63 protein-coding genes are annotated in these 57,266 nt (G+C 44.5%); 29 read left to right on the forward strand and 34 right to left on the reverse strand.

The window, feature by feature from the left end:
* The first annotated feature begins 13 nt into the window (after positions 1-13).
* The 10 genes from DWW13_RS20040 (at position 14) to DWW13_RS12950 (ending at position 8,688) form a co-directional block, all read left to right on the forward strand.
* Positions 14-145, forward strand: coding sequence for a sigma factor-like helix-turn-helix DNA-binding protein (locus tag DWW13_RS20040; protein WP_243026139.1), 132 nt, complete (start codon positions 14-16; stop codon positions 143-145).
* A gap of 744 nt (positions 146-889) precedes the next feature.
* The gene (locus DWW13_RS12910; RefSeq protein ID WP_008373946.1) at positions 890-1,780 is read left to right on the forward strand and encodes an ABC transporter ATP-binding protein; all 891 of its coding nucleotides are present in this window, start codon (positions 890-892) and stop codon (positions 1,778-1,780) included.
* A complete protein-coding gene (locus DWW13_RS12915; RefSeq protein WP_117887984.1) occupies positions 1,764-2,969 on the forward strand; it encodes an ABC transporter permease in 1,206 nt (401 codons plus the stop codon). The genes DWW13_RS12910 and DWW13_RS12915 overlap by 17 nt, the downstream gene beginning before the upstream one ends.
* Positions 2,970-3,198: 229 nt before the next feature.
* Positions 3,199-3,600 (forward strand): winged helix-turn-helix domain-containing protein, encoded by a 402-nt coding sequence (locus DWW13_RS12920; RefSeq protein WP_008373942.1) that lies wholly within the window; start codon positions 3,199-3,201, stop codon positions 3,598-3,600.
* Positions 3,601-3,694: 94 nt separating this feature from the next.
* Positions 3,695-4,369, forward strand: coding sequence for a response regulator transcription factor (locus DWW13_RS12925; RefSeq protein WP_023921570.1), 675 nt, complete (start codon positions 3,695-3,697; stop codon positions 4,367-4,369).
* Positions 4,357-5,559 carry a HAMP domain-containing sensor histidine kinase gene (locus tag DWW13_RS12930; protein ID WP_117470418.1) on the forward strand — a complete coding sequence of 401 codons (1,203 nt, stop codon included), beginning with the start codon at positions 4,357-4,359 and terminating at the stop codon, positions 5,557-5,559. The genes DWW13_RS12925 and DWW13_RS12930 overlap by 13 nt, the downstream gene beginning before the upstream one ends.
* 70 nt (positions 5,560-5,629) lie before the next feature.
* Positions 5,630-6,694 carry an ABC transporter permease gene (locus DWW13_RS12935; protein WP_008373936.1) on the forward strand — a complete coding sequence of 355 codons (1,065 nt, stop codon included), beginning with the start codon at positions 5,630-5,632 and terminating at the stop codon, positions 6,692-6,694.
* Positions 6,691-7,347: a hypothetical protein gene (locus DWW13_RS12940; RefSeq protein WP_243026131.1), complete on the forward strand. Its 657-nt coding sequence runs from the start codon at positions 6,691-6,693 to the stop codon at positions 7,345-7,347. Before DWW13_RS12935 ends, DWW13_RS12940 begins: the two co-directional genes overlap by 4 nt.
* Positions 7,348-7,351: 4 nt before the next feature.
* Positions 7,352-8,224 carry an ABC transporter ATP-binding protein gene (locus DWW13_RS12945; RefSeq protein ID WP_005333452.1) on the forward strand — a complete coding sequence of 291 codons (873 nt, stop codon included), beginning with the start codon at positions 7,352-7,354 and terminating at the stop codon, positions 8,222-8,224.
* Between the two features lie 62 nt (positions 8,225-8,286).
* Positions 8,287-8,688, forward strand: a complete 402-nt coding sequence (locus DWW13_RS12950; protein WP_005333454.1) for a winged helix-turn-helix domain-containing protein — start codon at positions 8,287-8,289, stop codon at positions 8,686-8,688.
* Between the two features lie 32 nt (positions 8,689-8,720).
* On the opposite strand, the gene DWW13_RS12955 is transcribed toward DWW13_RS12950, so the two are convergent.
* From DWW13_RS12955 to DWW13_RS13010, 12 genes are all read right to left on the reverse strand, one after another.
* Positions 8,721-9,005, reverse strand: coding sequence for a hypothetical protein (locus tag DWW13_RS12955; protein ID WP_005333456.1), 285 nt, complete (start codon positions 9,003-9,005; stop codon positions 8,721-8,723).
* A 55-nt stretch (positions 9,006-9,060) separates the two neighbouring features.
* Positions 9,061-9,669 carry a hypothetical protein gene (locus DWW13_RS12960; RefSeq protein WP_005333458.1) on the reverse strand — a complete coding sequence of 203 codons (609 nt, stop codon included), beginning with the start codon at positions 9,667-9,669 and terminating at the stop codon, positions 9,061-9,063.
* Positions 9,669-10,046: a hypothetical protein gene (locus tag DWW13_RS12965; protein WP_117537003.1), complete on the reverse strand. Its 378-nt coding sequence runs from the start codon at positions 10,044-10,046 to the stop codon at positions 9,669-9,671. The genes DWW13_RS12960 and DWW13_RS12965 overlap by 1 nt, the downstream gene beginning before the upstream one ends.
* Complete coding sequence (locus tag DWW13_RS12970; RefSeq protein WP_005333462.1) at positions 10,027-10,605, reverse strand: hypothetical protein; 579 nt, start codon at positions 10,603-10,605, stop codon at positions 10,027-10,029. Before DWW13_RS12970 ends, DWW13_RS12965 begins: the two co-directional genes overlap by 20 nt.
* Before the next feature lie 5 nt (positions 10,606-10,610).
* A complete protein-coding gene (locus tag DWW13_RS12975) occupies positions 10,611-10,859 on the reverse strand; it encodes a hypothetical protein (RefSeq protein WP_005333464.1) in 249 nt (82 codons plus the stop codon).
* A gap of 19 nt (positions 10,860-10,878) precedes the next feature.
* On the reverse strand, positions 10,879-11,397 hold the full coding sequence (locus DWW13_RS12980) for an AbrB/MazE/SpoVT family DNA-binding domain-containing protein (RefSeq protein WP_005333466.1): 519 nt from the start codon (positions 11,395-11,397) through the stop codon (positions 10,879-10,881).
* Between the two features lie 62 nt (positions 11,398-11,459).
* A complete protein-coding gene (locus DWW13_RS12985; protein WP_005333468.1) occupies positions 11,460-12,146 on the reverse strand; it encodes a hypothetical protein in 687 nt (228 codons plus the stop codon).
* 16 nt (positions 12,147-12,162) lie between these two features.
* Positions 12,163-14,280, reverse strand: a complete 2,118-nt coding sequence (locus DWW13_RS12990; protein WP_005333469.1) for a vWA domain-containing protein — start codon at positions 14,278-14,280, stop codon at positions 12,163-12,165.
* Complete coding sequence (locus DWW13_RS12995) at positions 14,277-14,543, reverse strand: helix-turn-helix domain-containing protein (RefSeq protein ID WP_005333471.1); 267 nt, start codon at positions 14,541-14,543, stop codon at positions 14,277-14,279. The genes DWW13_RS12990 and DWW13_RS12995 overlap by 4 nt, the downstream gene beginning before the upstream one ends.
* A gap of 9 nt (positions 14,544-14,552) precedes the next feature.
* Positions 14,553-16,364 carry an AAA family ATPase gene (locus tag DWW13_RS13000; RefSeq protein ID WP_005333473.1) on the reverse strand — a complete coding sequence of 604 codons (1,812 nt, stop codon included), beginning with the start codon at positions 16,362-16,364 and terminating at the stop codon, positions 14,553-14,555.
* Positions 16,365-16,380: 16 nt separating this feature from the next.
* Positions 16,381-17,157 carry a hypothetical protein gene (locus tag DWW13_RS13005; RefSeq protein ID WP_022415111.1) on the reverse strand — a complete coding sequence of 259 codons (777 nt, stop codon included), beginning with the start codon at positions 17,155-17,157 and terminating at the stop codon, positions 16,381-16,383.
* A gap of 141 nt (positions 17,158-17,298) precedes the next feature.
* Positions 17,299-18,000, reverse strand: coding sequence for a single-stranded DNA-binding protein (locus DWW13_RS13010; RefSeq protein WP_005333477.1), 702 nt, complete (start codon positions 17,998-18,000; stop codon positions 17,299-17,301).
* A 325-nt stretch (positions 18,001-18,325) separates the two neighbouring features.
* On the opposite strand from DWW13_RS13010, the gene DWW13_RS13020 reads away from it, so the two are divergent.
* The 10 genes from DWW13_RS13020 (at position 18,326) to DWW13_RS13065 (ending at position 24,671) form a co-directional block, all read left to right on the forward strand.
* Complete coding sequence (locus DWW13_RS13020) at positions 18,326-19,024, forward strand: response regulator transcription factor (protein ID WP_005333481.1); 699 nt, start codon at positions 18,326-18,328, stop codon at positions 19,022-19,024.
* 77 nt (positions 19,025-19,101) lie between these two features.
* Positions 19,102-20,028, forward strand: coding sequence for an ABC transporter ATP-binding protein (locus DWW13_RS13025; protein WP_008373911.1), 927 nt, complete (start codon positions 19,102-19,104; stop codon positions 20,026-20,028).
* Positions 20,021-20,872 (forward strand): ABC transporter permease, encoded by an 852-nt coding sequence (locus tag DWW13_RS13030; RefSeq protein ID WP_008373910.1) that lies wholly within the window; start codon positions 20,021-20,023, stop codon positions 20,870-20,872. The genes DWW13_RS13025 and DWW13_RS13030 overlap by 8 nt, the downstream gene beginning before the upstream one ends.
* Positions 20,873-21,769 carry a sensor histidine kinase gene (locus tag DWW13_RS13035; RefSeq protein WP_117470408.1) on the forward strand — a complete coding sequence of 299 codons (897 nt, stop codon included), beginning with the start codon at positions 20,873-20,875 and terminating at the stop codon, positions 21,767-21,769.
* A 121-nt stretch (positions 21,770-21,890) separates the two neighbouring features.
* On the forward strand, positions 21,891-22,181 hold the full coding sequence (locus tag DWW13_RS13040) for a hypothetical protein (protein WP_022415108.1): 291 nt from the start codon (positions 21,891-21,893) through the stop codon (positions 22,179-22,181).
* Positions 22,182-22,184: 3 nt separating this feature from the next.
* Positions 22,185-22,517: a hypothetical protein gene (locus tag DWW13_RS13045; protein WP_005333489.1), complete on the forward strand. Its 333-nt coding sequence runs from the start codon at positions 22,185-22,187 to the stop codon at positions 22,515-22,517.
* A gap of 229 nt (positions 22,518-22,746) precedes the next feature.
* A complete protein-coding gene (locus DWW13_RS13050) occupies positions 22,747-23,181 on the forward strand; it encodes a hypothetical protein (RefSeq protein WP_005333491.1) in 435 nt (144 codons plus the stop codon).
* A 3-nt stretch (positions 23,182-23,184) separates the two neighbouring features.
* Positions 23,185-23,544: a YccF domain-containing protein gene (locus tag DWW13_RS13055; RefSeq protein ID WP_005333494.1), complete on the forward strand. Its 360-nt coding sequence runs from the start codon at positions 23,185-23,187 to the stop codon at positions 23,542-23,544.
* A 1-nt stretch (position 23,545) separates the two neighbouring features.
* Positions 23,546-24,382 (forward strand): EcsC family protein, encoded by an 837-nt coding sequence (locus DWW13_RS13060; protein WP_005333496.1) that lies wholly within the window; start codon positions 23,546-23,548, stop codon positions 24,380-24,382.
* Positions 24,339-24,671 (forward strand): DUF5301 domain-containing protein, encoded by a 333-nt coding sequence (locus tag DWW13_RS13065; RefSeq protein ID WP_005333498.1) that lies wholly within the window; start codon positions 24,339-24,341, stop codon positions 24,669-24,671. Before DWW13_RS13060 ends, DWW13_RS13065 begins: the two co-directional genes overlap by 44 nt.
* Positions 24,672-24,859: 188 nt before the next feature.
* Here the strand turns inward: DWW13_RS13065 and DWW13_RS13070 are convergent, their stop codons facing one another.
* The 13 genes from DWW13_RS13070 to DWW13_RS13130 all read right to left on the reverse strand — a co-directional run bounded on the left by DWW13_RS13070 (position 24,860) and on the right by DWW13_RS13130 (position 38,850).
* On the reverse strand, positions 24,860-25,306 hold the full coding sequence (locus tag DWW13_RS13070) for a hypothetical protein (RefSeq protein ID WP_117827098.1): 447 nt from the start codon (positions 25,304-25,306) through the stop codon (positions 24,860-24,862).
* Positions 25,307-25,319: 13 nt separating this feature from the next.
* A complete protein-coding gene (locus DWW13_RS13075) occupies positions 25,320-26,006 on the reverse strand; it encodes a cell division protein (protein WP_117536985.1) in 687 nt (228 codons plus the stop codon).
* Positions 26,007-26,026: 20 nt separating this feature from the next.
* Positions 26,027-26,614 (reverse strand): sigma-70 family RNA polymerase sigma factor, encoded by a 588-nt coding sequence (locus DWW13_RS13080; protein WP_117536984.1) that lies wholly within the window; start codon positions 26,612-26,614, stop codon positions 26,027-26,029.
* A 13-nt stretch (positions 26,615-26,627) separates the two neighbouring features.
* The gene (locus DWW13_RS13085; protein ID WP_117536983.1) at positions 26,628-27,047 is read right to left on the reverse strand and encodes a DUF3268 family zinc-finger domain-containing protein; all 420 of its coding nucleotides are present in this window, start codon (positions 27,045-27,047) and stop codon (positions 26,628-26,630) included.
* A 160-nt stretch (positions 27,048-27,207) separates the two neighbouring features.
* Complete coding sequence (locus DWW13_RS13090; RefSeq protein WP_008373818.1) at positions 27,208-27,483, reverse strand: hypothetical protein; 276 nt, start codon at positions 27,481-27,483, stop codon at positions 27,208-27,210.
* A 62-nt stretch (positions 27,484-27,545) separates the two neighbouring features.
* Complete coding sequence (locus DWW13_RS13095; RefSeq protein ID WP_040015509.1) at positions 27,546-27,908, reverse strand: hypothetical protein; 363 nt, start codon at positions 27,906-27,908, stop codon at positions 27,546-27,548.
* A 67-nt stretch (positions 27,909-27,975) separates the two neighbouring features.
* Complete coding sequence (locus tag DWW13_RS13100; protein WP_243026133.1) at positions 27,976-31,245, reverse strand: VaFE repeat-containing surface-anchored protein; 3,270 nt, start codon at positions 31,243-31,245, stop codon at positions 27,976-27,978.
* 56 nt (positions 31,246-31,301) lie between these two features.
* Positions 31,302-34,499, reverse strand: coding sequence for a TraG/VirB4 family ATPase (locus DWW13_RS13105; protein WP_117536982.1), 3,198 nt, complete (start codon positions 34,497-34,499; stop codon positions 31,302-31,304).
* Positions 34,496-35,116 carry a DUF5038 domain-containing protein gene (locus tag DWW13_RS13110; protein WP_158575516.1) on the reverse strand — a complete coding sequence of 207 codons (621 nt, stop codon included), beginning with the start codon at positions 35,114-35,116 and terminating at the stop codon, positions 34,496-34,498. Before DWW13_RS13110 ends, DWW13_RS13105 begins: the two co-directional genes overlap by 4 nt.
* A gap of 10 nt (positions 35,117-35,126) precedes the next feature.
* Positions 35,127-36,818, reverse strand: a complete 1,692-nt coding sequence (locus DWW13_RS13115; protein ID WP_005333517.1) for a lysozyme family protein — start codon at positions 36,816-36,818, stop codon at positions 35,127-35,129.
* Between the two features lies 1 nt (position 36,819).
* Positions 36,820-37,728 carry a hypothetical protein gene (locus DWW13_RS13120; RefSeq protein ID WP_117887986.1) on the reverse strand — a complete coding sequence of 303 codons (909 nt, stop codon included), beginning with the start codon at positions 37,726-37,728 and terminating at the stop codon, positions 36,820-36,822.
* A 15-nt stretch (positions 37,729-37,743) separates the two neighbouring features.
* The gene (locus DWW13_RS13125; protein ID WP_005333522.1) at positions 37,744-38,454 is read right to left on the reverse strand and encodes a hypothetical protein; all 711 of its coding nucleotides are present in this window, start codon (positions 38,452-38,454) and stop codon (positions 37,744-37,746) included.
* Between the two features lie 18 nt (positions 38,455-38,472).
* Entirely contained in the window at positions 38,473-38,850 is a 378-nt protein-coding gene (locus DWW13_RS13130; RefSeq protein WP_182396778.1) for a fimbrial protein, read from the reverse strand.
* Between the two features lie 448 nt (positions 38,851-39,298).
* Here DWW13_RS13130 and DWW13_RS13140 point away from each other — a divergent pair, with 448 nt between their 5' ends.
* From DWW13_RS13140 to DWW13_RS13180, 9 genes are all read left to right on the forward strand, one after another.
* A complete protein-coding gene (locus tag DWW13_RS13140) occupies positions 39,299-39,610 on the forward strand; it encodes a helix-turn-helix domain-containing protein (RefSeq protein ID WP_243026141.1) in 312 nt (103 codons plus the stop codon).
* A 156-nt stretch (positions 39,611-39,766) separates the two neighbouring features.
* Positions 39,767-40,480 carry a hypothetical protein gene (locus DWW13_RS13145; protein ID WP_117887989.1) on the forward strand — a complete coding sequence of 238 codons (714 nt, stop codon included), beginning with the start codon at positions 39,767-39,769 and terminating at the stop codon, positions 40,478-40,480.
* 85 nt (positions 40,481-40,565) lie between these two features.
* A complete protein-coding gene (locus tag DWW13_RS13150) occupies positions 40,566-40,895 on the forward strand; it encodes a DUF1648 domain-containing protein (RefSeq protein WP_117887990.1) in 330 nt (109 codons plus the stop codon).
* A gap of 52 nt (positions 40,896-40,947) precedes the next feature.
* Complete coding sequence (locus DWW13_RS13155) at positions 40,948-41,190, forward strand: LPXTG cell wall anchor domain-containing protein (RefSeq protein WP_330413909.1); 243 nt, start codon at positions 40,948-40,950, stop codon at positions 41,188-41,190.
* Positions 41,191-41,245: 55 nt separating this feature from the next.
* The gene (locus DWW13_RS13160; protein ID WP_226850873.1) at positions 41,246-41,629 is read left to right on the forward strand and encodes a hypothetical protein; all 384 of its coding nucleotides are present in this window, start codon (positions 41,246-41,248) and stop codon (positions 41,627-41,629) included.
* 225 nt (positions 41,630-41,854) lie between these two features.
* Entirely contained in the window at positions 41,855-42,529 is a 675-nt protein-coding gene (locus DWW13_RS13165; RefSeq protein ID WP_117823340.1) for a response regulator transcription factor, read from the forward strand.
* Positions 42,502-43,755: a sensor histidine kinase gene (locus DWW13_RS13170; protein WP_117823338.1), complete on the forward strand. Its 1,254-nt coding sequence runs from the start codon at positions 42,502-42,504 to the stop codon at positions 43,753-43,755. Before DWW13_RS13165 ends, DWW13_RS13170 begins: the two co-directional genes overlap by 28 nt.
* A 95-nt stretch (positions 43,756-43,850) precedes the next feature.
* Positions 43,851-44,522, forward strand: coding sequence for an ABC transporter ATP-binding protein (locus DWW13_RS13175; protein ID WP_172676439.1), 672 nt, complete (start codon positions 43,851-43,853; stop codon positions 44,520-44,522).
* 5 nt (positions 44,523-44,527) lie between these two features.
* Positions 44,528-46,984: an ABC transporter permease gene (locus DWW13_RS13180; RefSeq protein ID WP_243026135.1), complete on the forward strand. Its 2,457-nt coding sequence runs from the start codon at positions 44,528-44,530 to the stop codon at positions 46,982-46,984.
* 495 nt (positions 46,985-47,479) lie between these two features.
* On the opposite strand, the gene DWW13_RS13185 is transcribed toward DWW13_RS13180, so the two are convergent.
* The 9 genes from DWW13_RS13185 to DWW13_RS13225 form a co-directional block, all read right to left on the reverse strand.
* A complete protein-coding gene (locus tag DWW13_RS13185) occupies positions 47,480-48,406 on the reverse strand; it encodes a S1 RNA-binding domain-containing protein (protein ID WP_005333538.1) in 927 nt (308 codons plus the stop codon).
* A gap of 16 nt (positions 48,407-48,422) precedes the next feature.
* Positions 48,423-50,393 (reverse strand): VirD4-like conjugal transfer protein, CD1115 family, encoded by a 1,971-nt coding sequence (locus DWW13_RS13190; RefSeq protein WP_022415647.1) that lies wholly within the window; start codon positions 50,391-50,393, stop codon positions 48,423-48,425.
* Entirely contained in the window at positions 50,383-51,489 is a 1,107-nt protein-coding gene (locus DWW13_RS13195; RefSeq protein WP_022415648.1) for a hypothetical protein, read from the reverse strand. Before DWW13_RS13195 ends, DWW13_RS13190 begins: the two co-directional genes overlap by 11 nt.
* A 109-nt stretch (positions 51,490-51,598) precedes the next feature.
* Positions 51,599-52,300, reverse strand: a complete 702-nt coding sequence (locus DWW13_RS13200) for a DUF6100 family protein (RefSeq protein WP_117887992.1) — start codon at positions 52,298-52,300, stop codon at positions 51,599-51,601.
* A 6-nt stretch (positions 52,301-52,306) separates the two neighbouring features.
* The gene (locus DWW13_RS13205; protein WP_005333543.1) at positions 52,307-52,834 is read right to left on the reverse strand and encodes a DUF5697 family protein; all 528 of its coding nucleotides are present in this window, start codon (positions 52,832-52,834) and stop codon (positions 52,307-52,309) included.
* 328 nt (positions 52,835-53,162) lie between these two features.
* Complete coding sequence (locus DWW13_RS13210) at positions 53,163-54,011, reverse strand: MerR family transcriptional regulator (protein WP_005333545.1); 849 nt, start codon at positions 54,009-54,011, stop codon at positions 53,163-53,165.
* Positions 54,012-54,143: 132 nt separating this feature from the next.
* Positions 54,144-54,674: a hypothetical protein gene (locus tag DWW13_RS18725; RefSeq protein ID WP_005333547.1), complete on the reverse strand. Its 531-nt coding sequence runs from the start codon at positions 54,672-54,674 to the stop codon at positions 54,144-54,146.
* Positions 54,675-54,676: 2 nt separating this feature from the next.
* Complete coding sequence (locus DWW13_RS13220; protein WP_243026137.1) at positions 54,677-55,852, reverse strand: MarR family transcriptional regulator; 1,176 nt, start codon at positions 55,850-55,852, stop codon at positions 54,677-54,679.
* A gap of 518 nt (positions 55,853-56,370) precedes the next feature.
* Positions 56,371-56,901, reverse strand: a complete 531-nt coding sequence (locus tag DWW13_RS13225) for a helix-turn-helix domain-containing protein (protein ID WP_009247529.1) — start codon at positions 56,899-56,901, stop codon at positions 56,371-56,373.
* Between the last annotated feature and the right edge of the window lie 365 nt (positions 56,902-57,266).

The following is a 57,266-nucleotide window of genomic DNA, read 5'->3' on the forward strand; positions in this document are numbered from 1 at the left end:
AGAGACGGCAATCTTGTTTTTCTTTCAGGGGTTAAAACAAAAAGAAATTTCTGATTTATTACATATAAAATTATCACTTGTAAAATATCGTGTTTCGAAAGCAAAAGAATTACTGTCAAAACAGTTGGAGGAGGGAAGAGATTGAAGCAGTATCAGAGAAAAATCAAGGAGTATAAATCCTTGATACAGAAGGAATATATACAGGAAACGGCAGTTTGCACAGTAATGGAACGGTGTTCAGACATTGTGAGCCGTCAGGATAACAGACGGGCGTCATATTTCGAATTTTTATTTGAGCAGTTCAAATTTATCAAGAAAAGATGGTGGGCCCTGCAGGGAGGAATCCTGTTTCTGCTTTGGATTCTGCTAGCGGACTCAGATGGAGGAGCAAATACAGAGCGGACACTGGGGGCTATGTCGGTGATGTTTTCTGTGATGATCGTACCTGAAATCTGGAAGAACCGGAGATTTTCTGCAGTCGAGATCGAAAAAACGGCATTCTATTCACTGCGCCAGATCTGTGCTGCAAGGACATTGCTATTTGCAGCAGTGGATCTGGTTATGATTACAGCTTTTTTCAGTATTTCAGTTTATACACTACAGATTTCGGCATACCGGATCATCATAGATTTTCTAGTGCCGCTTAATGTTTCCTGTTGTATCTGTTTCCGACTATTGTATAGCAAATGGAATGATATGGAGCATATTGCTGTTTTTCTAAGTATATCCTGCATACTGATTTGGACGCTGATTGTGTCCACAGATTCTATTTATCAGAAAATTTCGGTACCGATCTGGGTTGGCTTGCTGATCATATCGTTTGGTTATCTGATCTTTTGTGTTCACAAATCGCAATGTAACTGCGAAATAAACTGGGAGGTGAAGTCGAGTGGAACTGCAATTTAAAAATGTAACAAAAGCTTATGGAGATGTACATGCAGTAGATCACGTAACACATTCTATGGAGAAAGGTGTATATGGGTTATTGGGAGTAAACGGAGCGGGGAAAACCACTTTGATGCGGATGCTGTGTACAGCGATAAATCCGACAAGCGGAGAAATCTTGTGGAATGGAAAGGATATCTTCAGTTTGGGAGCATCTTATAGAGGGATACTCGGTTATCTGCCGCAGAATTACGGGTTTTATCCGGATCTTTCAGTGTATGACTACATGATGTATATTGCATCCATCAAAGGACTCCGTCCCATCGTGGCAAAGAAAAGGGCTTTAAAACTGCTAGAGCAGGTCGGGATGGCTGAAAAGCGAAAAAAAAAGATGCGCACTTTATCAGGGGGAATGATCCGGAGAGTCGGAATTGCTCAGGCGATGTTGAATGATCCGCGGATATTAGTATTGGATGAGCCAACCGCCGGTCTTGATCCGAATGAGAGAATCCGGTTCCGAAATCTGGTCAGTGAATTGTCGGAAGACCGCCTTGTCCTGCTGTCTACCCACATTGTGTCAGATGTCGAATACGTGGCAAATGAAATCATATTGATGAAAGAAGGAAAATTTTTCTATACAGGAACATCGGATGAGATTATTTTGTCTATGGATATGTCAGTATGGAATTGTACTGTTCCTAAAAGGGAACTGAATAATTATATGAAGAAATATCTGACTGGAAATGTAAGGACAGTTGCCGACGGAGTGGAACTAAGAGTCCTTTCAAAGACGCCGCCGGCAAGGAATGCAGTACAGGTGGAGACAACACTGGAGGATGCATTTCTTCTGTATTTTGGAGAAAAGGCAGGTGATAAAGATGATGTTCAAATATGAGTTGAAAAAGATTTTTTCTAAGCGGGTTAATCAGGTTTTGCTTGCGGCAGTGCTTGTGGTGACGATTATTTATTCCGGTATGGCAATCGGAAGTATGCGCTATGTGGATGAAGAGGGGCAAAATCACACTGGGATTGAATCGGGACGGCTTCTGGCTGAAAATATCAATCAATGGAAAGGGGAACTTACAGCGGAGAAAATTTCCGAAGTAATAAATGATTACAAGACGATATCTGCCAAATATCCGGATGAAATACCAAATACAGAATATGGAAAAACAGTACAGTCATATTATGATATTTATAGTTTTGTAATTGGCATAATGACTCCAGATTCAGAATGGAATGAAAGTGTAGTATATCAGCTTTCAGATGAACAGCTACAGAATATCTATACAATCTATCAGGACAATATGAAGAAAATAGTGGAAGAGTATGGTACTACACCTGAAAAGAGAAGTTATCTGGAAAGCGTTTATAAAAAGATAGAAATACCTTTTATGTTCGAAGCAAAAGATTCCTGGACTACGATGACAATGTACGCACAAACTTATGTACTGTTAATGGCAGTGATCATAGGTTTTTTGGTAGCTGGTATATTTTCCGGAGAGTTCCGCCCGGGAACAGAGGATGTTTTTTTTGCCACTAAATATGGAAGAACGAAGGCAATAAAAAGCAAGATTTTTGCGGGAATACTTGTGTCAACGGTTACCTATTGGATCGGAGTGGGGGTATTGTCTCTTATCTCATTTGCAGTAATGGGAACAAGCGGATTTTTCACGCCGTATCAGATTGATGATCCATACAGTATTTATGTTATGACATATGGAGAATATTATTTGCTGATACTTGTGGGCGGGTATATCGTGACAATGTTTTGTGCTGCGTTGACTATGCTGGTGACAGTTAAGATGCATACACCGAATCTGGCGATTTGTATCCCGTTTTTCCTGCTTTGTATGATGCCGTTTATCGCAAGAGTATTACCGGCATTTGATGCTTTTTTCAATTTGCTGCCAACTGTATTGACTAATATTTTTAATGCAGTGAGGACGCCGATTCTTTTTCAGATTGGTTCGTTTGTATTTCGTCAGATTTCGTTATTGATGTTTCTGTACATCTTATTATTTATTGTACTGTTGCCTTTAATATATATAGGTTATAGTCGATATGGGTTAAAGAAGAAATAGTATTACGAACGTCTGATAAAGCTATTGAAACTTTCGGCTGTTACTGCAGAAATTTTATGATCCGGATAAAAAAGAGGGCTACTGATAAATTGCGTAATTGTGCCTCTTTATATAAAAGAGAAATTAAATGACATCACGTGAACTCGTTCGGGATATGTTTATAAACTATTTCCGGATATTTGAAAAAGATCAGGAAGGGTTGAAAAGCAGGTGATACCATGGGAAAGTAATGATTCTTACGTTTTCTGATTCCGAGGAAGAAATTCTGAATAAGATTAAATCGGTTCTAGTCTGTGAAAACACAGTAGAGTTTATGGATAATGTAAACATTCAAAAGTTGAGATTCCCAAGTCTGGAAATAGACCAGCTTCAGCGTTGTGTAATCAGAGAAGATAAGACAGTGGGGCTTACCCGACATGAATATGATCTGCTTCTATATCTTGCGTTATCTCCTAATCGGGTATTCACGAAAGAACAGATCTATCAGCATATCTATGAGGAAGCGGAGTCAGAAGTGAATAACCGAATTTACGGTCTGATTAAGAACTTGAGAAAGAAAATAGAAGAAAATCCGGAAACACCGCACTACATAGAAACGATACGTGGTGTTGGATATCGCTTTCGGGCATAAAAGGAGCCGTCCGGCAATGGGCGGCTCGAAGTGTTTCTCTTGTTGTTTATTTATTGTTTTTTTCGTTGTATACTGATAAAACGAGGTGATAAAAGTGGCATATAGAATTTTGATCGTGGATGATGACATCGAATTATTAAAGATGTTAAAGAACTATTTTGAAATCAAACGATATGATGTAATGATGGCAGAAGATGGCACAGATGCTTTGGAAAAAATCCATAAGAAACCGGATATTATCTTGCTGGACATCAATATGCCTAAAATAGACGGATTAGAAGTATGCAGACGTATCCGGGGCAAAGTAACTTGTCCCATTATCTTCCTGACGGCAAAAGTGGAGGAGCAGGACAGGGTAAACGGGCTTTTATCCGGTGGGGATGACTATATACTGAAGCCGTTTAGTCTGAAAGAACTGGATGCTCGTATTATTGCACATTTGAAGCGTGAGGAGCGTCATAAAGGGAAGTCTGAATACAGATTCCACGGAGACCTCAGTATTGATTATGGAGCAAAGAGGGTTCAGATCGGTGAAAATGATTTGGAGCTTACGAAGCTGGAATATGCAATCATTGAGTTTTTGTCCATGAATCCAGGACAGGTTTTTGACAGGGAGCGGATATACGAAAAGGTGTGTGGTTATGATGCGGAAGGTGACAGCCGTGTTGTTACGGAACTGATCCGGAGAGTGAGAAAGAAACTGGCGGAATATACGCAGACAGAATACATTGAGACAGTATGGGGGATGGGGTATCGATGGAAAAGATAAGAAATTTATCCTTGAAAAAGACAATGGTTTTATATACGATACTCAGCTTGATTGTCACTTTTTTTCTTTCTGTGTCAATTATTGAGATTGCCGGGCAGATACAGGAGGAGGTCTGGTGGAAGTACGTGGATCAGGACGAGTATTATCAGGCAATGAATGACCGCAATGAAAATTTTGAGGTAGTGGTACCGAGACCGAATCAGAGTAAAATGAGCAGAATGGACTGGCATATTTCAGAAACCTGTGATTTCCTTCAGACGTACGGAGTATTGCTTTTTTCTTTTGCCGGATGTGGAATTGCGGTCAGCCTGTTTTACAAAAATAAATTAAAGAGACCGATTCAGGAACTGAAGATGGCATCACAGATGATTGCGGAGGAAGATCTGGATTTTCATATGGCTTATGAGAACGAGGACGAGATGGGGATGCTGTGCAGGGAATTTGAAAGGATGCGTGGGCAGTTGGAAGAAAATAACCGTAGACTTTGGCAGATGATCGAAGATGAGCGGGTACTGCGTGCAGCGATTGCCCATGATATCCGCTCGCCGCTTGCAATCATGCGGGGATATCAGGAAATGCTTTTGGAATTTGTTCCGGAAGATATGCTTGATCAAGAGAAAATGATGGAGATGTTAAGGGGCGGTATGCTTCAGATTGAACGGATGAACCATTTTATTGATGGTATGCGGAAGATGACGAAACTGGAAGAACGGGAATTAAACTGTTCCGTGGTGGATATCCGGCAGTTGATCAGCCAGATAAAAACGCTGGCAGAAGTCATGGAAGAAAAATCAGAAAAGGACTTCACGGTAACGGCAGTGGGAGAGTCGGAAACTCTGGTCGCAGATGCGGAAATCATCATGGAAGTAGCGGATAATCTGTTGTCCAATGCATTCCGCTATGCCAGTCAGAAAGTCGGGCTGAAGCTGACAGTGACGGCGCAGGATCTGAAAATGAGTATCGGTGATGACGGAACGGGATTTCAGGAAAATATCGATACGGTGACACAGGCGTTTTATCATGAAAATTCGCAGGATGATTTAAAGCATTTTGGAATGGGTATGTATATCAGCCGTATCTACTGCGAACGGCATGGCGGGAAACTGCTGATAAAAAATGCAGCAGATGGTGGTGCGGAAATTGAGGCAGTGTTTAAAAATTATGTATCAGAAAAACAACAGCAGAAATAAATGGCTGTTGTTTTTTTGTTGTGATTTGTAGGCTATGCTGTTTGTAGAAAAAAGAAAGGCGGGATGACTTATGAAAGCGATCATAAAAAGGAATCTGAAAAATTATCTTAAAAATCCGATATTTTGGACCGGTTTGATTGTTGTTTTAATCAGTATGTACCAGACACTTGCACCTTATCTGTCCATTCATTACGTGAAGCCGGATGAAACCTTCAGGAAGGTAAAAATGGCTTCCGATGGGGATGTTATGGAGGGATGTATTCCGGCAACACCGGATAAGGAGAGAGAACTGTGGGAGAAAGAGATTGTAAAGATACTTCAAGACACAGAGAATGGGTTTGGCATGTCGGAAGCAGAGGCGGAGGCAGTGATATCTGAGATGAAACAGATGGAGATTACGGAGGCGTGTCAGTATCTGAAAACGGAATACCACTTTAATGGTGCCAATTATGTGTATGAGGACGTTTCATGGTATCAGGGAAGCCCGGAGGAAGTCAATCGGTATATCAGAGAAAATCTTGAGAAACATCCATTCTCCTATTATTTCGGAAGAAAATTTACAGATTTTGCAAGCCTGCATATGGCATTCTTTGCAACGGTTCTGCTGGCGTTTTTATTTTTCCAGGATATGAGGAAAAATACTTATGAATTGCTGCACACCAAACCGATGACGGCTTTTCAATATATTGCCGGGAAAATAAGCAGTGGATTTCTCATCATGACGACGGCACTGGTCATTATGAATATCGTATTTATCATTTTGTGTTATGCCACGGCAGTAAAATCAGGATTTGCTATGAATATACTGGATTTTGTTCAGAATTCGATCCTGTATGTCCTGCCGAACATCCTGATGATCTGCTGTGTGTATGCGGTTACAGCGCTGCTGTTTAAGAATCCGCTTCCAGCGGTTCCGGCGCTGGTTCTTTATATCATTTATTCTAATATGCTGACATGGGACAGCAAAGGACAGTGTCATGCAAGACCATTCTCTATTATGGTTAGATTTCCGGGGAATTTTTTTGAAACGGGATTGCCATATCGGGTATATCTCAATCAACTGCTTCTTGTGGCAGCATCCATACTGCTCATGTTTATAGCGGTGTGGATGTGGAAAAGGAGGAGAGTACATTGAAGAAAGAAGTAAAAATATGTATGCCATATTATAAAATTGCATATTCAATCGCTTTTGTTGTGATATTGAGTGCAATCCAGCCTGTTGTATACGCAAACGAAATCGGAGGGGCAGTGGAAAGAGCTGTTTCGCTTCTGGCAGTCGTTTTCTGTGCAGATACTTATCTGGTGGAAGTGCAGAGCAAACGCTCGGAAGTATTCTGCCTTTATAATCTAAAAAAGCAGGCAGGGGTAGTTTATAAAAGACTATTTGTGCAGGTAGCTTATCTGATTGGAATCAGTTTGTTGGCATATGGACTCTTTTATTGGCAGAAACCGGTGAATCTGACAGAAGAATTAGATGGCGGTGCCTTGTTTGGAATTTATTGTATTGCGATTCCCGGAACTGTTTTGTTTTGGAGTGTGCTTTCCGTAACTGTCAGCAATCTGGTTCGAAACAGATGGATTGGTATGGGTGTCGTGCTGCTTTTCTGTTTTTTCTCTATTTCCGGAAAGGCAACTCAGTTTTTGAAAAACTGGGGACCATTTTCCTACGGAACTTGTGATTTCGGTAAGCTGACAGAGTGGAGATGGCTTGGCGGGAAGGTGCTGTGCGTGGTATTTGCGGGGATGATGCTTGCATTTGTTCCTAAGATATTAAAGAAGAGAGGGTAAGATTATGAGTATAAGAATAGACGATTTAACAGTAACATTTAAAAATGGAGTGACAGCGGTAGATCATGTGGATCTGGAAATCCCACATGGGATATTTGGTCTGTTAGGTGAAAATGGTGCAGGAAAAACAACGTTGATGCGGGTGCTTACAACGGTGCTTGCACCCACAAGTGGAAAAGTTCTGTTAGATGGTACGCTATATTGCGAAGCAAATTACGAAAAGATACAGAAAAAGATTGGGTATCTGCCACAGGAAATTGATCTGTATCCGTCTTTGACTGTTCGAGAATGTCTGGAGTATATGGGAGATCTGGCTGGAATTGAGAAAAGAGAAAGCAAGAAAAGGATTGATTACTATCTGGAGAAGACCAGTCTTGCAGACCATCAGAAAAAGAAAATGCGGCAGCTTTCAGGTGGAATGAAGCGAAGAGTTGGATTAGTGCAGGCATTACTCCATGAGCCGGATTTTTTAATTGTGGATGAACCAACAACAGGGCTCGATCCGGAGGAACGCATCCGTATCCGTAATTTACTGGTAGATTTTGCAGAAGAACGCACCGTATTATTTTCAACGCATGTGGTGGAGGATCTGATGGCAACCTGTAATCAGCTTGCGGTTATGAAAAAAGGTAGATTCCTTTATACAGGAACAATGAGGGAATTATTGAATAAGGCAAGAGGGCATGTATGGGAATGCTGTACAGAGGACGAAAGCCTTGCAAGAGAATTAGAAAGAAAATATCATATTTCCAGTAAGCAGTATACGGAGGAAGGAATTAGATTAAGACTGTTAGGGGAGAATATGCCGTCAGAAAGTGGATGTATAGCTTGTGACGTAACTTTGGAAGATGCATATATCTATGTAACCAATCGATAAACATTGTTAATGAGGAGTGAAAGCTAAATGCTAAGAAAAGCAGGTGATGTTATGGGAAAGTGATGATTCTTACCATTTCTGATTCCGAAGAGGGAATCCTGAATAAAATTAAATCAGTTCTAGCCTGCGAAAGTACGTTAGAAGTTATGGAGATTACAAATTCTGAAAAGTTGACATTCCAAGGTTTGGAAATAGACCAGCTTCAGCGGAGCGTAATCAAAGATGGTAAGGTTGTGGAACTTACCAGACATGAATATGACCTGCTTTTTTATCTGGCCTTATCCCCCAATCGGGTATTTACAAAAGAACAGATTTACCAGCATATTTATGAGGATGTGGAGTCAGAAGTGGATAACCGTGTCTATGGGTTAGTCAAGAATCTGAGAAAGAAAATAGAAGAAAATCCGGAAGAACCGCACTACATAGAAACGATACGTGGTGTAGGCTACCGTTTTCGGGCATAAAAAGAGCCGTCCGATTGGGCGGCTCGAAGTATTTAAACAGCAGTTTTCTTCACTGCCTGTTTATAGTTACCGGTAGCATCGTAATCTCCAGAGAGGAGCAGATTCTGGCGAAATTGCTCCAGTTTGATCTTGAAGCGTTTCCCATCCTCAACAGTCGTAAGCATGGTAAGAGCTTCTAGCATTCCCTGAATATATCCGGTTAGCAGGTAATATCTGCAGGGTTCTTCCGATGGTGAGATATTGGACAGGGTTTCTTCCAGATGTTCCTGACGTTCCCTGAGCCATGCATCCCAGACATCCAGTTCCAAATCAGTCATGGTGTTCCTCCTTTAAATCTGATGATAATCGTCTTTGGTGTGGAGGGGAGAAGTTTCATGCACAAGCATTTTTCTGCTCCAGATCCAAATATGGATTTGTAAATTCAAAAATAATAAGTTCATCCGCATCGAACATGAGCTCCAACTCTTTTAGTGTAGCTGCTGGATATCCGCAATCTCTGAATCGTTCTAATACGTCTGTTTCCGTTTCAAATGGTTCACCGTCTTCCAGCTTTTCTCCGATTATTAAGCCACATGGAGTCAATAGGCTTTCTTCATATAAGCGGACACAATATCGGTCAGGGAAAAATAGGTGTGCTTCATCCGTGTTATAATAAATTCGTTCTCCAGGTTCTATGCTTTGCATCACAAAGGGAACATGATATGCAGCGGCTATCGCCTGATATGCTTCATAAAGTGGAGTCCATGCTGTCTCTAAAGAAAGTAGAATATACGTATCATTCCATTCCATGTAGCTGACATTTCCACGAAGAGATATTCCGGTGGAATCTATTTTCTTGTGGGAAAATAAATTGCCAATCCAGCATAAATCAGGATTCTGGTTCAGAATGATGTAGGTTTCCAGGTCCTCCCACAAGTCATATAGTCCTTCCGGATTTCCTTCTGTATAAAAGATCACATCATCACAGCAGATATTTGCCATTACACATCCACCTCCGTTCCAAAAGTTTCACCCATATTCTGGTTGGGAACCGTAAGGTTTACAGGGGATAAGGTGCCAGAGGCAAGCCATTGTTCGATTGCATCAATTACCTGCTCCAGCGTGTCGTTATAAGCCACATTGCAGTCTTCCAGTCGGAGAAACTGCAGGTATGCTTCATGAAGAAGGCTTGGATCATCACGCAGCGTTTCATATGGAAGGTTGCAGAGTCCGATTCTTTCCTCCAGACGTTCCATGGAGCGGCGGATGAAGTCGCAGGAAATAAATTGTTCCCGGTAGATGTTATAAGCAGCTTCAAGCTGGTCATAGGTCAAAATAAATGAGACTTTCTCGCAAGGATTAGATGGTTGTTCTTTCATGGTAAATTCCTCCATTCATACTATGATTGGCTGGTGGTACGGATTCTCTTTGTTCGGGAGTAAGATGTACCAGTAGTTTCCAGCGCAGGTCGATTTCTCGGTGAATCCAGGTATCATTTTCATAAACTTCATGTGTCAAAAAATTGTAAATTGTCGGTTCTTTTTCTATATCATCCAGATCTGCGACCAGACAAGTTGCCTGATTCACATAGGGCCAGAGTGCCTGTTCGACCATATGGCGTAGTTCCAGTATCAGAGGATATATCTGTCCTACATCATAGGTTTTGGACATGCAGGAGCTGATTTTCTTCAGCATCCCGGAAGTTTGTATCATCTGGTTGATGACGGTACATTGTTCCTCCACATCTGCATCCGGATTCAGGACCAGCCGGTGGAGCAGCACAGATTTTGCATAGGCAGAAGCGGTCAGGTTGATGTTTCTGACCAGTTCTTCATACGGCTGCTTATACTGTGTCTTCAGCACTTCCAGAGGCACATGTTCCCGGTTCTTCTTTAAGGTGGAGAGGAGCCCCGAAAGGCAGCTCTCCAGTTCTTCCATTCTTGTCAAGCACACATCGCCTCCAGCTCCATCGGAACACGGGTGTAGCTGAGACGGTAAATACTGTTGCAGGTCTCAAATACCACACCGTTTTCGGATACTTCCAGAATACTCTGCACCGGACTGGTAGCAAAGGTCTGGTTATAACTATAGATCCACGCCCGTTCTCCCAGATGGAGGGGCAGGGACAGGATTCCGGTGAGGACATATTCTTTCTTTTGGGTGGTGTGTAAGGTTATATTTGTATTCTTCATTGATTTCACGCTCCTTTCCTTACTTAATTTTGTTTGCAATTACGGCAGCGACCAGTTTAGCGCATCCCAATTCCATCTCGGATAAATGCTGTCCGGTTCTGGAACAGAGAAGAAGTGCCAGCGGCTCTCTGTCTTCCCTTAAAATCGGGAAAAAAGCACAAACCGGTTGACGGGTGTTGGATACCGGGTAGACAGGGCAGTTCTCAGCAGAGATCAGTTCCTGGCCGTCCGCAACCAATTCGGCGAGTTCTTCTGTAACGGGAGTGCCTTCCGGAAGATAGATGCCCGCAGATACGAGTATGTGAGCCTCACTGCAAATTGCGATACCACAGTGGATGACACTGTAGAGGACGGAAAGATAGGAAGCCATTTCCTCTTTTCCGTTTAAGTGGGTAGGGCATTTGCGTAAAAGCAGCTCCATTCCCACATTTTCCAGTTCCAGTGCATCTCCGTCTGAGAGCTTCATTTGTTTCCGGATTTCTGCAGGGATGACGATACGCCCCTGAGAGTCCATGGTCCGGATGAGTGCAATATTCATAACTAAAGTCTCCTTTCTTAAAAAGAGGAGAAGCAGTAAAGTACCGCTTCTCTTCTGAAAATTTAGGCAGCGTAAGGCGGAGCCTGTGCTGTCTGTTGCATTTGACTGTTCTGCTGGTCTGCCAGCATCCGTTTTCCGTTATTGATCAGTGATGCAGCAATCACCGTTTCCCAGTTGGAAATATAGGAATCCGTCCGCTTCAGAAGCGTGAACAGATCCATGTCGGTAAGCTGGATGGCTGTCGTCTTTTCGGACTGGAAGCTGCGTGGCTGCATGTAGGAACCACCGTTCTTATTCTGTGCTTTGATGCCTTTCCCATTTACAATCTGGATTTTCCATGGGCTTTTCATAGGCTGCCCTTTGGAATCATAGGGATGTCTGGAGATATAAAACATCTGGGCTGTGGAATAACCGTTCTGATCGGGATTGCCGTAGATCTTGCTCTGGCTCCATTCAAATTCCTGAAAACCGGAAGTGATCCGGGTTAAGAGGAACTGGATCTGTTCCGGTGCCAGGTTGAAACGGGTGATGATATTCCGGTCTCCGGTACCGTTGGAATAATCCTGAATGGTGATGCAGATTAAAGAATGTACTTTATGCCCGTTTTCCTGATATTCCCCTTTGGCATGTAGCTGTGCATAGTTGCCGAGTGGTGCGTAGCGGAGCCGGTCATAAAAGGCAATGAGTGCCCGGTCATTCTGGATCTTGCAGATCTGGTCGGTAATCCGGTTTTGATAAGTTTCATTCATGAGTATTCACCTTCCTTTATTTGAGATGCTGTTTGACAAGCTGTGCCATATTCTTTGGAAGCTCTTCCAGTTTCGTGATATCCAGGAATCCGTCCTTGTAAATCCTGCGGATATTTTCCTTATCGTCACCAATGGCAGCCGCAAACAGGATGACATCCCGTTTTTCGTATTCTTTCTTGATGCCCCGCAGATCTGCCTCTGCTTCCGTTCCGCTGTAGCCGTAATCGGCTGGCTGACCGTCAGAAATCAGGATCAGCAGCTTCTGAAGCTCCGGGCGTGTGCACAAATGCTCTGCTACGAAGCGGAGAGCTGCGCCGTCCCGGTTCCCGTTGCGGTCGCACATATCCATCAGCCGGTAACAGTCCTCATTGTCCACAGAATCAAATTCTGCATAGGAGTAAAGAGCAACGCCGCCTGCATCCGTGGAATGCCCGTAAATGGTGATAGGGATACCGAGGCTTTTACAGAAATCATAAAGGACAATGGCAGTCTTTCTTGCATGTGTCATCCGGTCACCCCAACCCATCGAACCACTCTCGTCAATCAGGAGGGCAACAGCCAGACGTTTTTCCTCTCCTGGAAGTCTGGTTCTGGTAAAGATGGTTCCGTCTGTCTTATAGAGAGCATGGGAGTCCAGACGTTTTCCAAACAGGAGATTCTTCTGCTTTCCGCCTTGCTGTTCTTCTTTCAAAAGCGGCAGGATGGTGCTTTGCAGCTTTTTGGAAGCCCGCAGGAGCGGGGGAGCAACTGTCTGGTATTCATTCTTCAGGTAATCGGAAACACTGGTCAGGCGATGGATGGTAACATGGATGCCTGCATGGGCATTGCCGTAATGAATATCATTGGCTGTTTTCTGCAGTTCCTCGGTCAGTTCCGTCTGACAGTCTTCCTGCACCTTTTCTGCAGCCACATCGTTCAAGATCCGGAACAGATCCTCTGCAGCATGCTCATAGCCGCTGCCCTGATACTGACTGACATAAGTGACGCCGGGGTTGTTTTCATCCAGAATGGTATTGGTCTTTGTAAGAGCGATGCGCCCGCCTTCTTCCGAAAGCACCTGTTTGGCTTCCTCTATAGCATCCTCTTTGGTACGTGGACCGGAAGGAGCATTGCCCTCATCATTCCCGCTTCCTTTTGGGGAAGCTGGTTTGATATTCTTTGGAATGGCACCGCTTTTTCCGGTCGGAAGAGGAGCGCCGCTGCTGACTTCATCCCCTAGAAGATCTTCCAGAGCATCGGCAGCGGAATCCTCGCCATGCATTTCCAATTCCTCCCGTGTTTTTTCGATGAGCGGCTGGATATAGTTCCAGGTCAGGGCTAAGAGCGCATTGGAAACCAGCATCCGGTCAGTGCCTTTTTCCGATTCCATTGCCGTATCCAGAAGATCGGTACAATCGGAAATGGTATCCAGATAATCCCCCTGATAGCCGGTGGGATTGTTGATGTTTCCGGTCCGGCAATAGGAAAGGATCAGGTTGGCAATGATGGAAAATGGCTGGTATTCTTTGTCAATTTGTTCCTGTATGGAAGGAATCTGTTCGGACATACGCAGGTTATTGAGTTCAATCCCCTGTCGGAAGGTGCCGTGGAATTCCTCACACATACGGTCTTCAATATGGATGTCTTCCAGAATGTTTTGAAAAGTTGCGGCGCATCGTGCCAGTGTCAGGCATCCGGCTTTGTCCTTTTCTTCTAACACTTCTTTGATCTCCTCCAGTGCTGTCTGATAAGCTGGAAGGGATAGCTCCGGCTCCTTCGGATAGAAGGAACCGTTTTCCAGACTCCTCAGATGAACAGCGTGGGCTGTGAAATCAGAATAGAGTAAGTGCCCCACTTCATGCCCGGTGAGCCCTGTCAGGCTCTGGGAACGTAAGAAACGGGTGGGGAAAGACTGGGTGATCGGGTTCGCTGCGTTGAGATGTACCTTATAATTGTCGGTATATGCAACGCCTGCCTGTTCGGAAATGTCCCAGTCCAGCAGTACCTGCAGTCCATACCGGTAACGTCCGGTAACGGCTCTGGCAAGGGAGGTCTGGTACTTCTGATAGGCAGCGGAGAGGAATAACTCCTCATCCGCAATGGAATCCTCTTTTGCCCGGATTAGTTTCTTTAAATTTCTTTGGCTGTGATTCACGTGATATTCTTCCTTTCTTTTCTTAGATTTTTTGTCAGCAGTTCCTCCATCGTGCAGCCGTAATACACAGCAAGGCGAAGGACGGCATAAGCCATCGGGGAGGAGTTTGCATTTTCATAATTCATAATGGTTTTCGGGGGAAGATTTAAGATTCTGGCAACTGCCTTTTGTGATAACTTCGGTGTTTTGGCTTGCCGGAGATAAGACAGATTATCTGCCAGATGCTTTCGGATCTGGGCTTCTGTGAGTGCTGCTTTTCTCATAGGCGTGTCCTACGCAGCAAGCACAGTATCCAGACAGCTTTCTTCCACTTCCGTACGGTTCTCAGCATCGGCAGAGGCAGAGGCAAGCACCGTGTAACGGGCCGCTTCCCGGATATCCCCGCAGACCATGTAGGACTGCACCCAGGAAATCAGCTCCCTCATGCCACAGCAGCCATCTGTAATGAGATTTTCCCGGCAGTAGACAGCCATGGATTTGACAATGCGTGTCATCAGACGTACCGTTTTTGCATCCTTGCATCCGGTAACAGCCATGGCACGTTCTACCTGTGTATCCTCATCCGGTTCATCCAGATCAATCACAAGGTTCATTCGGGAAATGACAGACTGGTTCATCTGTTTACAGCCTGCATAGTCATTGTTTGTGGTGATTACGATGGTCGTATCCGGATGACGGTGGATGGTTTCTCCGTTTGGAAGATATACGCTGTTACAGCGGTCTAAAAGGGAGTTAAGTCCAACCAGTACACCGGGATTAGCAATGACCGTAGGCTCCTGTATCTCAAGAATATACCCATAGCGGATGGCTTCGACTAGAGGCGTATCCACATACTGGAAGTTCTGTCCGGAGGTGTGTTCCTTATAATAGCTGTGCATTTCATCAAAAATCGTATCGATCAGCTTCTGGTAGGTGTCCTCGGCAGAAATTTCTTCATCATAGTTTCCGGTCAGCTTCTGATAGGCACCGGAGGGATCTAACTGGATTTCCTGAAAAGACGGGTACTGCCGCTGAAGCCGGGTGCGTTTTCCGTCCACATCCGGAAGAATCTGACCTAAAAGGTCGAATACCTCTGTATTTGCGGAACAGGTAATGCAGCGGTAAGGAAGGTGAAGTGCGGAAGCAATGGCTTTGGCTCCTTCGGTCTTTCCGGTACCTGCCGGTCCCCGTAAAAGAAAATTCCGCATCGGCTGTGTGGTATCCGTTGTCAGTTTTGCGTGTTCGCAGATCCGTTTGATTTCCGGAGGGATGATGTACCACTCTGCCAATGTCGGAACAGATACCTCCTCTTCCGGAGACAGCCTTCGGGATGCGGTCAGGATAAATTTCCCAACAAAATCATCTCTGGAAATGGCTGCCTGTGCTTTCTTAAATCCACTTCCTGGACGTAACACCTGAAAGTCTCCATGGAGCACTTCGGTTGGTGCATAGACCCCCTTCTGGATATTTAACGGTTTGATCAGCGACAATACGCCGTTTGCCGGAAGGTCAATCTTAACACCACCGGTCGGGAGACCTGATGCATAGCGGGTTCTCCGGTAAATGTTGTCGCAGAGAACGGCTGCTGTTTCCGCAGCGGCGTCCAGATCGGGATAACCGTTGTCCCGGTGCGCTTTTAATTCCTGATACTTTTCATTACACTCTTCATCTGCCAGAAAAACCGGCATCAGTGCGAACAGCAGAGCCGCACCGGACTGTTTGGAGTCTTTAAATTCGTATTTTTCCGGTGTGCTTTCCACATCCGGCGGAGGAGTATAGCAGCCTCCGTAAAACTTTCCGTTTAGCTGGTTGTAGACAACCACCTGAAGATCACCGGTTTTGCTCGGATATTCCGCCACAACAAAATTGTTGGATTGGGTACCGACCGCCCCAAGCTTTTCCGGCGGGGTACTGCCAACCGGGTTTTCCAGCTCCAGATAAGCAAGGACTGCCCGCAGAGTAGCTGCATGAAGCGTGGATTTTTTCCGTGGCTGAGTACAGTATTTGGATGCAATGTCATCAAAGATTGCATGGTCCGTATAATCCTCAAATGGTTCCGGGAGTTTGCGTTTGAACCCCCAGGTTGCTACGATGTTATTTGCCATGATTCGTTCCTCCTTCTTATGAGATCCAGGACAGTTCCAGTGCCTGCTCGGTCTCTTCTGTGGTCAATTCATCTTCAGTAAAAATCTCCGTCAATTCGCCCCAGTAATCTTTGGGCGGGAAATGTTCCAGCTTTCCCCGGACTTCCGGTTCAGTGCCGTTCAGAATATAGACATCTCCCTGCTCGTTGATAAACAGCTTTTCATAGCCCCTTGCCTGTAAGTCACCGACCAATTCCATCAGTAGCGGTTTCCCAATCAGGGAATACCATGATTTGGGATTAACGGCTGGTCTGGAATCCGGATTTCCTTCTGACGGTTCCTTTTTATGTAAGGATTCAATGGTCATCATCTGAAGCGTCAGACTGCCACGGGCATCCATGAGAATTTCCGCAAAATTATAACTTCCGGTATTCCGTGTGCGAATCCGTAATGGTTCCCCATCCAGTATCTGGGAGAGCGGTGGTTCTTTCACAAAATCCCATGTGGCATCCGGGAAGGCTTCCTTGAGCTTTCCGGTAATCTGGAATTTGATCTGTCTCCAGAGAATGGTTTCCAGATCAGGTGTTCCTTCCAGATGACGAGTTCTTTCTGGGCGTTTTCGTAGCTTATGCTCCCTGTTTTTCAGGCGTTCCGTGAAAAGCGGGAGAAGATAACTGAACAGCGTGACTCCGATACCGATCAGGGCAATGCCTGCAATCAGAAGCCGGTTGGCATCCTGTGGTACGAAAAGTGCTGCAAGAAACAGTACAAGCACGACAAACTGTAAGAATTTTTTTCGATTTGATTTTTTCATGAGCTGATTCCTTTCTGATTCATGATTCTTAGACAAGCCCGGAAGCTGGATGGGAAATCGCCGCTTCCGGACATGAAAAAGAGGAACTGCATCATCACAAAGATGATAAATGCAATTCCTCAACATAGGGTTCCTTGAGAGTTAATAGGGCAACTGGGATGCCATCTGTTCCGGCACATTTTGAAAGCCGTCAGTTGGCTGACTGCCCGGCATACCTCCGTAATTTGGCATTCCGGTATAACTGCCCTGCGGCGGGTAGCTGCTCTGTGGCTGACCGGTTCCGTTTGGCGGAGCCTGATACTGTCCGCCATTTGCAGGAGGCGTGTAGGCACCGTTAGCAGGAGCCATTCCCTGCTGTGGATAGCCGCCAGGCATTGCCTGATTCTGGTAGCTGCCATTGGGATTTCCCTGCATTGGGTAGCTGCCATTGCCGGCTGCACCGGGCGTTGCCGCACCACCATTCGGCTGGCTGTTCTGGTTTGCACCCGGATGTCCGGTATTGCTGTCAGAACGGTTGGATGGTACAAAGTGCCAGTCCTTGACATTGATCCTCGGACCGGCATTTGCCTGCCCCGCATTCTTTCCTTTCTGATAAATGAACGGATGAAGCTCCAGATCACCATAGATCATCAGCCCGGTTCCTTTCTTTACGCCTGCTTTTGCTAAGCGTTCTGCAAGGAACTTGTTAAAATAGCACTGATAGTAAATGGTTTCTTCCTTTCCATCCTGGCCTCGCTGTGAAACTGCAATGTCCAGAGAAACATATTCCGTACCGGAATTTTTTCCTTGCTGCATCTCAGGATCTCTTGTGGCCCTCCCTAAAATTGTTAAAATTGCTGACATAAAAATTCTCCTTTCTGCCTCTTTGGGCGTTAAAATAGATTAAAATAAAAAAAGTGCCATTATAGCACCGTATAAAACGGCAGTATAATGACACGATTTTCCAAACTTAAACTGCATATGCTTCTGGATGAATGGTCCAGACTCCCATGACGGGACAGCACAAAAACTTAAATACAAGATTATATTAACACAAGATATAGCATATGTCAAAAGAATTAGAACTATATATAGCATATGTAGACGAGGTGGAAGGATAATATCAAAAGAATTTTGGACATAGTTATAAAAGTGCAATATAATATTGTTTAAATCGGAAAATGGAAGGATGAGAAAAATGGAGCAGAAAAACAGAATTCTGATTGTAGAAGACGATACGGATATCAATAATCTTTTATATACGGCATTACAGAAAGCAGGGTATGAGACGGTACAGGCTTTTTCCGGGACGGAAGCGAGGATGCTGTTCCAGATGGATAAGGCGGGCTTTTCTTTGATTCTATTGGATCTGATGCTTCCGGGAATTTCAGGAGAAGAGGTGCTTGCCCAGATTCGGAAACAGGGCAATACGCCGGTTATTGTCCTGACAGCCAAAGACGGATTGGATGAAAAAATCGGGCTTCTTACCAGTGGGGCAGATGATTACATTACAAAACCGTTTGAGATACAGGAGGTGCTTGCCCGGATTCAGGTTCAGCTCCGCCATATGCAGCAGGAGCCGGAACATAAAAGCGTGTCATATAAAAACCTGGAACTGGACCGTGAGCGCTTTGAAGTCCGGATTGCCGGAGTGCTGCTTCCCAAAATTACAAAGCAGGAATTTGCAATTCTGGAGCTTTTACTGGAGCATCCGAAACAGGTCTTCAGCAAAGAAGAGATTTTTGAATATGCGTGGGATGAACACTATATGGGAGAGACAAAGACACTGGATGTACATATCAGCAATATCCGGAAAAAGATAAAAGCAGTAACGCAGGAGGAATATATTGATACCGTATGGGGAATCGGCTACCGTCTGCATTCTTAATCTTTACTCTTTTTTTACTATTTATTTGCGTTTGATTAGGATTTATCCGATATGATAACAGCAGATAAGAAAAGGAGATGAAAGCATTGAGTGAATTGTTATTAAGTACAAATGGATTGACGAAGCAGTATGGTCATCATAAGGCAGTGGATAAAGTAAACCTTCACATAAAAAAGGGTGCTATCTATGGATTTATCGGACGGAACGGTGCGGGAAAGACGACTTGCCTGAAGATGATCAGTGGACTTGCAAGACCGACAGCCGGAGAGATTGAGATGTTCGGGTGTAAAGGAAAAGAACTGGAGAGGATTCGTTCTCGTGTGGGGTGTCTGATTGAAGCACCGGGGCTGTATGGCAACATGAATGCATATACAAACCTGAAAATAAAATGTGAATTGTTTGGTATTCGGAAAAAGGGATACATCGAAGATATCTTAGAGACGGTCGGACTGGAAGGTGTCGGAAAGAAAAAAACGAAACATTTTTCCCTTGGAATGAAGCAGCGTCTCGGAATCGGGCTGGCACTGGTCGGGGAGCCGGATCTCCTGGTCCTTGATGAACCGATCAATGGGCTTGATCCCCAGGGAATTGCAGAGGTGCGTGATACCATACAGAGACTGCGAGATGAACGGAATATGACGATTTTGATATCCAGTCATATTTTAGAGGAATTATCTAAGATTGCAACGGATTATGGAATTATCCATAATGGAAGTCTTCTGCAGGAGCTGACAAGCGAAGAACTGATGAAACGCTGCAGTGAACGGATTGAAATAGAGTTAATCCATCCGGAGCAGGCAGTCCCGATTCTGGACAGAATGGGATTTACCAACTATCAGGTTACAGATAAGAGCCATATCCATATATTTGAACGATTGAATGAAAGCGCCAATGTCAATATGGAACTGGCAAAAGCAGGAATTTTGGTCAATGGAATTTCCATTACCAGTGAAGAACTGGAAACCTATTTCTTGAATCTGACAGGAGGGAATCAAAATGCTTAATATGATAAAAATGGATCTGTACCGGATGGTCCGGACAAAAAGTATGTATGTGGTATGGATTGTGATGGCGGCAGCTATATTCTTCTCCACATCCATGTCGAAACTGGATATTGATACGATGAACAAGGAAGCGGAACAACAGCAGACAGAAAGCATTGCAGAAACAGTGAAACCAGAAACCATCAATATGGGAATGTCCGTATTCCTGCCGACACAGCCGGGAGAAAAAGTAACGGTCTTTGATCAGGTATATGCAAACCTGCAGGCGAAGTTTGTGGCGTTGTTTCTGGTGATTTTTACAGTGCTGTTTTCCAGTGCAGATATAGGAAGCGGTTATATTAAAAATATCGGCGGGCAGGTAAGGAGCCGGAGAAACCTGATCTTTTCCAAAGCTTCCGTGTTGTTTGTGTATACGACTGTTACCATGCTGCTTTATTTCATCATTCAGATTATTGCACAGCAGATGTACTTCGGATATCTGGAGTGGGGGAATGGAAGCGAGTTGCTGAGATACTTTGGTATTCAGATTTTGCTTCATTATGCACTGGTACTAATCAGTATGGCGATTGCGGTGGTTTTGAACAGCAACGTGTTCAGCATGACGATTGTTATCTGCCTGTGCATGAATACCATGATTGTCTTATACGGAGTGATCAATCATTTGATCCAGAAGGCAGGTGTGGAGAATTTCCAGATTTTGAAATATACAGTGACAGGAAAGATTGCACTTTTATCCATGTCACCGACCAATAAGGAATGCCTGACGGCAGTTGTGATTGCGGCGGCGTTCGGAATCGTGGTTACATTACTGACAGCATGGGTATTCAGAAAGAGAGATATCTAAATGATAAAACTAGGGTTCGTGCTATTGATAGCAGTGATACTGGTACAAGGAATGTTATTTTGGAAATACCAGCGGCAGGTGAAAGACATCTGCCGCCAGTTGTCGTTTCTGATGAAGCACGACAGCAACATGCTGATTACCAGAGAAATGGATTTTGGAGGCATTGGTGAGTTGGCAGATGTTTTAAACGAATGGCTGGAACTGAAGCGAAGGGAAAAGAAGGAATACTTGAAGAAAGAGGAGATGATTTCGGATACATATACAAATCTCTCACATGATATCCGTACTCCTTTGACATCCCTTGACGGATATTTTCAGTTAATGGAAACCTGTGAAGACCAGGAAGAGCAGAGACGGTATATGAAGATCATACAGGAGAGAATCGGCAGCCTGAAAGAAATGCTGGAAGAATTATTTACTTTTACAAAACTTAAAAACGATTCTTTTCATCTGGAAATGTCATCCTGCTGTATCAACAAGATTTTGAAAGATACCATATTTTCCTACTACGATGAATGGACGGGCAGAGGAATTGAACCGGAGATACAGATTACAGATAAACTGCTGTTTATGAACGGAAATGAACAGGGAATCCGGAGAATTTTTCAGAATATCATAAAAAACGGACTGGATCACGGGGAGAAGAAAATCAGTATTTCACTGGAAGAAGTTGAAAACAACATCCGGATACAGATAAAAAATCAAGTATGTCATGTGGAAAAAATAAATGTAGATCAGGTGTTTGAACGGTTTTATAAAGCGGATGAAGCACGCAGTAAGACTTCCAGCGGTCTCGGCTTATCAATTGCGAAAGAGCTGGTACTTCGTATGGATGGGAAAATCAGCGCCCGGATAGAAGGGAATGAGTTCTGTGTGGAGATTGTGTTTCCAAAATAAAAGGAAAAATTTATATTAAAGCAAGTGAAAATGGAGAATGACTTTATATAGGTTTCATGGTAGAATTACAGTAGAAAGAGAAGAGTCACTCAGTCATTTGTTGTATGAAAGGATGAGTATAATGTATAAAGTAGAACTTAAATTTGATACAAGCAAGCTCGCTCCGGAAACGGTAAATCAGATGTGTGAACAGGCAGATCAGATTTTTGAGCAGGAGGATTTAAGCTGTGCAGTCAAAGCCCTTGGAAGCAGGATTTATCTTGACCGGGGACGCAAGCAGGACTATGGAAGATTCTGGGCAGCAATCTTTCAGTTGAAAAACTCCGTAGGAATTGCAGAGAATTTGTTAGAGTGTTTCTGGTATAACGGAACAGAAAAGGAGAACCTGATTACAGACTTTATAAGGAACTAATAGATGGACAGCTTACAGAGGAAAGGCATCAATTTTGACCTGAATACACAAGCACTAAAGGAATATTATCCGAAAGGTGACTGGCATAATGCATATGCGGATGTAAGGGACTTTTTTGAAGCAAACGGATTTGAGCATATTCAGGGATCGGGATATCATTCGGTGGAAGCAATGTCAGAAGCAAAAGCCATGGCAGTTATTTATCAGATGACAAAAGAATTTCCATGGCTCAATTATTGTGTGAATGTGTGTACCATATCAGATGTACCGGAACTGTTTGATATCTCGCATGTATTTGCCAGAGAAGCGGAACGGTTGGAAAAGAAAAATGCATGATTTGACAAATTATTTCCAATATGTTATATTCATCTCAAGCAAAAAAGGGAGTAGCTGAACGCCTTGAAAGAGGTGGTTTTGTAACCGACAACCGGTATCGAGAGATACCCGTAGCAAATGAGATAGCAAGACTTTTATTGTGGCAGAGGTCATGATAGGAGTCTTTTTTTATTATGAAATATAGAAAATCTGCCGCAATAGTCTGCTAAAAAGAAAGAGAGGATAAACGATGAGTAACGAAATGATGAAACGGGAAATGCAGGAAGCAGTACAGGCAGGGGAGCGGGCGCTTCAGAGCCTTTACGCAGCAAGGGATAAGTTGGGAAGTGCGAGAAACTGGGGCATTTTTGATATGCTTGGAGGAGGCTTTATCAGTGACTTTGTGAAGCATTCTAAAATGAATGACGCAGCTGCGTTGATGGAACAGGCGAAAAGCGATATTCAGCGTTTTCAGAGAGAATTAAGAGATGTGCAGGTTTCCTTGGATCTGCGCATGGAAATCGGCAGCTTCCTTTCCTTTGCGGATTTCTTTCTGGACGGGCTGGTGGCAGATTATATGGTGCAGAGCAAGATTGCAGATGCAAGAGAACAGGTGGATGATGCCATCAACCGGATAGAAAAGATACTTGCTGATGTGAAAAATCGGATGAATGGGGAGGTGTAGCATATGGGATGCCTGGGAAATGTGTTGTGGTTTGTGTTTGGCGGCGCAGTCAGTGGGCTGAGCTGGTGTCTGGCAGGTTGTCTCTGGTGTATTACCGTTGTGGGGATTCCGGTGGGGATGCAGTGTTTTAAATTTGCGGCGCTTAGTTTTTTCCCCTTTGGAAAAGAGGTGCAGTATGGTGGCGGAGCTGGTTCGTTCCTTTTGAATATCATCTGGCTGATTGTATCCGGTCTGCCTCTTGCACTGGAGCATCTGGCGTTGGGTACAGCTTTATGTGTGACGATTATCGGAATCCCGTTTGGTTTACAGCAGTTTAAACTGGCGAAACTGGCATTGATGCCGTTTGGTGCGGAGGTGTATTAAGATGCGATTATTTGATAAAAGGACACCGCTTCAGAAGGAGTGGGAAAAGCTGGAAGTACAGGAGCAGAGATTCCTTCAGAAGCGTTCAGAGAAAAGGGAGAGCATTCTGAATCAGAAACTGGAGGAAAAGATACCGCCGAAACTTCAGAAAACATTGGATACCGCTTTTGCGAAGGCATTTGCTCTGATTTTCGAGAAAGGAACCGGGGTTATTGAAAAGACGTATCAGCGGACAAAACTGGAGCAGGATTATCAGGTGCGGCAGTATATGGCGGATGTAAAGCAGAATTCCAAATCCCTCCGCTCTTTTTCTAAAAAGGCAAGAGATACGGGAACAAAGAATTTACTGCTATCCGGTGTGTCTGGAATCGGGATGGGCGTATTGGGAATCGGTCTGCCGGATATTCCGGTATTTACAGGGATGATTTTAAAGAATATTTATGAGACTGCTCTGCAGTATGGATACAGCTATGAAAGCAGGGAAGAAAAATATTTTATCTTATTATTGATCCGGGGAGCAGTATCCTATGGGGATACACTTTGTGAGATTGACGGGAAAGTAAATGAATTTATCAGAAACGGAATACTGCCGGAAGAGTATCAGGATAAGGAGCAGATCGAACAAACGGCGGGAGCTTTGTCAAAAGAGCTTCTGTATATGAAGTTCTTACAGGGAATTCCGGTGGTTGGTGCTGTAGGCGGAGCTTATGATGCAGTCTACATGAAACGGATCACAGAGTATGCAGAGCTGAAATACCGGCACAGGTATCTGGCGGGGCGGAAAAAGGCAGAGAATGGACAATTATGTAAAAGGTGTAAAAGTTATAGAGATATATGATGCCGCAAATAAGGAATTGCTGGTAAAGTATGATGATAAGCATAATATAGACAAGGTTATTTCTGCTTTAAATATAAAATCATGGAAAGAGACAGAAAAAAGCATAGGTATGAACCCTAAATATACCATAAAATTTTATTGCGATACTACGAACCAAGATGAAGAAAAAGATATAAAAGAAATTACCCTTTATGAAAATGGGGAATATGCTACGATTTTTATTACTTCTCCTGGCGGAGTAAAACAAAACTATAAAACGAGCATTGATATTTCTGAATTGGTTATCTAATAATATTTGTGTAATGAGAATGAAAATCTAATTCTTTCAAGTTTAACTAAGACATTTCCGGAGCAAATGCTCATGGCATTGAAGCGGATACAAACACTATTGTTTGATAGAAATAAGAGAGGTTATTTATAATAAAATGAGCCGCCAGAACTGTAGGGGTGATGCAGTACAGGCGGCTCATTTTCTATCTAAACGGATGTATCCGGAAGTTCCGGCAGTTGATCGGTGAGTTCTTCATATCCGAGAAAATCTCCGGCACATGGCATTGATTGCCCTGTCCCCTGCTGTGGTTTCCGGAAGTACAGCCGATACCGATGTCCCTCTAGGAGTTTGATATTCTTTTCCAGTGAGAAGGCGTATTCCTTTCCGTTATCACTGGCAAACCAATATTGCTGGTTTTTCCCGAAGAGTGTCTGTTCCCGTTTCGTGCAGCTTACGTCCAGTGACAGATAAGCATGTGTATGGATCAGGTGGTAGAAACTGAGTGCACGCAGGATGCTGCAGATTCCGATTAAGAGACTCATAAGAATGAAGAGCCGGTCGTGGGTGGCAATTCCGAAGATGCACCCAAAAAGTACACAGAAAAAGCCGATTGCACTGATGGCAACCAGCTTTGTAAAAAATGGTTTTGGCATAAGGTTCCTTCCTTTAACATGTATGAAATGTGATTTGTTTATTCAGGTACAAATTAGCAATAGCCTGCAGCACTGGATACTGGGTATGGTGAATCTGGACATCATCCACAAGTGTTTGGTAAGTTGTCTCCGGTTCTGTGTATAACTCATCCATAATATCCGATTCGTTGTGGATTACTTTTTCCTGTTCCATACTTGTGACAAGCTCAGCGGTCGTGAGGGATACCTTATCAGCCAGCTTCAGAATGGTATCTTCCATCGGTGAAGAGGGTTTCTTCTTTAAATATCTGCCAAACTCTTTTGCGCCAATACTTCCTTCCAGATAAAGTTGAATGCAACCAAAGAGCCGGATGAGAAAGGTATCCTTCAAGGGAATAATGGTCAGACTGCCGAGAAGGCGATATAAGGCATCCACCCCGGTCAGTCCAATTCCGCTTACAACCAGACCACGTAAGGAAAGTCGGTTTAGATAGTGTTGGAAGGATAAACCTTTCGGACCTTCTTTCTGTATCTGGCGCAGGGTATAGGCATCCTGGAGTTCATGGAGCGTCAGAATCTGAAAAGCAAGACAGCTCCAAAGTAGCAGTTCGTCATCCGATAGTCCATATTCTTGTCCATCGTTGATTACAAGAGGAATGGATTTTCCGCCTGTCGTTTTTTGAAATTTTAAGGTTCCGACAGCAGTATAAAGTGTCAGCATAAAAGTTCCCTCCTTCAAAGTTAAGTCAGAAGTGCATAGAGTGCATCATCCTGCTGTAATAGTTTCCGTGCTTTGCTCTGCCATGCCCGTACACGATTGGCTGGTACTTGGTAGTGTTTTGCCAGGTCAAAGCTGGTATATCCCTGCTGTTGCAGATAGAGGGCTGCAATTCCCTTCTGAATAGTTGGGGAATGTCCGGTGCCAAGCTGGGTTAAATGCTCAAGAAGCAATGTCTGATTTGTGTCCTTTTCCGGGTGAGTTGTTTGTGTATCCTCGTAGGAAAACAAATCACGATAATGGAGATGTTCATCTTCAGATGATGCTTCGTCCAGAGAACAGAGCATGGAGCGGTCACGGGCAATTTTCCGCCAGTAATCAAAGATGGCATGACGGATGATAGTTTTGGCATAAGGCTGGAATGATCTTCCTTCCTCAAATCCGACAGCCGACCGGCACAAAGCCAGATATCCAATCTGACATAATTCCTGTTGTTCTTCCTCAGTTACATAGGCAGCGGTGCGGGTCATGGAACGAATCATGATCGGAACCAGATCCATGGATTTTTCCACCAGTTGTTTTTGCTTTTTATTTAGCGGTAAGGTCATCATCAATCACCGCCTTTCAGCTGGCTGCCCGGAGGCGGAAGGGAATATGGTTGTTCTTTAAAACATCTGCGGATTCCTGAATGAGCTGGTCGCACATATAGTTGCTGAACTGTCCGATGTGAGCCTGCTTATCTGTCAGACAGAACTTATCTGCCACCCAGCGATATGCTTCCGGTTTGGAAAGGATGCCCTGTTGCCAGATCTGATCGAAAATTCGATGTGCCTGAATCCGCTTTTGACGAAGCTCCCGGTTGGCGAGCGTTCCTTTTGGTATCTTGGTTCCCGGATGTACCCCGACATAGGAATTGCAGGATGGATAGTGGGAGCAGACATAAACCTGTCCGCCATGAGAATGCGTTCCATATACAAAGGATGCATCTCTTAATATTGCTGTTCCGCCGCAGTAAGGGCAGCGGATGATTTTTGGTTTCTTCATCTGTTTTCACCTCGCTTGTACATACACGATACGTAACGTGTACGTGAATAACCAGTACGTACTGTATACTTATATTGTAAGTAAGCAGGTGATGAGTTCCCATAGGACGCAAGCGGATACTGATCCCAGATTCGGACTAAATGGCACGAATCCCCATTTTTCAGATGCCGGGATAGAAAATTGCCCGGATGAGCGGGAATAAGCCGCTGTCTGTGAAACGTGGATAATTAACCGGTGTAAAGATGAACTTCTCACAGAAAATCCGTAGCAGGAATAAGCTGATCAGTACCAGACAGAGCAGGTAAGTGTTCCTGCGCCTTCTGGTCCATGGCTTTTTCGGACGGAATTTCACATACAGGACAAAAATCATGGGAATAAATATCAGGTTCGTAAAGACCTGATCGATACATTGGATGATTGAAATTACGTTTAACATAGGCAGTGCCTCCTTTCTTTACATATCCTGTACGTATAAGAGCCTGAAAGTGCAACTTTTTGTTACCAGTCATATTGCTGGTTCTCCTGAAGCCGGAGCAGTGCCGGAATGGGGCATGGCTTTAATGGCAGCTTCTGAGCGGCCAGATAGGGCAGATAAAGCTCTGTAAAAGCAGCAATGCTCATGCTTCCGGTACATTCGGTTGGCTCCGGTATCCGGGGAAACAAAAGCGCTGCATCTGAAAGAGGGAGGATGCAGGGGCTTCCCGTTTCATCCGGATGGAATAAAAAGCCGGAGTTCTCACAGCTTTCCTGTGCGTTACAAGTGCGGCACCAGACGTAGATACAGGAGTGCCAGTTCCCTTCACAGAGGTTCAGAAAATGACGGATGTGCTTGGCATCTGTCTTGCAGTGGGGGTGTTTCATATTCATCACCTACTAAAGAAGCAGGCAGTTCCATGTGGGAGCTGCCTGCAGGAGTCTTCGTTATGAGTTACTGATGTTTCTTTTTGCGTTTGAAGTAAACGATGCCCAGGACACTTGCACCTGCAAGTGTAGCTATGGCGATTCCGGCATATAGGAGAAGCGGCGTCTCATCGCCGGTCTTTACAGGCGGAGCTACCGGAGGCGTCTCCGGTTCTTTCGGAAGCTCCGTCATGTGTACGGTCTGACCTTCATCCTTCAGATCCTCATGGGAAGCAATCTCATGTTCGGTTTTTCCGTCTGTATAGTAGAGCTTTTCAAAGACAACCACATCCTGTCCGGCAAGAGCAGAAGCGTCGAAGGTAAAGGTAACTTCCACAGAGCCGCCAGCTTTTTCTGCTTTAAATTCTGCCTGAGCGGTAACTGGTTTTCCGTCTTTTAACAAAGCCTCTTCGGTTTCCTTATTCATCAGGGTTCCGATGACTTTGTACTCAGATCCAGGCATCAGACCATGATAAGTGACCGTATCTACGATAGTCGCTTCCTTGGAAGCAGAGACATCCTGATCCCCGTCACTGCCGTCTTTGGCTGTGGTTTTGATTTCCGGGAAGTAAATAGTCTGTCCTTCATCTGCAATGTCTGCGTGTACGGCAACTTCCTTGTCTTTGTAAGCAAGGGATTCAAAGACAACTACCGTTTTCCCTTTTAAGGAGCTGGCATCAAAGGTAAAGGTAACATCTACCGTACCAGCGGATTCTTTTGGCTTGAAGGATGCTTTTGCTGTCACCGGTTTTCCGTCTGTTTCGACTGGTTTCTTTGTTTCTTTATCCATCAGAGTTCCGGTCACTTCATATTTATGGTTAGGAACCAGCCCCTTAAAGGAAACCGTATCCACCAGCGTGATTTCTTTCTTTGCACAGGAAATATTGGAGTTCGTGTCCGCATCTTTCGCAGTAGTCTTGATTTCCGGGAAATAGATGGTCTGGTCTTCATCGTTGATGTCGGTATGGACTGCAAGCTGCATCTCATCCTGATATAATTCCTCGAAGACAACGGTTGTTTTGCCCTTTAAGGAAGTTGCATCAAAGGTAAAGGTTACTTTGACGGAGCCAGAGGATTTCTTTGCAGTAAATTCTGTTTTGGAAGTCACCGGTTTTCCATCCACAAGGATTGGTTCGCCTGTTTCTTTGTCCATTAACGTTCCAGTCAGTTTGTATTTCTGGCCTTTTTTCAAGCCTTTGTATTCCACAACGTCTTCAATCGTCACTTCTTTTGCCGGCTGGCTCATGTGTGTACCGGTCTCGGCATCCAGAGCAGTCGTGCCGATCTCAATGGCATCATCGGTCAGAGTTCCAACCCGTACAGTTACAGAATCCTTATAAACTTTAACTTCAAATTTTAAGAGATCCATGCCTTTATTGGAGTCGCAACGCTGTTCCTCCAGGATGTAAGTATCGTAAATCAATGCTCCTTTGGAATCATCCGGTTTGGATGTGCCGAACCAGATGCCGTCCTCTGGAGATTCGCCACGGTTGGTATTGGATGTATGTTTGTTCCATTTTGAGGAAGTGCTGGCATAACCATTGGCATCTGTTACGATCACATGGCTTTCACTTGTTGTTTTGGAAGTGATCTTAAATGGAACATTTGCCAGACGATTCTGGCTACCGTCAGCAATCTTGACAAATTCCAGATCCCCGCGGATGACCTGATTGGAGATGGAATTGTCTTTTGCAGTCAGTTCCACGATTTTTCCCTGTTCTGTGATGTCAAATTCTACAGAGATCTTTCCGCTGTTCAGATAACCGGAAGGTGCAGTTGTTTCATCCACACGGTAATGTCCGAATGGGAGAGCATCTTTTGCAGTTGCAGCAGAACCGGATTTATCGGCAGTAAGTGTAAGGACAACCTGATCTTTCGTGTAGGATGTTCCGTCTACTAATACCGGATTTTCATTTAACGTAGTGATCGCAAAGACAGTACCTTCCAATGTGGCAGAACCCTGCGGTTTTGCTTCTCCGGTCTCGCTGTCACGTTTCTGGATCTTCACTCCGCCACGGATGACAGATTCTTCTACGGTAGAAGACTGGTATACCGAAACCGTTTCCTGCTTACCGTCACCTGTAATTTTCTGTACGAAGACAGTTGGATTGAGCTGGTATCCGGCAGGGGCTTTGCTTTCCTGTACCGTTATGGTACCGAGCGGAAGACAGACGGTCTTGCCATCACTGGTATAGTAAAAGGCATCGCCGCTTACAAAGGAATCTTTGGTAAAATGCATCTTTCCGGAAACATCTGTTTTTAATACCCAGGTACGTGCCGGTTTCTTTCCAGCTTCCGCAGGATCACTGTCAGACTGCTCGGTATAGAACTTGACTGTAAATTCTGCGTCTGCAAGGGAAGCTGCTCCCTGTGGGGAGGCTTTCTTTGTTTCGGCATCCAGCTTTTCAAGCACCAGATCCATAGGATTATTCTGCGGAATCTCTGTTACGTTTGCAGCAGAAGTCTGTTCTGCTTTTACAGTGACTTTGTGAGCTTTGGTGTCTACAATGTAGCCTTTGGAAGCAGAGAGCTCTTTTACGGTATAATCGCCTTCCTCCAGTTCGCCGGATCTGGCATACCCGTTTTCATCGGTGGTCAGTTTCTGGATGAGCTTCTCACCCTGATAGATTCCATACACAGCACCCTTTAAGCTGTAATTCGGATTCCCGTCCGATATACTTCCGTTGGCAGAAGATTTTTTCAGTTCGATCCAGCCGTTTGGAACCTGATACCAGCTTCCGGCAATGGTCTGGCTGCCCTGTCCCGGAACGATGAATGCCCGGAAGTCTTCCGGCGGGTTCGGAAGTCCCTGGATGGCACTGGCTACTTCCAGTGCTTTATCAATATAGGACTGCGGAGCGCCATGGAAAGCTCCGGTGTCAGCGGAATTACCGGCATAGATGTAAGCGACAACCAGATGTCCGATGACATAGCTGTTATCATCACTCCAGCCACTGAAATATTTATCCTTGACGACTTTATCGTAGCCGTAGCCGCCGTTTAAGTAGTAGAGCGCTTTTCTGAGCGGGGAGTTCTGGCTTAAAAGGTCATAGGAATAGGAACCGGAGGAAGGGGTTTTCTTCAGTGGTTCCACGCAGTAGGCAGTATTGCTCCCGTCAAAGCTCATGCGGGAGGTAAAATAGCTACCGTAAGGGATATTGGCACCTGCCTTATAGCTGATGGTGCCGTCGGCTGCATGAACCGGAAAACTGCCGGAAAACAATGCGCCGACTGCGACAAGGACTGCCAGCAGCATAGCCAGCGTCCGTCTGGTATAGGATTTGTATGTCTGTAACATAAGTCTCCTCCTTCTTGAAGTTCAAATGAAAAGGGCAGCGTCAGTGCTGCCCAAAGTTACACAGCCTGTTTCTTCTGTTTCGCAAGGATTTCCAGAAGCTCCTGCCGATCTGTGGTAATCAGCTCCTTTTCCAGATTGGAAGCCTTAAATTCCACAGTGATGTTATTATTGTTGGTTGAGATCAGACCGTTGCCCCGCTGGAAATGGGTGATGTTCATTACTTCTGTTTCCGATAAATGCAGGATAGTCTTCACCCGCTGTGCCTCTTCATCCTCCATGTTCAGGATGATCTTGGTCTTGCAGTTATTGATGATACCCTTGCCGTACTTCCCGTCATCCAGAGCAAAGAAGTCGTTCAGATCCTGTGTGGCAAATATGCCGGCTCCGGAGTAAGCCCGGATGATCTTGGCAATTTCCAGTACGAATTCCGCTGCAAGCCGGTTGCTGGATGCACCGATGAGCTGCCAGACCTCATCGACAAAGATGGCTTTTTCTTCGGTACGGTTTTCCTTCGCTTTATCCCAGACATAATCCAGGGCTACGAACATGCCGACCGTTAAAAGATCGCTGGAACCGGTCAGTTCGGAGATATCCAGTACCGTATATTTATTGGTCAGGTCCACATTGGTCTGCTGGTTAAAGGAAGAAGCAGAACCATGAACCAGCCGGTTTAAGATGTGCGCCAGACGCTTCGTATCTTCGCTTTCCAGCAGGACATTGTAGACATCCTCCAGAATGGGCATCTTTTTGTACTGCTCCGGATGCTGCGGATCTGTCAGGGATTCATTTTTATGTGTAATCCCTTTTAAGGCATAGGTTTTGATCAGGGCTTCATCCAGAAGCTGCTTCTCCTCATGGGACATATCCGGGATCAGCAGACTGAAGAAGATGTGAAGCCTTTGAATCTTGCCAGCCAGTGCGGAGGCATCGAGGGTCGGTCCGTCTAAAAGTTCATTTACAGAATTGTCTACCTTCCGGATTTCCATGATGTTGATACAGTTTTTACTGGCAGGGGAGATCTGGATAAATTCTCCGCCGACATTCCTTGCAGCCCGGTAAAATTCGTGTCCCTTTAGGGGAGCGATGATGAACACCTGGATGCCTTTTCTTCGCATCCTTAGTGCCATGGTCTGCATGGTGAAGGTCTTTCCTGCTCCCGAACAGCCTAAGATACAGATGTTGCTGTTCTTGTACTGCCTGGAATCAAAGATATCCGCAATGACCAGGGAATTGTTATGCTTGTTTACCCCAAAGAGGATTCCGTTATCATCGCAGATACTGTAGCTGACGAAGGGATAGCAGCTTGCCGCCCCGGAAGTCAGTACGTTCCGCTTGGACAGCTTAAAAAGCTTCTTGTCCAGATTTGCCAGCGGCAGAGAGGAGAGAAAGCCCTGCTCCTGCAAAAAGTAGCAGGAGTGTAAGTTCATATCCTGCGAAATCAGGAGCTTTTTCATTTCCTGAATCCGCCACTGCAGTTCTTCCAGAGTGGAAGCGGTAATGGTGATGAGAAGATTCATGTAATAGAAATCTTCGTTGTTGGCAAGTCCCTGCTTCAGAAAATATCCGGAGCGGATGGCAGAATTCAGGTCATCATAGTCAGTGTTGGTATCGGACGCATCCTTTAATTTGGAACGGTTGATACGGATCTGCTGACCGAGACGCTGCTGGATCTTGTCCTTTGGCTGTTTCTGGAGAAAGAAATCAATATCAATCCCTTCCCCGGCATTGACAAGGAGTGACAGCCATCCGGGAGTTACCCGGTTTTTGTAGCCGTCAGACGGCACAAGCAGGTAGGAATGGTAAAGCCCATTGATCTGCACATAATGGGAGTGCTTGAAATCCACACTTTCCGGTGCGAGAAACTCGTTGATCCGGATGTGATCCAGTTCCTCCATGCGGTTTTCCTTTGTATAGGCGGACAGTACAGTGCTGATCCGGTCCGGAAGCGGAACCTCCGTACAAAGGGTACGGTTTAACAGTGTGTACAGGACATCTGTGGTAAATTCATCCTCATTGTCATGGGTGACCACTTCATTCCCGCACTGGTACAGAAAGGTTTTGGCAGTCTGGGATGCCGTCTCAAGGGCGGCAAGGATTTCCCGTTCCTCCTCCTTCCGGTTGGCATTGAAGGGTTCATACTCAAAAATCAGAAAGAACCGTCTGGATACTGCTTCTCTGGAACTTAAGTTCTGGACAAACTGGATGTAGTCACGTTGCAGCTCCTGACAATGAGGATCGGTTTCCCGCTCCAGCTCCAGCCGGGACTGCTCCAAATGCTTATTGATGTCTGCTTTTTTGGAGATCATCTTGATCTGGAGTTTGACCGGGCTGATCTTTAAGTAGCTGATAAAGCTGTAAATGATGCCCTGCTGTTCTCTGGCACTTCGAAGCAGGAAGTTGATTGGTTCAATCTCCAGGATCTTCACGTACCGTCCGTCTGTGGTATAGACGATCCCGTTTTCGATTTTTTCCACCGGAAGATAATCCTCCAAGGTCTGGTCTTTCTTTCGCTTTTTCCGGGAAACGGGGTTTGCCGTGGCAGATGAGGCGTCCTTCTTGGAAACCACCTTCTTTTTCTGCTCTTTTTTTGCCGCCCGATTTTCGGAAACTGCCCGTTTTTCTTCCTCCTTTCGTCTCCGGGCTTCCGTTTTTTTCTGGATTTTTATCTGTTTCGCCGCCTCTTTTTTCTGTCGGCTGGCTTCTTTCTGCTCCCACTTTAGATAACGGATATCTTCCTTTGCCTGTTTTTTGATGCCCCGCTTGGTGGAGGTATCAAACTGTCGGTGTTCTTTTTTTTTACTTTTTGGCGGGGCTGGTGCGTCCGGTTCAGACTGCGGGGGAGCCGATGCCATTACTTTGGAAGGCTCTGCCGTTTTTTCTGCTTTCCGGTGTTTCTTTGTCTTTGGCTCTTTGGAACGTGGGTTCCTGCGTGGCTTTCCTTCCGGAAGACTGTCGGACCTCCAGATTACCCTGCGGTTCACTACAAAACGCAAGGCATTCATCAGAAAGGCAGTGATGCTCTCTCCGCCGATTCCAATCAGGGCTACCATTGCCGCCGGAAGTGCGGTCATGCAGAGAATGATGATGCGGGCAGTCAGGGACAGCGGCAGGTGGGAAACAGGGATACCAATTGCCAGGGAAAGAACAATGCTTTCTATGGCATTGCGGATGTCAAAAGTTCCGTTTAGGATCTTGCCTTTCTCAATGAAGTTGGGCGGGATAAAGGAAACCGGTGTTTCTTCTGGCTGTGTCATGGCTGCACCTCCTTTTTCGTATCTTTCGCATCTTTGGAAGGCACAGAGGCACTGCCGGATTCTGTGTCCGGAGCTTCCGGGCTGTCAGAAGTATCCGGATACCCGCCTTCCTGCAGGTGTTCGATGTCCTGCGAAGTCAGGGACGGCAGGGAATCATCTGTCTGTTTTTCGTAAACAGTTGTATCTGCAGAGACCTGTACCCCGTCTTCTCCAAATAAAAACACACCCGTCGGGGTGTGGTAGGTAACCGGAAGCGTATCCTGATCGGAAAGTGAAAACATCAGGCAGACGGTTGTTTCGGTAGGGTAGCTGGTTTTTTCCGGCAGGAAGGTGATGCTTGTCTGTTCTTTTTTGACATACTCTTTTAGGTAGACAGGAAACTGCTCTTTGAGAGAAGCAATCTGGCTGTCGGAGAAAAATGCTTTTAAAGCATCAAAATCCAGATATTCCGGCATGGGGGTATCAGAATTTGTTTCTGTTGTTTCCTTTGCCGGTTCCCTGCCTTTGTTTCCGGAAGCTTCTTTTTTCTGGCTTTTCCAGAAACTGGGGAGAACCAGTCCGGCAAGCAGCAGAAACAGCATCAGGAAAATGGAAAGAATCACTTTTGTTCTGTTCATAATGGCTCCTTTATTTTTTGTCGAAGATCCAGTAGGCATTTGCCGTGGCATGGATTTCCGACATCATATCAAATTCACGGTTAATATAGTTCTTTGCGTCACTGTCATTGGGATCATTGACCAGTACCTTGCCGTTTGCCGTAACACCTCGGAGTACGATGAAGTGTCCGCCGCTGGTGAAAAGTCCTGCCCGCTGAGAGGAGATGACCGGACAGCCTTCGGAGAGTGCCTGAAGTACCGTATTGGCATTGCTGGTCTGTGTGACGCTGCCACAGCCGAAATGACTGGCTGCAGCCTGAAAGTAGCTCCAGTAGGTTCCAACTCCCGGCTTGTAATAGGAATTCCCGCACCATGCCACCGCATCCGGAGGGGTAATGGTATTCCCGGTCAGGTAGCTGGCGATCATGGCAAAGCTGGTAGGCCCGCAGCCGGAAGATGCGATAGAGCCGCCGCCATAAGGAATGTTCCCGTAATCGGTCTGGAGATAGTGCGGAATCTGCATTCCGTTTGCCGGATAGCTTCCGCCGGTATTGGTAATCTGATAATACCGGAGAACATGCTCCACATATTCCTTGTCCCCATACCGGTCATAATGCCAGTTCGGACGGGCACACATCATATCCGAATAAGCAATGGCGTTTTCTTTGGTATAACCGCCGTCACGTTCCATTGCCCAGTCGATATAGCCGGAGCCGTAATTGTAACCCTGAAGCGCCAGCTTGATGCGGTCCAGGTCGGTAGGTCCGGTACATCCTGCTTTATCCAGTGCATACTTTAATTCCTGAATCCCACATTCGATGGAATAAGCAGGATCGGTGATGCCGTTGGGGACATGGGGGTATTTCTTATTAAAGCCGCCTTCTGCCGCCTGCATGGGATCGCTTCCACGCCCGCCGCTTTCCTGCATCATGACTGCCATGAGGAGTTCCACATAAGCTTCCATGCCGTATTTCTGTGCGACCTGCTGGATGGTAGCCCGGTAAGCCAGCACCTCATCGCTGACACCTACCGCCATGGCAAGACCGGAAGCGGAGCCGCCAAAGAACATGGTCAGGTTTTCCACATAACTGTCTGCCGTTTTTTTCTGCTTATCGGTCAGATGAAAGACGTGATCTGCAAAGTAGGCATCTCCGGCATAGCTGACCGTGTAGGTATGGCGGGTAAAAGTAACCTTTCTGGGTGGTGCATTTTCCTCTTCCGCCGGAACTTCCACCGTGGCCGTTTCTGAAGTAACGTCATAAGAAAAAAGCCCGTCCTCGTTTTCCCGGATCAGGCTTTTGAGTTTGCTGATATTTATATTTTTATAGTCATCCTGGCTGGCACAAAACTGTGCGATGAGCTGGTTCGCATTTACGATGATACTGGAAGCGTAAGGATCGCTGATAGAGGCAGTATCTCCTTCCGGGAGTCTGGCAATTTCCGCATTGATCTTAGCAAGCAGTGCATCATGGCTTTCCTGAAGCACCTCCACGATTGCCTGATTGGAAGCCCGGATATTTTCACTGATTACCGTGTTGCTGGTCAGTGCTCCGGTATTTTCAGAGAGGTCTCCGAAGACGAGTCCCGGAAGCATGACAAGGAACAGAATGGGAAGCATCAGTACACCGCCGACGGCTGCTCCAGTTTTCGCAAGGGTGCGCCTGTGCCGGAATACTGTACCGATGACAGCAAGAGGACTGCCCATCAAGGCTGTTTTTGGCATGTTACATACGCTCCTTTCGCTGTGGGGCTGGCGGCAGTTTCTGGACAATGGATTCATTGTAGGCTACTTTGCCGCTGCCGGAAGTATATGGTGTTTTTTCGACCGTATCCTGTGCATACTGCTTGTACCAGGTGGAACCGTCCACGGACTGTACCGTAGAGTAGGAGCCCTGAGTAGGAGCTGCATACTGGTCGGCATGGTACAGGGCAAAATCCCGGTTCCCGGAGCTTCCGGTTTCGGTACCGGTGATCCTTCCGCCACCGATTTCTACATTATCATAGGAAGAACCGCCGCCCGGATTGATGCCCATATAGGAAGTAAAGGCTTTCTGTGCGTCTGCTCCCTTGATGGAACCTACCTGACCGTAATTTCCCTGTGCAATGTTGCTGATGACCTGATTGGCAAAGTCTCCGCCTTTGTTCAGGGATGACTGGTAGAGCATGTTTCCGATACTGCTGTGTTCGGTATAACCGGTTGCGGAATTGACCGCTTCTCTTTGTACCTGTCTTCCCACTGCCCCGGCAAGCCCGCCGGATAGGAAGCTTCCTGCGACAGCCGCACTTCTGGGAGAAGAGGCTTTGTGGTAGCCGCCACCACCATGGGAACGCATGGAACCGGTCAGGCTCCGTCCTGCAATCAGAAGTTCAGCCATCATGTTTCCTCCGGTATTGCCGACATTGATGCCAAGCGATGCCAGAAAAGAATCAATTTTCTGGGATACCTTTAAAAAGGCAATGGCACACAGGAACCAGACGAAGACATTTCCGGTTACCGCTTCCTTTCCCTGACTGGCAACTGCCGCTTCCACGTCTGCTTCCGTAAGCTCCGCTGCAAAGACCGGCATGGAGCAAAACAGTACCAGACAGGCAGTTAGTACCAGGAATGGTATGAGTTTCTTTCTAAGTTTCATTTTGGTCCTCCTTTCTTATAGGGATAACGGATTGGCAAGGAAGGTGCCGACCATAGAAGTAAACAGCCGCAGGCACCACGCATTCATCAGAAGCAAAAAGAACTGGCCGCCAAGCATCCGGCACCAGCTTTTGAAGATATTTCCGGTTGACTGGCTGGCACCCATGGAAAAAGCTGCCGGGGCTGTGTAGACCAGTACCCCCAGAAGAATATAGCGTTCTGCCGCTTCAAAGAGCAGTTTGATGTAGTTCCACGCCAGAATCAGTACCAGAATCAGTGCAATGATGGCTACCGCCCCATTTGCACAGACTCCCAGGATGACTGTGACTACGGAGTTAAAATCCGCAAATTTTAAAGGCGGCAGGTCTTCCGTCAGAATCCAGTTGTACGGTGTTCCTGAAATCTTCAGGAGCAGATCCACAATATCTTTCGCATAGAAGGTGAGAAAGATAAAGAGGAAGGAACGGATGGACAGCTTAATGGGATCTTCCGCTTCGATACCGGCTCCCATAAAGTAATTTTTAAAGAGCTGCCATACCCAGTTTAAGAGGATCAGCCCGATGCCCAGTGCCAGAAAGACCTGATACATGGTCTCGGCAGCAGGAAAGTAGCGAAGAAACGTATCCATGGAACAGCCCAGAGCACCGAGGACTGAAGTGGTGATCAGATCCAGAATGTTCATGACCTGTTCGGCAATCCATTCCACGATTCCGTCAAGTATTCCCATAGTGGCATCTCCTTTCGTCTATCCGTTCCATTTTCCGCCTGCAAAGAACGGGGTGATGTAAGCCATGATAAAGCCAAGCCCGTTTAAGATCGCCCAGGTAATGACGATACGCTTGAGCCATGCACGTGATTCGTCCACGGTTTTTCCGCTTTTGGAAAAATTCATCATCAGAAGGGCAACCGATGCCGTTACGACTGCAGCAATGGTGGAAATGAGGATAATCTGGTTATAGACATCCTTCATGATCTCATTGGCTTTGGTCCAGATGGTAGCGGCAAAAACCGGCTGTGTGTATCCGCAGAGGACTGTGACAGCCAGAAATGCAGCATACAGGCATTTGCCATAATTGACATGCCGTTTTGTGTCCGGCGGAGCGTTTTTCAGTTTGTGTTTCACGTAAAGGTACCTCCTTTTTATAAGAGCGGCAGGAGAAGTATCTCCCCTGCCTTTGCTTATGGTTTTCCTGCCTCAAGAAAAGACGCAGCCCGGTCAATGCAGGCTGCGTCCTAAATCAAAGTATGAAATTGTAAAGATCCTCCTATCTTACAGAAAAAACGCAGCTTATTTGCCGCAGGAGAGGCTTCCCATACGGCAGTGCTGCGTTTCGTTCTGCATATAATTTTGACAATATCAATTTTAACATGGGTAAATTACCGCTACAATCGCAGGACTGTGCCAGTTACAGACGATGGAGTGCCAAAAACGTGACCAACGCTAAAAGCGTTGTAAATGCAATCCTTATGGATACTGTAAGCGTGATTTGCAACCAATTATACTGGATTTACATGACTAATGCTTTAAGCGTTAGTGAATACTGGAAGGAGGAGGTGTGCGTGTGAAAGGAATGGGAAAGGCAATCCGCAGGTACAGGGAAGAGGCAGGAATTACGCAGGAGAAACTGGCTGAACTGGTGGATATCAGTACCAACCATCTGGGTGCGATTGAGCGGGAAGTGAAAACACCTACGATGGAAACATTTGTAAAGCTGTTGAATGTATTAGGTGCGGAACCGAATGAAGTGCTGAAGGAAGTGATTCCTCTTACCAGAATGGAACATACTTCTGTAGTGGAAGGAAAGCTGGAAAGGCTCACACCGAAGAAGCAGGAAAGCGTGCTTCGGATGCTGGATGTGATAATTGAAGAGATGATGATATAGAAGCTGTCTGCGAAATTGCCGCAGGCAGTTTTTTTTGAAAGCTGTATATGCAATAAAACACATAAAAATATGCGATTTATGATGAAAGTGATTGCAAGATTTGATATAGTAATCCTAAAAGCATTATAAAACTAATTCTTAAAGGATGACTATGATATGAAAAAGGGATATGTGGGATTATTGGCATGTGCGTCAGGAATTCTGATCGGACTGGGAATCAGCCGGCTGGATCTGACAGGTTATCTTGAAAAAACACAGGAGCAGGAATATCACCCGGTAGAAAGAAAGGTGCCTGAATCAGTAGAAAGCAAGCTGAAAGATCCAAAACAGTGCTGGCTGTGTGGAAGCGATGAACGGAGTATGATGGATTATTTCCGGAAGTTTGACGATCTGGGAGTGATCTGTACCAATCACTGGTATGTGATGGATATGCATATCCGGAATCATGATGAGGACGGGAATCTTACCGGCCCGCAGGGAAACGGGCATATGGGTTATACCGGGACAGGAGAAGGCGGCTGCTTTTTCCATACGGAGCAGATGTCGGATTACGGGATTTCCGAAGTATCGGTGGATTACGGGGAAGATAGTATCTTCGATGTGAAAAAAGTACAGAACCATCTGTGTCAGGAATGCCTGGATAAGCTGGTGGAAAGCATGGAGGTATTCTGTGAGGAAACGCAAAAACCAAAGCCCCGTGATCTGGTACTGGTGGATTTTCAGACATTGGAGCTGTACGCCATTCAGGAGCATAATGCGGGATACTTTATCCGGGATTATTATGTGGAAATTGAGTCAGAGGAAGACAGAGTGGAAGTAAAGGCATTTTACTGCCCGAAACTTAATAACGGGAAAAAGGATGGAGAATGATTTGAGGTTTGCATTGGTGAGGAATATAATGTAAGTACGTGTTATGTATTAGAAAAATATGAATTTAACAGAAAGAAGGATTGTTATGAAATTTATCAAAACTAGAAAATTCACATGGATAATTTGTATAATAGGATTTTTGCTTGCTCTTGTAAGTATATTTTTCTTACCGAGTATTATTCCAGTACATTTTGCAAATGGGATTGCGGATGATTATGGAAGAAAAATACAAATATTTTTATTTCCTATATTACAAGTGCTTATCACTTTTTTGACTGGACGAGAAAAAGTAAAATATTGCCTGACACATTCAAAAACTTTCTTAACGGACATTCAGTTTAATTGGATGATAGATGGTGTACTTTTATTGGTAATGTTTGCAGAAATATGGGTTATCTATGCTTCATTTGCATAGAAATACTTGCATAACAATTTACATTTGATTGAGCAGATAAAAATGATTTGAGATGGTAGCAATGAAAAAGCGATTGGGAATCATAGCCGGAATTTTAGGAATTGTATTGGCAGTCATTGGCATTGTACTGAAGCAGAAAGAAAACACAGCCGTTTCTGTTATTGGTGGTGCGGATGGCCCGACTTCTATTTTCATAGCAGGGAAGTTAAATGGTGATAATTTTATTTTTATGATTGTAGTTGGAATTATTTTATTGATTTTGGCAGGAGTTATTTTTTACAAACGTAAGCATTAAGTTACAGTTTTTTAGACTGTGTATGGCGGAAGAACCGGGAAAGTGTAGATATATCATGGGGATTTTGGAAAAAAATAAAAAAAGTAAGGGTACAGCGTTTGTCTATGATGAGAATAATGATTACTATAAGATGGAAATAAACGGGATTGAATTTGTCTGTGACAGTATACATTCCGATTATGAGAAGCATGCAGTTGAACTGGCACAGGCGTATGAGAAAAGGCTGCCGGATATCGTGGATTATCTTATGCCGGATATAAAGGAGATGTTTGGAATTACAAATCCAGATGTAATAGCAAACTCACTAGGAAAGCCGAGTATAGATTTGGATAGAGGAACACTGACTTATCTGGAGCACACAATGGACAGCCTACATATCATTGAGATGGAGTTTGACGGTATCTTCACGGCATTCTATAATTCCTGTATTGATGGATAGGACTTTAGTAACATAGAGCTGCAGTTGTCTACAGCTTTTATCCAGACTTCGGATGTTACAGAGAAGCAATCAGAAATGGATTGATCGATTTCTGAAGCAGTATCCGGTGAAATCCTTGAACATATGAAGGAAAAGTATGTATGTTAATTTTATTTTTATTGTAGACAAAAGATAGGACTGATATGATAAAAGAACAGGTTATTACAAATAGAGGTGGAGTATTTGATGCAGAAAATATTATTACTGGAGGATGACTCGAATCTAAATCGGGGAATTGCCCTGTTACTTTCACGGGAAGGGTATGAGGTTCGTCAGGTTTATACAATAAAGGAAGCAAAAGAAGCATTTCAAAAAGGAGATTATGCTCTTGTTATCAGCGATATTACATTGCCGGATGGTACAGGACTGGATTTTGGAAGGATGGTACGTGCAGGTGGAGATACATATCTTATCTATCTTACGGCTTTGGATCAGGAAATAGATATTGTAAATGGTTATGATACAGGGGCAGATGATTATATTACCAAACCATTTTCACTGATGGCGTTGGTGTCGAAGGTGAACGCATTGATGAGACGGCTTTCTAAGGTACAGGCACAGATTATGTCTTCCGGAGAGATTACGGTGCATATGAAAACGATGCAGGTGTATAAAGGGGATGAACCAGTTACTTTAAGTAAGAAAGAATTCTCTCTGTTGCTGTATCTCTGGGAGAATGCAGGACAGATTGTTTCAAAAGAAAGTATCCTGGAGCATGTATGGGATATAGACGGTCAATTTGTCGATGATAATACGGTTACTGTCAATATAAGCAGACTGAAGAATAAACTTGGAACAGAAGAGATAGCGAATGTGAGAGGACTGGGATATATATGGACCGGAAAGGTAAACAAAAATTAAAACGGTATTTTATCGTATATGTAATCTTTGCAGTATTTTTTACAGTAGGAATGTATCTGATAACAAAGTATGAGGAAAATGCGAAAGCAACGCAGATAGCACTGCTCCTTGCAGAACATCCTGAACTGGAAGGGGAAATAGTTGCAATCTGGGAAAAGTCAGGAACAGTAGATTTTATAAGAGACCGGGACGATCAGAAGATAGAAAGAGTCGTACAGATGCTGGAAGAAACTTATGGTTATCACTCAGGGAGTGGATCTTCAGATGTGGTTATAAGGATTATCTGGGGAATTGGATTACTAGTGGGAGTCATAGTATGTGGCCTGTTCTTGTACCTGGACCGAAGAAAAAACTGGAGCAGATACGGTGATGAGGAACAATTACAGCAATTATATGAATGTCTGCAGGAATTCAGAAAAGGAAAATTCCAAACATATCCTGAAGAAACATCAGAATCGGAACAATGGTTAAAGGTGTGGGAATCTGTAAAGGAGCTGGGGCAATATTTCGAAGATTTGAAGGAACGTCTGGAGCAGGAAGAAAATGGTACGAAGAGTCTGATTACAGATATTTCCCATCAGTTGAAGACTCCGCTTGCATCACTCCGGATGAGTCATGAGCTGGTGGCAGAAAATCGGGTTACAGGAGAAGAACAGAGGGAGTTTCTGGAGCAGGAATCACAGGAACTTACCAAACTGGAACAGCTCTTGAATGAACTGGTAAATCTTTCAAGGCTGGAAACACATATGATCCAGATACATTCGCTTCATGAAAGCCTGAAGAAAACGCTAACAGAGGCTGTCAGTCAGATTTATATGAAGGCAAGAGGAAAAGATATTTCCATTCAGGTGGAGATGGATGATGATATAGTTGTGAACCATGATTCAAAATGGACGGTAGAAGCATTAACGAATATCCTTGAGAATGCAGTCAAATATTCACCGGAGCACACAACGATTACAGTGAGGACGCAGGAGCTAGCAAGCAATGTGCTTATTGAAGTAGAAGATGAAGGAATGGGCATTCCTGCGGAGGAACTGCATAAGATCTATCAGAGATTTTACCGGGGAAGGAAAGCAAAGGAACAGGTAAAAGACGGAGCGGGTGTCGGTCTGTATCTTGCCAGAAAGATCATAGAAGAACAGGGGGGGACAATAGCAGCCAAAAGAAAGGCTGAGAAAGGTATGATATTTAAAGTGACACTGCCGCTCATAATAGGAGAATAGTCGGAACCCTTACAAAACTGTTATGGTTGTTGTAAGGGTTTTGTAATGCAGGAATGTTATAGTAGGGGTATGAAATGGAAAGGGGACTTGAAGATATGAGTAGTATTTTAAAAGTAGAAGATCTAGTAAAGTATTATGGAGAAGGCGAGAATCAGGTGAGAGCCGTGGATCATACAAGTTTACAGATAGAGAGAGGCAAGTTTACAGCTATCGTAGGACGTTCCGGCTCCGGAAAATCTACACTTCTGCATCTGATTGGAGGGCTTGACAGACCGGATTCCGGCAAAGTATGGATTGATGGAACCGATATCTATTCTCGAAAAGATGATAAACTGGCACAGTTTCGAAGAAAGAAGATAGGATTTATCTTTCAGGATTTTAATCTGATTCCATCGCTGAATGTGTGGGAGAATATCGTTCTTCCGCTGGGACTTGATAATCGCAAGGTAAAGCCGCGGGAAGTGGAAGATATTCTCAAAAAAATCGGACTGCAGGATAAGAAAGATGCGATGCCGTCTGCTTTGTCTGGTGGACAGAAACAGAGAACTGCGATAGCCAGGGCATTGGTGACAAGACCGGCGATAATTTTGGCGGATGAGCCGACTGGAAACCTTGATTCCCAGACTGAGCTAGAGGTTATGAGCCTATTGAAAAGCTGCGTGTCGGATTTCGGGCAGACGCTTATCATGATTACCCATGATGAAACGATTGCCCAGATGGCGGATGAAATGATTATCATTGAAGATGGCAAGGCGGTGAGAAGATAATGAAGATGACGACCAGAGTTGCATATTGCAATATGCGGCATTATAAGAGCAAAAACATACTGATTGGAATTGCCATTATCCTGACAACATTACTGCTGTTCGTAATCCCATCAATCGGAAAAGATATGGTGGAAGTGAACTTTGCGGTAATCAATAAGATTTATCCAACATGGCATGCCCTTTATCGGAACGTGGACGAGAGTACAGTTATGAAACTGGCGGCACATCACGATGTGAAAACTTACGGACTCCGCAGCGATGCGGGGTACATGAATCTGGAAGATGCGACGGTTTCCATGATGTATATGGACAGAACAGGGATGGAACTTTATAAAGTGAAGCTGAAAGAGGGGCAACTTCCGCAGAAAGAAAATGATATTGTGGTTTCAAAAGGAATACTGGAAGCATTAGGACAGAATGGGAAAATCGGTGACACCATCACAGTACCTTATCAGATTCTGAAAGATGACGGACTGGATTATACGAAGGAGAAAGAATTTCGAATCTGTGGCTTTTTAGCAGATAATGAGAGCAGCAAAGAACAAAAACAATATACATCATTGGTTTCAGAGGCCTTTCTGAAAGCGGAGATACCGGTAGAACAGGTGAAATATCGGTTTTTACTTCAGGTGAATGGACAGAAAGGAAATACGACTGCAGATTATACAGAGACGATACAGAATATTGCCAGACAGTTCGGGATTTCCGAGGATGACATGAATATTAATAAAGAGTATCTTGCAGCAAATTATGTGGATCCGGCTACAATTCCGGTGATTGTAGGAATCATGCTTATTGTTGTATTGGCGGGCATTATCACAATTTATAGTGTTTATTATGTATCTATGAACCAGAGGGTTCGGGAATTTGGAAAGTTAAAGGCAATCGGGGCTACGAAACGGCAGCTTAGACAAATCGTACTAAGAGAGGGAATGGGAGTGGCGTTGTTTGCTATTCCGATAGGACTTTTGATCGGAACAGTTGCTGTGAAAGTTGTACTTCTCCAGTTTGTAGAACATGCAAAGGATTCAAACGTACTTATAACAGAGGCATACAAGGTTGTAGCTAAAGGAGAAGTCCAACTTTATTATTGGTGGATTTATCTGTTGGCAATTGCAGTGACTCTGTGTACAGTGTATCTGTCACTGATGAAGCCTATGCGTATGGCGGCGAAGGTATCAGAAATAGAAGCTATGCGTTACCAGGGAGGCAGTAAGCGACAGAAAAGCAGCAGGAAGGGATATCAATTTCTGAATATCGGACGACTGACCAAGAGAAATCTTGCAGAGAATAAAAAGAAGAGTACTATCACGATTGTATCTATGGCCGTTACCGGAATATTTGTCATGATGGTAGCAACGGTGCTGTCTTGTGCAAATCCGATGGAAAGTGCAAAGAGTTCGATTGTGGGGCAATATGAGATTTCTCCAATTGTGGAATCCGGGAATAAAGAGCATCCAGAATATGAATGGGCGGAGGTTCAAAAGAATAATCCATTAAATGAAGGACTAAAGCAGCAGATAGAGGAGCTTGACGGTGTTGAGCGGGTAGATGTGTTTACCGCGTTGAAGGTATCAGGAGGACCTTTTGAAGAAGAAATTGGAAGCGAATTTATCAATGGAGTGCCGGAAGAATACGCAGAAGAGCTGAAAAAAGGAATCACTGAAGGCAATGTCACATACGAGGAATTGAAATCCGGGGATAAAGTGATTCTGGACCGCGCGCTACTTCACTGGTATCCAGATATTAAAGTGGGAGATAAGCTGAAACTCAATATTCATGATGGAGATAATACCTTTCAAAAAGAGATTGAAGTGGCAGCAATTGGTGATTATGGAAGAGGTCTGACAAACTATAACTGTCTTATCATGGCAAAAGAAGGGGCAGAGAAACTTACCATAAATAATTCTTCCAGCTATTTTCAGGTGATTGCAGATAAGGATTATGATGAGGCACTGGAAGCATCTCTACAGGCTATTGTGGATGGATCAGGCAGACTGCAGATGCGTACTTGGAAGAATGAGTACGATACATGGGAAAATGCCATGCAGATGACTAGAGGTGCATGTTATGCATTTATCATCATTCTGGCAGCAATCAGCATTATGAACTTGATTAACACAATGATCAATAGTGTCCATGTGCGAAAAAAGGAGCTTGGCATGATGCAGGCAATCGGAATGTCGGACCGTCAGTTGATGAAGATGCTCCAGTTGGAAGGTATATTCTATACAGTAGGCACTCTTATTATCAGTATCGGAGTGGGAAGTCTTGCAGGATATCCGTTGTTTTTATATGCAAAGCGTACAGGAATGTTTGATATCAGCACATACCATTATCCGGTAACAGCAGCTATTATTATAATTTTAACATTGTTTGTGATACAGATGTTATTGGCAATATTCATTGCAAAGTCAGTAAGGAAAGATTCATTGATAGAGAGAATTCGTTTCAGTGAGTAAGAATATAAATTTCTGATGTTTAATGCAGATACTAATCAATGTCATAATAAAAAGGGGGACTTGATTTCTCAAATCCCCCAGTGTATAATGAACTCAAGAAAGGTATTCAGATGCAAAATCTGATGCCCTCAGTTAAATTTTATATTCTATGTATAAGTCATAGCATCCAAAACTTTCCTAGGGTCGTGGATGCTATTTCTTATTATGTCGATCTATATAAGTCAAAGCCGCAAAAATTACCAATAGTAAAGTCAATACTTCCATTGTATTCATGGGCATCACCCTCCTTGGATACTAGAGGGCAAAATCGAAATGCATCCGTCTTTCCGGTTCAGTAATACCGAATCAGTATAACACGTTACCGTTTTCAGTACAATAAGGTAATGGTCTGAAAAATACTTTATTCTGTCACCTTATGTAGCTGTATCGTGAGTATTTGCTGGACTAATTGGTGCTGTATATGAAAAAAAGCTATTTAAAAATAAGGTGGAAGCCTTATATGGTCTGCTTGATGATGCGGGTGATGATGCCGAGGGCAACATTACGCTCTTCATCAATATGCGTCACCACAAAGGATACCTGATCCTTTTTCCCGACTGTCCGGCTGTCATAGCAGGAGTGGGCAATGGCATTGACACCGATGGAGAGCCGGACAAAGACGGTGCCTTTATGGATGTCTTCCACAGTTCCGGCGTATTTTCCCTGAATCTTACATTTTTTCATGTTTTCCTTGCTGGTGTTGCCTTCCACACTTTTGACATCTGCGTGGACAATGACCTGCTCCGGTGAGTCTGCCCGCACATCCAGGATGCGTACCAGGATGTGATCGCCTACCTGGAAGCGTTCTCTGGCATCACCCATCCAGTCGAAGGACAGGTCTCTGGCAAGAATGGAGGTTTCCACACCGAAAATTTCTGCCCGGACTACCTTTTCCGCAACAGCAATGACTCTTGCCTGCACGATACGGTCTTCATAAACTTTCGGCATTCCGGAAGCATCTTTATCCAGATAGAAGATCTGGCGTTTCTTCAGCATCGCTTCTTTCCGGCTGGCGACAATGCTGCGTGTCTTCGGATCTAATCCCTTAATCAGAAAATCAATCTCACATCCAAGCATATTGTTGAGGATTTTGTTCTGCCGCAGAGCAAGCTCCCCATAATCGTGTGCTTCATCCTGCATGAGATGGATCATCATCTCAGTTACTGGGATGACAGTACGGAAATCCTTGTAGTAAACCACGGCAATGAGGCTGCCGTTTTCTGTTTTCTCGATACCGCCAAGCATTCCGGTTAAGATCCGGCGGGTACGGTAGGCATTCTGGATCTCATGCCAGGTAAGGTCTGAAATGGACTGGGCTGTTTCCAGCTTCGCATCGGAATCCAGAGTTAAAATAGGTGTGTTGGTTGTTTCGTTTGGCATCATAGTGTCTCCTTTCAAATTATGACATGATAGAATCTTTATCTAAAGGAACCATGTCTGTGTGATCCGAATAGTTATCTGCTGAGAAGTCATCCGGGAAATCGTGATAGCCAGGTTCCTGATAAACGCTTTGCTGGTCAAAGTGCGGTTCAGCTTTTTTCTTTTTCTGCTTTCCATAAGAAGCGGTTTTTTTCGGGTGGGAAGCAGGAATAGTTGGAGTGTACGTATATTCTTCACTACATGCTCCTTTTCTCCATTCCGGAATATGTTCGGAAGCCTTCCGGGGAATGAGTTTTTGGGCATCCGGGTGCAGGGTGTAATCGTATTTTTCTACCTGCAGTACCTTCTGACCACGCAGGATAATCAGTGCAGTATCCAGCGGGAGCCGCAGGATCTCATCCGGAGTTAAGAGCTTTCGTTTCCCGATGGATCTGGTCTGGCGGTATTCCGGTGTATAATCGGATACCCTCCAGCTATTTAATTGTTTGGCTTCGCTGCTGACACCAACGGTCACATCACCGGAGCGGTTAGAGATAAATGTAGCAGTTACCTCATCCGTACAGCCTAAAAATAGCTGAGTGTCGCAGTTCCCGATGATTTCCTGCCATTGGTTTAAGGGATACCGGTTCTGCATCTGAGGCAGGTTTTGGAAAATGCAGGAAATACTGAGGTTTCGACTTCGGATCACGGAAATCTTTTTGTTGAGCGATAGGATTGCTCCCGTATTCGCCAGCTCATCAGCCAGGATATGTACCGGAACCGGCAGTTTTCCATCTTCCCCATAGGTGTCTGCATAACGGACCAGTTTGATAAATACGAAGGTCATAAACAGGGAAGAAAGAAAATCAAAAGTGCTGTCTTGATCCGAAGTGATGCAGAAGTATGCACATTTTTCTTTTCCCGGCAGCGTCAGGTTGATCTCATCATAGGAAGTGATCTGGCGGATCAGCTTGTTCTGGAATACCTGAAGTCTGGAACCGAGTCCGATGATGACGCCGGAACGTACCGTGTCACTTGCCTGCTTATAGATGCAGTAGGGGACTTTTGCCGGATGGGAGACCGGAAGCAGGTCAAAGAGGCTGTTCAGTTCTTTTTCCGAACTCATGGTCAGGAGTTTGTATACCTGTCCGATATTCTTTGCCTCCGGTGGGAATCCCTGATCCACATAGAGAATCAGAGCTTTTAATAAGTTCATCTCGGCATTGTCCCAGAAGTGATCGCCTTTGGCAGAACCGGTATTCTGGATGATGACATCAGCAAATACCTGTGCCATGGTTTCCTGTCCGCCAATTTCACCCAGACAATTCCAACTATCCGAGTTTTCCGGGTTTACAAGATTAAAGGATTTCACGATATATCCGGCATTCTCAAGGTAAGTGGCTGTACTTTCGTACAATTCCGATTTTGGATCGGTGATGATGAGGCTTTCCCCGCGGGCAACACACTGGAAGATCATGTTGCGTGCAAAGGCCCGGCTTTTCATGGAACCGCTGGCACCGTAAACGGCAATATTCCGGTTCATGCGGGTATCCTTCGGGAGACAAACGGCTTTTCCGTTCAGTTTTCCAAGAATGGTTCCCTTGTGTTTCTTGACATCATTCGTAAGCTCCAGTACCTGATGCATTTCCTCCAAAGTCATAAAACCGGAAGTCCCATAGGTTCCCTTTGTGGAATAGTTCAGGTTCCGGCCCCGGTCTGTTATTTCCCCGTTTCGGTCAAATCCCATACGCATGAGAAGGAAGGTCAGGAGTCCAAAAGCTGCCAGACATAGAAAAATCCCATACAGATTGTACGGGAAAGCAGTCAGGGCATCCAGACAGGCGAGCGGGTGCGGGGAGGGGATCTGCGGGGCAGTTCCGTTTCCGGCAAAATTGCCGGCAGATTCCCAGGTCTGATAGTTGCGGATAAATTGAGCAACATAGCCTCCTGCATAGAGGGTGCAGAAGGTGATCGGAAGCATATAAATGAGCTTCCACCATTTACGGTTCATGTAAAAACCCCCTTTTGAATTTGCAAAGGTCAATACTGGAGAAATGGATTGTGGCAGTTAAGTATTTTTTCAGGACCGGAATCTGAAAATCGAAACAGATCAGGTTCCCGGATCTGCCGTATACATTTAAGCCGGTATTGAACCGGTTGATTCGCTGCATGTCAAAATCATAAGCAAGAAGGATGGGGTTCCCGGAAGCATCCGTGGCATCATGTTCCAGTGGAATTGAATCGCTGCGGCAGCCCAGATCGGACAGCAGGAGGTTGTCCAGCTTTTCCATGATCTCAGGGTGAACCAGCAGTTTTAAAAGCACTTCCCCTTCCGGAGTATTGGGAAGGTAATGGAAATGCTCGAAGGAGGTGTCCAGCATAAACAGGCTCTTTTTGTAGCCTCCGGTACTGGTAAACAGCCGGAAAGCCATTTCCATGTCGGTTCCGGTCATGATTGCCCGGATCTGTGGATGTCCGTTGTAAGGGTAGCCTTGCAGGTAATGCTGCAGGAAGGCGTTTAAGCGGACTTCCGTTCGATATTCCCATTTCAGGACTCCGTTTCCCGTGTTATAAAGGACATAGACACATTGCGGTGCCATCAGGATGCCCATGCTGCGGGAGTTCCTAATCTTCGTGGTCTCCGGGCCCAATTCCTTAATTTCTCTGGAAGCGTAAAAAAGAGGAAGGCTTCGCATACCGATGGAACCAGCTTCGCGGTGATTACAGAAGATGTCAGGTTTTACATCCGGATAAAAGGGAATCCCGGCATGAAGGAGTGTCAGATACGTTTCGGCTTTCTGATGTAAGCGGATACGTCGGGATACTTCACTTCGGATGAGGTTCGTCTCGGTATTGCCGGTCAGATAGCACTGGAAGCGTAGCGGCGAGACAGATAACAGCATCTCTTTCGCAGCTTTTGTAAGACGGTAGCCTCTGAGAGCATCCCGGTAGTGGGTACGGATGAGGTGTTCCGCCTTCAAATCCGTAATGAGTTTTTCCGCATAGGAGGCACTTGGGATGAGTCTGTTTAGCTGGTCTGCGGGAAATTCCCCGCACATCCCTATCATTTCCAGTAAGCGGTATTTCGTAGTGTCAGGTCTTATCAAATAAGCATCACCTCAATTCAGTTCTTACCCATGCAAGCCTATACTTGGGTAAATCTCCGGTGGTTTGGAGATAAAAAAAGCAAGAAAACAAAGTTCCCTGCGGTGGTTCTTACCGATGTCGGATTTCTGCCTGAGAAGTCAGGAGATTTTCCGACATGCTTTCGTGATGATTTTTCTGGTTCTGCAGCCATTTCGGAAAGTCAGCTTTTTCCATAACCGATACCAGTGTACAGTCCTTTAAGCCAAGCTGTGTCGTGTAGTAGGAATCACAGAAAAAGCCGCTGTCATCTGTCAGAACATAAGTACAAAGTGTATCCAGAATCTGTTTAAACTCCAGATTGTCATAATCCCGGATACGTCTTTGAGGAAGTTCCCTGTCATATATTTGACTGAAACATATCACGCAGTCACGATAGAGGGACAGGGCATTTTGTTTTACATACTCCCGAAGCATATAATTAAGCGGTTCATGGAGAAATGCAGTGTTTGTGTGGACTCTTCGTTTCGGAAGCAGTCCGGGAAGCGTAATGGTGAGAATCCCCTGCTGTTCTGCAATCCGCATTCCCTGTGCATCTGCCGCTTTGAGAAGATAAGCTGCTTGATTTGGGGAGAGAGCCGGACAGACAAGGTTACGCATCTGGCAGGCAATCCGCTCCGCCCGAAGAGCAGCACTGACGCTCAGTTCCTCAAAATTTTTATCATAATTCTGGATATCAGTGACCTTCAGAGCGTAAACGGTATTCGTCAGTTTTTGCAGCTCCCCTTCCAGTTTTTCAAGCCGCTGGTAAATGGTTGGTGTATTTTGCGTCATAATAACCTACTTTCTCATGTAGTAACTGACAGCACCGGATTCATTTACAAGGCAGTAAGCGGCTACATCATCAATGGTGATTTTGGCAGCCTGGCTTTCGGATTCTAAGACAATCAGGCGTTTGGAACCATGTGATGGGATACTTTCCATCACATGATTGATCAGAGCCTCCTGTTCTTCACCGATATAGATGATTTCGTATTGTTCATCTTGCGAAAAGAAATTGAGCTTGATTGGAAATTCGCCACTGGTGTGGTATACAACACCTTTCTTAAAATCCAGCAGTACCCAGAAGCATGTAATTATAGCATAGTCAGGATTCTCAGCAGACTGCTGGCTGTCACAAAGAAGGTCATGCTCTTTATCGTAAATGATGCGCCCTTGTTTGATGAGGCTGGTAATCAATGACTTGATAGACTGCTCATGTCGGGAGAAAAGTTGTAAAACCTGGTCATACCTCAGAGTATGGTAAGTGGTAATGAACCGTAAGAGCTTGGCTCCCTCTCCTTGATAGATTTCGTTCCTTGTTTTCATGATTGACTCCCTTCTATATATAATAGGAAACTTTATACATATGGCTGTACGTACAGGATACGTTTGGTATTGTAAGTATAGTGTACGTACAAAGTACATAGAACCTGCTGTCAGCGATTGAATTTACAGGTACAAAAAAAGCACCATCTATGGGTGCTGGAAATAAGGAAAACTATAAGCAATACCTATTGTAGCATGGGTAATTTTACGCTTCAATCGCAGAAGCAGGTCATTTCTGTGCCATTTTCACTGGTTGGCATAAAAAAAGCAGGAAACCATTTTGATTCCCTGCATGGTGTATTGTTGTGCTTTTGTGTAGTTCTAATGATTACTTGTCTTTATAAAATGCTTCGAAAGCTTGTGCGAAGAATTCGGCTGTACCATTGCCGTATTTTTCATCTATCATAGGTTTGATTTTTTCATTACGGTAATATTGAGCCTGTGCAACCATCAGACCGTGTTCTTTCTTTATCTGTGAAAGTTGTTTCATAAGAAAACCGTATTCGGAAACAAGTTCTCTTACTTCAGAAGAATCTGGTGAACATACTTTTTTAGCTGCTAATTTGTATAAAAGATTGTCAAATTGTTGGTTGTAACTTTCTGCAGCCTCTTTGCTAATAGGATTGTTGGCAACAGACAGGAATTGCTCTTTTCCTCCATACCACTCAACAACTTTAGCATAGCCTTTCTGCATTTCTTCTGATGAAACTGTCTTAATATAATGCTTTTTCCATTCTTCAATGCTTCCAAACTCTTTTACAGCAAGTTCTTTCATATTGTCAGGCATATGTTCAAACATAGTTTGGAACATTTCTTCAACTTCCGTTTTACTAAAAATCGCAAAATCCATTTTATTCTCTCCTTTCAGGATATCATCAATGCTGGCAATCAGATGTTCCATACGTTCTTTCTTTGCTACCAACATTTTTCTCTGCATTTGCAAGATCTGGTTCCTTTCAAGAGCAGGATTCTCCAGAACAGCTTTGATTTCTTTCAAAGGAATGTCAAACTCACGGAAAAACAGAATCTGCTGTAATATTTCCAATGCCCTATCGTCATAAAGCCGGTATCCCGCATCACTTTTTTGTGTTGGTTTTAAAAGCCCGATTTCATCGTAATAGTGAAGCGTGCGAACGCTGATACCTGTAAGTTCTGATATTTCTTTGACTGTCCTCATAGTTGCTGACCTCCTGTTCCTGATAAGATAACTGTACGCTATGACGTTCCGTGAGAGTCAATATATATTTTGCATTTTTTAGTATAACATTTTTATGATATTACGAAAAGCCGAGGAGATAGGCGATATGTATTACTCTGGAAAGAACTTGTTGAGCGTATCCAATGTCTCTTTTGCAGTAAATCCCCAAAGGATGGTACTGAGTGCTTCAATCGCAGCCCTGCGTTTCCGGTAATAGGTGCGGTAGGAAATATTGGTGATGTGGTGAGCCAGCTTATCCAATATCTCATCTGTATTTTTCATTTCCTGTGGAGAGAGAAAAGCGTAGTAGAGAATCCAGTAATACTGTTCCCCATGCTTGTGATTGTTCCGGAGGAGATCGATGGATGATTCCAAAAGCTTCAGCATCTGGTTGCTTCTAGCAATACTTTTTGCCCGTTGTTCGATGTCGCTTCCGGTAAGATCAGCCCCGGCAGCATAGATGGAGTCCAGAAATTTGTCGATGTCATTGTCGTATTGGAGCTTAAACTGGTGCTCCATCTGGTGTACGACTACCTTCAGGCTGTAGGTTGCATCCCGGTATCTGCGTAAAAACTGATAGGTGTCGTGAAAACGTGGATCTTCTTCGGGTGAAGGAAATCCCTGTGTATTGCGGTTTGCCATGTCTATTCCCCCCCTTTCAGTGCAGAAGGCTCTGCCACGGCAGGCATCTTTTGGGCAGACTCATCCCCTGGACTTACGGACAACTCAAACCGATAAGCGGCATTTCCGCAGGGACAGATAATATTTAGAGTAAATGTATTAAATATATCTTTGCAGGCTGATAATGGAGATAATATATAGCGGGTTTTGGAGCAGTGGCAACATGGAATCCCTTGTGAATCCAATAGTTCTGCGACTTTTTGCACGATAAATTTCATGTGTGAATCTGGAACGCAGGAATCATTTTTTGTAACGGTGATTTGTGAGTCTGTGACAGTTTCTGAAACGCTAACAGAAGCAGAATCCTCAATAGTGATTTCTTCAGGTACATGGATTGGTAATTGCATCTTCATAGCGATCTCCTCCTTGTCAATCATAACGTCGCTGATATTAAACATCACGGACAGGTAATTGTTGAGATAAATTACGCTTCCGTGTTTTCCTGTAAATGAGATAAGTGTAATGTATTCTTTTTCCTCCAGTTTCTTCAAGAGTCGTGATACCGATGCCTTTGACAGACTCCACCTTTCACCCAGTTCATTAAAGCTGGTAAGGGGATTTCCGGTATTATCCCGGTAATAGACAATGGGACCGGAATCAGATCCCAGGACAGAGGAATCGTTGTAAACTGCATGAATCCACAGATCCAGAATAACATCCATTTCCGAGCATTTTCCAATGCCAATTAGTTCGTGAACTTTGGCAATCGGGAAAAAGAAAAACCCTGTATCTTTTTTACAGGGATAGTTGTATTCCAATACGGTATTGTCTTTGGGCCAGTCTGATATTTTGAATTTGACCAGGCGGTTTTTGCCGAGAAGAGAGTAGGTAATGTAATTCTGCTCTTCAAAAAATCGAAGGATGGACAACGCTTGATGTTGGAAACGGCAGCGAAACCATTCCTGAAGATCTGTGACTGTGCAGATCCACTCTCCTGGACCAATGGTATAGGTAATGTGTTCCATCCGGCGGTAGGATGTGCGGTAATTTGCATAGGAGCATAATACCAGATAATAAAAAAGAAAAGAGCCCCCGGTAGTTCGGATGCTCTTGGTAGTGATTAAAGTTTGTATGAAGTCACGGTAAATGCGACAGCGTGGAAATTCCACGATTTGTTTGAGTTCTAATTTGTAATTCATGGTGATCTTCCTTTCAAAGTATATTTAATTGTAATCGGACTTTTCATAGTGTTGGTATCAAGAAGAAGCCGATGGAAGTATAGCAAGTAGTCGTGTCACTCATTGCATTTTTATTGCATTTTTAAAATTTAGATTATGTGGCTATGTTGCTCTTAACTGGTTAAAAAGCCTTTAAAATCGTCTATATGCGTTAATACTCCGTACTGTCTGTCTGGAGTTTGAATAAATCGAGTTGCTTAAAAAAGCCAGTGTTTATGCGGGTTTCAGCGATTTCGATTAGTCTTTTGATAACAAATTGATAACAGTCATAGCAAGTGCCATTATTCTTGTTATCCAGTGGTTTATGGGTAACGGAACAATTAACAGGTGGCTTGCAGACTAAAGTTCGGAGCTTGGCTCTGAACAAATTCCATATTATAAACTAAGCCCTTAGCTGTGGTTAATAACCATAGTTAAGGGCTTTTTTGTCGTTGCCAAAGCATCTGTAGGGAGCTGCCAGTGGCAGGTCCTGTAGGTGCTTATTTATCTTTCAAGTGGTCTTTGAATGCTTCCACGAGAGCGTCACTTAATTCCTGTGATGGAACTTTTGCCCAACGCTGTGTGGTGTCGAACTCTGGATAATGGTAACGCCAGTTATCGTATTCTTCTCTGTTGATTTCTTCGGAAGATAGCTTGTCTGCCTGTTCTTTCCAAGCATACAGCATTTTGAGGAGTTCATATGCTTCTCTGCCTTTGTCCTTGTTGACCTTTAAGCATACCTCTCCGTCTGCTTCACTGACAGTAAGACCGTAAATATCTTCAAGGGTAAACAGAGTGTGCATAAGACCGATATAGCTGTCTATGTCAGGAACATCAAGAGCCTGTGGAGAAACATCAAGCACCTGTGCCAATGCATTTGTAAGGTCTGCTTTCGGTTTGCGTGTACCAGTTTCGTACTGTGCCAAACGCACATCAGCACTCTTTTCTGGAAAACCGATTGCTGTACCGAGATACTTTTGTGTCATACCACGCATTAGTCTGAAAAAATGTATTCTTTCGCTGATAGCCATAATGATACGCTCCTTTTATATTTAGTGAAATAAGTATAGCAGAAATGTTTAGTGGAAGTCAAGAAAAACCGAAACAAAAATGTTTAATATTTTCTTTGCAACCACTTGACAATAGCAAATATGTTTAGTAAAATAAATTACGAATTAAACAAATATGCTTAATGCGACAACTGAATGACCGTCCGAAAAGCCAAACCGCCAAGACCTCGTCGGAGCAAGTTCCGTATCGTTCGCTTGTGTGCAAGCACAAAAGCTCATTCGCTGCACTGCTCCTCCTCTTCCCCAAAAGTCTCCGACTTTTCGGGAACCCCTATACGAGCGAGCGCCTGATGTACTGCGGTGCATTGGGACAGCACAGCGCCTGC

The organism is Blautia sp. AF14-40 (genome assembly GCF_003479665.1).
Taxonomy (GTDB): Bacteria; Bacillota; Clostridia; order Lachnospirales; family Lachnospiraceae; genus Fusicatenibacter; species Fusicatenibacter saccharivorans.

Bases quoted from the DNA above. Each gene is read 5' to 3' on its own strand.
- DWW13_RS13125 (WP_005333522.1), bottom strand. From the start codon at position 38,454: ATGGGAATACTTGACGGAATCGTGGAATGGATTGCCGAACAGGTCATG.
- DWW13_RS13075 (WP_117536985.1), bottom strand. From the start codon at position 26,006: ATGCTGACACTTTATACTGCTGTCGGAACCTTAAAATTTCAAAAAACG.
- DWW13_RS13110 (WP_158575516.1), bottom strand. From the start codon at position 35,116: ATGAACAGAACAAAAGTGATTCTTTCCATTTTCCTGATGCTGTTTCTG.
- DWW13_RS13045 (WP_005333489.1), top strand. From the start codon at position 22,185: ATGGACAGCTTACAGAGGAAAGGCATCAATTTTGACCTGAATACACAA.
- DWW13_RS13170 (WP_117823338.1), top strand. From the start codon at position 42,502: ATGGACCGGAAAGGTAAACAAAAATTAAAACGGTATTTTATCGTATAT.
- DWW13_RS13100 (WP_243026133.1), bottom strand. From the start codon at position 31,245: ATGTTACAGACATACAAATCCTATACCAGACGGACGCTGGCTATGCTG.
- DWW13_RS12945 (WP_005333452.1), top strand. From the start codon at position 7,352: ATGAGTATAAGAATAGACGATTTAACAGTAACATTTAAAAATGGAGTG.
- DWW13_RS13200 (WP_117887992.1), bottom strand. From the start codon at position 52,300: ATGACGCAAAATACACCAACCATTTACCAGCGGCTTGAAAAACTGGAA.
- DWW13_RS13065 (WP_005333498.1), top strand. From the start codon at position 24,339: ATGGACAATTATGTAAAAGGTGTAAAAGTTATAGAGATATATGATGCC.
- DWW13_RS13225 (WP_009247529.1), bottom strand. From the start codon at position 56,901: ATGGCTATCAGCGAAAGAATACATTTTTTCAGACTAATGCGTGGTATG.
- DWW13_RS12930 (WP_117470418.1), top strand. From the start codon at position 4,357: ATGGAAAAGATAAGAAATTTATCCTTGAAAAAGACAATGGTTTTATAT.
- DWW13_RS13085 (WP_117536983.1), bottom strand. From the start codon at position 27,047: ATGAAGAAACCAAAAATCATCCGCTGCCCTTACTGCGGCGGAACAGCA.
- DWW13_RS13115 (WP_005333517.1), bottom strand. From the start codon at position 36,818: ATGCCAAAAACAGCCTTGATGGGCAGTCCTCTTGCTGTCATCGGTACA.
- DWW13_RS13205 (WP_005333543.1), bottom strand. From the start codon at position 52,834: ATGAAAACAAGGAACGAAATCTATCAAGGAGAGGGAGCCAAGCTCTTA.
- DWW13_RS12935 (WP_008373936.1), top strand. From the start codon at position 5,630: ATGAAAGCGATCATAAAAAGGAATCTGAAAAATTATCTTAAAAATCCG.
- DWW13_RS12915 (WP_117887984.1), top strand. From the start codon at position 1,764: ATGATGTTCAAATATGAGTTGAAAAAGATTTTTTCTAAGCGGGTTAAT.
- DWW13_RS13030 (WP_008373910.1), top strand. From the start codon at position 20,021: ATGCTTAATATGATAAAAATGGATCTGTACCGGATGGTCCGGACAAAA.
- DWW13_RS12920 (WP_008373942.1), top strand. From the start codon at position 3,199: ATGATTCTTACGTTTTCTGATTCCGAGGAAGAAATTCTGAATAAGATT.
- DWW13_RS13155 (WP_330413909.1), top strand. From the start codon at position 40,948: ATGGTAGCAATGAAAAAGCGATTGGGAATCATAGCCGGAATTTTAGGA.
- DWW13_RS12985 (WP_005333468.1), bottom strand. From the start codon at position 12,146: ATGAATGAAACTTATCAAAACCGGATTACCGACCAGATCTGCAAGATC.
- DWW13_RS13145 (WP_117887989.1), top strand. From the start codon at position 39,767: ATGAAAAAGGGATATGTGGGATTATTGGCATGTGCGTCAGGAATTCTG.
- DWW13_RS13050 (WP_005333491.1), top strand. From the start codon at position 22,747: ATGAGTAACGAAATGATGAAACGGGAAATGCAGGAAGCAGTACAGGCA.
- DWW13_RS13175 (WP_172676439.1), top strand. From the start codon at position 43,851: ATGAGTAGTATTTTAAAAGTAGAAGATCTAGTAAAGTATTATGGAGAA.
- DWW13_RS13025 (WP_008373911.1), top strand. From the start codon at position 19,102: ATGAAAGCATTGAGTGAATTGTTATTAAGTACAAATGGATTGACGAAG.
- DWW13_RS13090 (WP_008373818.1), bottom strand. From the start codon at position 27,483: ATGTTAAACGTAATTTCAATCATCCAATGTATCGATCAGGTCTTTACG.
- DWW13_RS13160 (WP_226850873.1), top strand. From the start codon at position 41,246: ATGGGGATTTTGGAAAAAAATAAAAAAAGTAAGGGTACAGCGTTTGTC.
- DWW13_RS18725 (WP_005333547.1), bottom strand. From the start codon at position 54,674: ATGGCAAACCGCAATACACAGGGATTTCCTTCACCCGAAGAAGATCCA.
- DWW13_RS13120 (WP_117887986.1), bottom strand. From the start codon at position 37,728: ATGAAACTTAGAAAGAAACTCATACCATTCCTGGTACTAACTGCCTGT.
- DWW13_RS12955 (WP_005333456.1), bottom strand. From the start codon at position 9,005: ATGACTGATTTGGAACTGGATGTCTGGGATGCATGGCTCAGGGAACGT.
- DWW13_RS13040 (WP_022415108.1), top strand. From the start codon at position 21,891: ATGTATAAAGTAGAACTTAAATTTGATACAAGCAAGCTCGCTCCGGAA.
- DWW13_RS13150 (WP_117887990.1), top strand. From the start codon at position 40,566: ATGAAATTTATCAAAACTAGAAAATTCACATGGATAATTTGTATAATA.
- DWW13_RS13070 (WP_117827098.1), bottom strand. From the start codon at position 25,306: ATGCCAAAACCATTTTTTACAAAGCTGGTTGCCATCAGTGCAATCGGC.
- DWW13_RS13220 (WP_243026137.1), bottom strand. From the start codon at position 55,852: ATGAATTACAAATTAGAACTCAAACAAATCGTGGAATTTCCACGCTGT.
- DWW13_RS13000 (WP_005333473.1), bottom strand. From the start codon at position 16,364: ATGGCAAATAACATCGTAGCAACCTGGGGGTTCAAACGCAAACTCCCG.
- DWW13_RS13035 (WP_117470408.1), top strand. From the start codon at position 20,873: ATGATAAAACTAGGGTTCGTGCTATTGATAGCAGTGATACTGGTACAA.
- DWW13_RS13020 (WP_005333481.1), top strand. From the start codon at position 18,326: ATGAGAAAAATGGAGCAGAAAAACAGAATTCTGATTGTAGAAGACGAT.
- DWW13_RS12995 (WP_005333471.1), bottom strand. From the start codon at position 14,543: ATGAGAAAAGCAGCACTCACAGAAGCCCAGATCCGAAAGCATCTGGCA.
- DWW13_RS13210 (WP_005333545.1), bottom strand. From the start codon at position 54,011: ATGAGGACAGTCAAAGAAATATCAGAACTTACAGGTATCAGCGTTCGC.
- DWW13_RS12950 (WP_005333454.1), top strand. From the start codon at position 8,287: ATGATTCTTACCATTTCTGATTCCGAAGAGGGAATCCTGAATAAAATT.
- DWW13_RS13095 (WP_040015509.1), bottom strand. From the start codon at position 27,908: ATGAAACACCCCCACTGCAAGACAGATGCCAAGCACATCCGTCATTTT.
- DWW13_RS12965 (WP_117537003.1), bottom strand. From the start codon at position 10,046: ATGAAAGAACAACCATCTAATCCTTGCGAGAAAGTCTCATTTATTTTG.
- DWW13_RS12980 (WP_005333466.1), bottom strand. From the start codon at position 11,397: ATGAATATTGCACTCATCCGGACCATGGACTCTCAGGGGCGTATCGTC.
- DWW13_RS13010 (WP_005333477.1), bottom strand. From the start codon at position 18,000: ATGTCAGCAATTTTAACAATTTTAGGGAGGGCCACAAGAGATCCTGAG.
- DWW13_RS13080 (WP_117536984.1), bottom strand. From the start codon at position 26,614: ATGATGACCTTACCGCTAAATAAAAAGCAAAAACAACTGGTGGAAAAA.
- DWW13_RS13140 (WP_243026141.1), top strand. From the start codon at position 39,299: ATGGGAAAGGCAATCCGCAGGTACAGGGAAGAGGCAGGAATTACGCAG.
- DWW13_RS13060 (WP_005333496.1), top strand. From the start codon at position 23,546: ATGCGATTATTTGATAAAAGGACACCGCTTCAGAAGGAGTGGGAAAAG.
- DWW13_RS13105 (WP_117536982.1), bottom strand. From the start codon at position 34,499: ATGACACAGCCAGAAGAAACACCGGTTTCCTTTATCCCGCCCAACTTC.
- DWW13_RS13055 (WP_005333494.1), top strand. From the start codon at position 23,185: ATGGGATGCCTGGGAAATGTGTTGTGGTTTGTGTTTGGCGGCGCAGTC.
- DWW13_RS12960 (WP_005333458.1), bottom strand. From the start codon at position 9,669: ATGGCAAATATCTGCTGTGATGATGTGATCTTTTATACAGAAGGAAAT.
- DWW13_RS13180 (WP_243026135.1), top strand. From the start codon at position 44,528: ATGACGACCAGAGTTGCATATTGCAATATGCGGCATTATAAGAGCAAA.
- DWW13_RS12970 (WP_005333462.1), bottom strand. From the start codon at position 10,605: ATGGAAGAACTGGAGAGCTGCCTTTCGGGGCTCCTCTCCACCTTAAAG.
- DWW13_RS13005 (WP_022415111.1), bottom strand. From the start codon at position 17,157: ATGAAAAAATCAAATCGAAAAAAATTCTTACAGTTTGTCGTGCTTGTA.
- DWW13_RS13165 (WP_117823340.1), top strand. From the start codon at position 41,855: ATGCAGAAAATATTATTACTGGAGGATGACTCGAATCTAAATCGGGGA.
- DWW13_RS13190 (WP_022415647.1), bottom strand. From the start codon at position 50,393: ATGAACCGTAAATGGTGGAAGCTCATTTATATGCTTCCGATCACCTTC.
- DWW13_RS13185 (WP_005333538.1), bottom strand. From the start codon at position 48,406: ATGATGCCAAACGAAACAACCAACACACCTATTTTAACTCTGGATTCC.
- DWW13_RS12975 (WP_005333464.1), bottom strand. From the start codon at position 10,859: ATGAAGAATACAAATATAACCTTACACACCACCCAAAAGAAAGAATAT.